Source organism: Curvibacter sp. EU05-FHT14A10 (assembly GCF_058791075.1).
On the sequence record NZ_JBYTDE010000024.1, the window covers coordinates 1 to 52,452 of the forward strand.

Annotated in this window: 66 protein-coding genes, 1 pseudogene and 1 riboswitch; of the genes and pseudogenes, 40 read left to right on the top strand and 27 right to left on the bottom strand. The window is 64.9% G+C overall.

What is annotated here, in order from left to right; translation table 11 throughout:
- Positions 1–73: 73 nt before the first annotated feature.
- From AC3WUT_RS27400 to AC3WUT_RS27435, 8 genes are all read right to left on the bottom strand, one after another.
- Positions 74–508 carry a phage protein Gp27 family protein gene (locus tag AC3WUT_RS27400; RefSeq protein ID WP_492350226.1) on the bottom strand — a complete coding sequence of 145 codons (435 nt, stop codon included), beginning with the start codon at positions 506–508 and terminating at the stop codon, positions 74–76.
- A 2-nt stretch (positions 509–510) separates the two neighbouring features.
- Positions 511–828 carry a hypothetical protein gene (locus AC3WUT_RS27405; RefSeq protein WP_492350227.1) on the bottom strand — a complete coding sequence of 106 codons (318 nt, stop codon included), beginning with the start codon at positions 826–828 and terminating at the stop codon, positions 511–513.
- 2 nt (positions 829–830) lie between these two features.
- Entirely contained in the window at positions 831–1,208 is a 378-nt protein-coding gene (locus AC3WUT_RS27410; RefSeq protein WP_492350228.1) for a hypothetical protein, read from the bottom strand.
- A gap of 8 nt (positions 1,209–1,216) precedes the next feature.
- Complete coding sequence (locus AC3WUT_RS27415) at positions 1,217–1,720, bottom strand: hypothetical protein (protein ID WP_492350229.1); 504 nt, start codon at positions 1,718–1,720, stop codon at positions 1,217–1,219.
- Positions 1,717–2,253, bottom strand: coding sequence for a glycoside hydrolase family protein (locus AC3WUT_RS27420; protein ID WP_492350230.1), 537 nt, complete (start codon positions 2,251–2,253; stop codon positions 1,717–1,719). Before AC3WUT_RS27420 ends, AC3WUT_RS27415 begins: the two co-directional genes overlap by 4 nt.
- Before the next feature lie 91 nt (positions 2,254–2,344).
- Positions 2,345–3,001 carry a DUF4124 domain-containing protein gene (locus tag AC3WUT_RS27425; protein WP_492350231.1) on the bottom strand — a complete coding sequence of 219 codons (657 nt, stop codon included), beginning with the start codon at positions 2,999–3,001 and terminating at the stop codon, positions 2,345–2,347.
- The gene (locus AC3WUT_RS27430; protein WP_492350232.1) at positions 2,989–3,387 is read right to left on the bottom strand and encodes a hypothetical protein; all 399 of its coding nucleotides are present in this window, start codon (positions 3,385–3,387) and stop codon (positions 2,989–2,991) included. Before AC3WUT_RS27430 ends, AC3WUT_RS27425 begins: the two co-directional genes overlap by 13 nt.
- Positions 3,388–3,405: 18 nt before the next feature.
- Entirely contained in the window at positions 3,406–3,861 is a 456-nt protein-coding gene (locus AC3WUT_RS27435; protein ID WP_492350233.1) for a helix-turn-helix domain-containing protein, read from the bottom strand.
- A gap of 105 nt (positions 3,862–3,966) precedes the next feature.
- On the opposite strand from AC3WUT_RS27435, the gene AC3WUT_RS27440 reads away from it, so the two are divergent.
- Positions 3,967–4,197 (top strand): helix-turn-helix domain-containing protein, encoded by a 231-nt coding sequence (locus AC3WUT_RS27440; RefSeq protein WP_492350234.1) that lies wholly within the window; start codon positions 3,967–3,969, stop codon positions 4,195–4,197.
- Positions 4,198–4,255: 58 nt separating this feature from the next.
- On the opposite strand, the gene AC3WUT_RS27445 is transcribed toward AC3WUT_RS27440, so the two are convergent.
- On the bottom strand, positions 4,256–4,597 hold the full coding sequence (locus tag AC3WUT_RS27445) for a hypothetical protein (RefSeq protein ID WP_492350235.1): 342 nt from the start codon (positions 4,595–4,597) through the stop codon (positions 4,256–4,258).
- A gap of 15 nt (positions 4,598–4,612) precedes the next feature.
- Between AC3WUT_RS27445 and AC3WUT_RS27450 the strand changes: the two genes are divergently transcribed.
- From AC3WUT_RS27450 to AC3WUT_RS27610, 33 genes are all read left to right on the top strand, one after another.
- Complete coding sequence (locus tag AC3WUT_RS27450) at positions 4,613–5,083, top strand: hypothetical protein (RefSeq protein WP_492350236.1); 471 nt, start codon at positions 4,613–4,615, stop codon at positions 5,081–5,083.
- Positions 5,080–5,403 (top strand): hypothetical protein, encoded by a 324-nt coding sequence (locus AC3WUT_RS27455; protein ID WP_492350237.1) that lies wholly within the window; start codon positions 5,080–5,082, stop codon positions 5,401–5,403. The genes AC3WUT_RS27450 and AC3WUT_RS27455 overlap by 4 nt, the downstream gene beginning before the upstream one ends.
- Positions 5,400–5,717 carry a transcriptional regulator gene (locus AC3WUT_RS27460; protein WP_492350238.1) on the top strand — a complete coding sequence of 106 codons (318 nt, stop codon included), beginning with the start codon at positions 5,400–5,402 and terminating at the stop codon, positions 5,715–5,717. Before AC3WUT_RS27455 ends, AC3WUT_RS27460 begins: the two co-directional genes overlap by 4 nt.
- Before the next feature lie 22 nt (positions 5,718–5,739).
- Positions 5,740–6,645, top strand: a complete 906-nt coding sequence (locus AC3WUT_RS27465) for a hypothetical protein (RefSeq protein ID WP_492350239.1) — start codon at positions 5,740–5,742, stop codon at positions 6,643–6,645.
- A 19-nt stretch (positions 6,646–6,664) separates the two neighbouring features.
- A complete protein-coding gene (locus AC3WUT_RS27470) occupies positions 6,665–8,437 on the top strand; it encodes an integrase (protein WP_492350240.1) in 1,773 nt (590 codons plus the stop codon).
- Entirely contained in the window at positions 8,434–9,633 is a 1,200-nt protein-coding gene (locus tag AC3WUT_RS27475) for an ExeA family protein (protein WP_492350241.1), read from the top strand. Before AC3WUT_RS27470 ends, AC3WUT_RS27475 begins: the two co-directional genes overlap by 4 nt.
- A 10-nt stretch (positions 9,634–9,643) precedes the next feature.
- Entirely contained in the window at positions 9,644–9,913 is a 270-nt protein-coding gene (locus AC3WUT_RS27480) for a hypothetical protein (protein ID WP_492350242.1), read from the top strand.
- Positions 9,910–10,527 (top strand): HI_1489 N-terminal domain-containing protein, encoded by a 618-nt coding sequence (locus AC3WUT_RS27485; protein WP_492350243.1) that lies wholly within the window; start codon positions 9,910–9,912, stop codon positions 10,525–10,527. Before AC3WUT_RS27480 ends, AC3WUT_RS27485 begins: the two co-directional genes overlap by 4 nt.
- Positions 10,524–10,712 (top strand): hypothetical protein, encoded by a 189-nt coding sequence (locus tag AC3WUT_RS27490; protein ID WP_492350244.1) that lies wholly within the window; start codon positions 10,524–10,526, stop codon positions 10,710–10,712. The genes AC3WUT_RS27485 and AC3WUT_RS27490 overlap by 4 nt, the downstream gene beginning before the upstream one ends.
- Positions 10,713–10,734: 22 nt before the next feature.
- Entirely contained in the window at positions 10,735–10,989 is a 255-nt protein-coding gene (locus tag AC3WUT_RS27495) for a hypothetical protein (RefSeq protein WP_492350245.1), read from the top strand.
- Positions 10,990–11,005: 16 nt separating this feature from the next.
- Positions 11,006–11,620 (top strand): DUF3164 family protein, encoded by a 615-nt coding sequence (locus AC3WUT_RS27500; RefSeq protein WP_492350246.1) that lies wholly within the window; start codon positions 11,006–11,008, stop codon positions 11,618–11,620.
- A gap of 11 nt (positions 11,621–11,631) precedes the next feature.
- On the top strand, positions 11,632–12,555 hold the full coding sequence (locus AC3WUT_RS27505; RefSeq protein ID WP_492350247.1) for a recombination-associated protein RdgC: 924 nt from the start codon (positions 11,632–11,634) through the stop codon (positions 12,553–12,555).
- A 2-nt stretch (positions 12,556–12,557) separates the two neighbouring features.
- Complete coding sequence (locus tag AC3WUT_RS27510) at positions 12,558–12,818, top strand: hypothetical protein (RefSeq protein WP_492350248.1); 261 nt, start codon at positions 12,558–12,560, stop codon at positions 12,816–12,818.
- Positions 12,815–13,516 carry a DUF7168 domain-containing protein gene (locus AC3WUT_RS27515; protein ID WP_492350249.1) on the top strand — a complete coding sequence of 234 codons (702 nt, stop codon included), beginning with the start codon at positions 12,815–12,817 and terminating at the stop codon, positions 13,514–13,516. Before AC3WUT_RS27510 ends, AC3WUT_RS27515 begins: the two co-directional genes overlap by 4 nt.
- Before the next feature lie 106 nt (positions 13,517–13,622).
- A complete protein-coding gene (locus AC3WUT_RS27520) occupies positions 13,623–13,850 on the top strand; it encodes a hypothetical protein (RefSeq protein ID WP_492350250.1) in 228 nt (75 codons plus the stop codon).
- The gene (locus tag AC3WUT_RS27525; RefSeq protein WP_492350251.1) at positions 13,847–14,098 is read left to right on the top strand and encodes a hypothetical protein; all 252 of its coding nucleotides are present in this window, start codon (positions 13,847–13,849) and stop codon (positions 14,096–14,098) included. Before AC3WUT_RS27520 ends, AC3WUT_RS27525 begins: the two co-directional genes overlap by 4 nt.
- Positions 14,095–14,544, top strand: a complete 450-nt coding sequence (locus AC3WUT_RS27530) for a regulatory protein GemA (RefSeq protein WP_492350252.1) — start codon at positions 14,095–14,097, stop codon at positions 14,542–14,544. Before AC3WUT_RS27525 ends, AC3WUT_RS27530 begins: the two co-directional genes overlap by 4 nt.
- On the top strand, positions 14,537–14,959 hold the full coding sequence (locus AC3WUT_RS27535; protein WP_492350253.1) for a hypothetical protein: 423 nt from the start codon (positions 14,537–14,539) through the stop codon (positions 14,957–14,959). Before AC3WUT_RS27530 ends, AC3WUT_RS27535 begins: the two co-directional genes overlap by 8 nt.
- 65 nt (positions 14,960–15,024) lie before the next feature.
- A complete protein-coding gene (locus tag AC3WUT_RS27540) occupies positions 15,025–16,140 on the top strand; it encodes a hypothetical protein (RefSeq protein ID WP_492350254.1) in 1,116 nt (371 codons plus the stop codon).
- 40 nt (positions 16,141–16,180) lie between these two features.
- The gene (locus AC3WUT_RS27545; RefSeq protein WP_492350255.1) at positions 16,181–17,143 is read left to right on the top strand and encodes a major capsid protein; all 963 of its coding nucleotides are present in this window, start codon (positions 16,181–16,183) and stop codon (positions 17,141–17,143) included.
- Positions 17,144–17,226: 83 nt separating this feature from the next.
- Positions 17,227–17,577, top strand: a complete 351-nt coding sequence (locus AC3WUT_RS27550) for a hypothetical protein (RefSeq protein ID WP_492350256.1) — start codon at positions 17,227–17,229, stop codon at positions 17,575–17,577.
- An 18-nt stretch (positions 17,578–17,595) separates the two neighbouring features.
- On the top strand, positions 17,596–17,970 hold the full coding sequence (locus AC3WUT_RS27555) for a DUF2190 family protein (protein WP_492350257.1): 375 nt from the start codon (positions 17,596–17,598) through the stop codon (positions 17,968–17,970).
- 5 nt (positions 17,971–17,975) lie between these two features.
- Complete coding sequence (locus tag AC3WUT_RS27560; RefSeq protein ID WP_492350258.1) at positions 17,976–18,470, top strand: gp436 family protein; 495 nt, start codon at positions 17,976–17,978, stop codon at positions 18,468–18,470.
- 11 nt (positions 18,471–18,481) lie between these two features.
- Positions 18,482–18,934: a phage tail terminator protein gene (locus AC3WUT_RS27565; protein ID WP_492350259.1), complete on the top strand. Its 453-nt coding sequence runs from the start codon at positions 18,482–18,484 to the stop codon at positions 18,932–18,934.
- 21 nt (positions 18,935–18,955) lie between these two features.
- A complete protein-coding gene (locus AC3WUT_RS27570) occupies positions 18,956–19,720 on the top strand; it encodes a phage tail tube protein (protein ID WP_492350260.1) in 765 nt (254 codons plus the stop codon).
- Positions 19,721–19,890: 170 nt separating this feature from the next.
- Positions 19,891–22,629 (top strand): phage tail tape measure protein, encoded by a 2,739-nt coding sequence (locus AC3WUT_RS27575; RefSeq protein ID WP_492350261.1) that lies wholly within the window; start codon positions 19,891–19,893, stop codon positions 22,627–22,629.
- Positions 22,629–23,027 (top strand): hypothetical protein, encoded by a 399-nt coding sequence (locus AC3WUT_RS27580; protein WP_492350262.1) that lies wholly within the window; start codon positions 22,629–22,631, stop codon positions 23,025–23,027. The genes AC3WUT_RS27575 and AC3WUT_RS27580 overlap by 1 nt, the downstream gene beginning before the upstream one ends.
- 2 nt (positions 23,028–23,029) lie before the next feature.
- Positions 23,030–26,608 carry a hypothetical protein gene (locus AC3WUT_RS27585; protein ID WP_492350263.1) on the top strand — a complete coding sequence of 1,193 codons (3,579 nt, stop codon included), beginning with the start codon at positions 23,030–23,032 and terminating at the stop codon, positions 26,606–26,608.
- 16 nt (positions 26,609–26,624) lie between these two features.
- Positions 26,625–27,788, top strand: a complete 1,164-nt coding sequence (locus tag AC3WUT_RS27590) for a hypothetical protein (RefSeq protein WP_492350264.1) — start codon at positions 26,625–26,627, stop codon at positions 27,786–27,788.
- The gene (locus AC3WUT_RS27595) at positions 27,788–29,257 is read left to right on the top strand and encodes a hypothetical protein (RefSeq protein ID WP_492350265.1); all 1,470 of its coding nucleotides are present in this window, start codon (positions 27,788–27,790) and stop codon (positions 29,255–29,257) included. The genes AC3WUT_RS27590 and AC3WUT_RS27595 overlap by 1 nt, the downstream gene beginning before the upstream one ends.
- A complete protein-coding gene (locus AC3WUT_RS27600) occupies positions 29,254–29,661 on the top strand; it encodes a hypothetical protein (protein WP_492350266.1) in 408 nt (135 codons plus the stop codon). Before AC3WUT_RS27595 ends, AC3WUT_RS27600 begins: the two co-directional genes overlap by 4 nt.
- Entirely contained in the window at positions 29,661–31,565 is a 1,905-nt protein-coding gene (locus tag AC3WUT_RS27605) for a hypothetical protein (protein ID WP_492350267.1), read from the top strand. Before AC3WUT_RS27600 ends, AC3WUT_RS27605 begins: the two co-directional genes overlap by 1 nt.
- Positions 31,555–31,779, top strand: a complete 225-nt coding sequence (locus AC3WUT_RS27610) for a hypothetical protein (protein WP_492350268.1) — start codon at positions 31,555–31,557, stop codon at positions 31,777–31,779. Before AC3WUT_RS27605 ends, AC3WUT_RS27610 begins: the two co-directional genes overlap by 11 nt.
- A 70-nt stretch (positions 31,780–31,849) precedes the next feature.
- Here the strand turns inward: AC3WUT_RS27610 and AC3WUT_RS27615 are convergent, their stop codons facing one another.
- Positions 31,850–32,200, bottom strand: coding sequence for a hypothetical protein (locus AC3WUT_RS27615; RefSeq protein WP_492350269.1), 351 nt, complete (start codon positions 32,198–32,200; stop codon positions 31,850–31,852).
- A 170-nt stretch (positions 32,201–32,370) separates the two neighbouring features.
- On the opposite strand from AC3WUT_RS27615, the gene AC3WUT_RS27620 reads away from it, so the two are divergent.
- Together AC3WUT_RS27620 and AC3WUT_RS27625 are read left to right on the top strand one after the other, a co-directional pair.
- A complete protein-coding gene (locus tag AC3WUT_RS27620) occupies positions 32,371–33,621 on the top strand; it encodes an acyl-CoA dehydrogenase family protein (protein WP_492350270.1) in 1,251 nt (416 codons plus the stop codon).
- 33 nt (positions 33,622–33,654) lie between these two features.
- Positions 33,655–34,650 (top strand): Bug family tripartite tricarboxylate transporter substrate binding protein, encoded by a 996-nt coding sequence (locus tag AC3WUT_RS27625; protein WP_492350271.1) that lies wholly within the window; start codon positions 33,655–33,657, stop codon positions 34,648–34,650.
- A 14-nt stretch (positions 34,651–34,664) separates the two neighbouring features.
- Here AC3WUT_RS27625 and AC3WUT_RS27630 read toward each other — a convergent pair whose 3' ends face one another.
- Positions 34,665–35,546, bottom strand: a complete 882-nt coding sequence (locus AC3WUT_RS27630; RefSeq protein WP_492350272.1) for a LysR family transcriptional regulator — start codon at positions 35,544–35,546, stop codon at positions 34,665–34,667.
- Positions 35,547–35,680: 134 nt separating this feature from the next.
- Here AC3WUT_RS27630 and AC3WUT_RS27635 point away from each other — a divergent pair, with 134 nt between their 5' ends.
- Together AC3WUT_RS27635 and AC3WUT_RS27640 are read left to right on the top strand one after the other, a co-directional pair.
- Positions 35,681–36,649, top strand: coding sequence for a Bug family tripartite tricarboxylate transporter substrate binding protein (locus AC3WUT_RS27635; RefSeq protein ID WP_492350273.1), 969 nt, complete (start codon positions 35,681–35,683; stop codon positions 36,647–36,649).
- 21 nt (positions 36,650–36,670) lie between these two features.
- Positions 36,671–38,026 (top strand): FAD-dependent oxidoreductase, encoded by a 1,356-nt coding sequence (locus AC3WUT_RS27640; RefSeq protein WP_492350274.1) that lies wholly within the window; start codon positions 36,671–36,673, stop codon positions 38,024–38,026.
- A gap of 129 nt (positions 38,027–38,155) precedes the next feature.
- Here the strand turns inward: AC3WUT_RS27640 and AC3WUT_RS27645 are convergent.
- Positions 38,156–38,824, bottom strand: a pseudogene (locus tag AC3WUT_RS27645) (NADPH-dependent F420 reductase); the annotation flags it as partial.
- A 160-nt stretch (positions 38,825–38,984) separates the two neighbouring features.
- Between AC3WUT_RS27645 and AC3WUT_RS27650 the strand changes: the two are divergent.
- The gene (locus tag AC3WUT_RS27650) at positions 38,985–39,911 is read left to right on the top strand and encodes a LysR family transcriptional regulator (RefSeq protein WP_492350275.1); all 927 of its coding nucleotides are present in this window, start codon (positions 38,985–38,987) and stop codon (positions 39,909–39,911) included.
- A gap of 43 nt (positions 39,912–39,954) precedes the next feature.
- Here AC3WUT_RS27650 and AC3WUT_RS27655 read toward each other — a convergent pair whose 3' ends face one another.
- The 15 genes from AC3WUT_RS27655 to AC3WUT_RS27725 all read right to left on the bottom strand — a co-directional run bounded on the left by AC3WUT_RS27655 (position 39,955) and on the right by AC3WUT_RS27725 (position 51,585).
- Entirely contained in the window at positions 39,955–40,338 is a 384-nt protein-coding gene (locus AC3WUT_RS27655; RefSeq protein WP_492350276.1) for a (2Fe-2S) ferredoxin domain-containing protein, read from the bottom strand.
- On the bottom strand, positions 40,335–41,342 hold the full coding sequence (gene cobJ, locus AC3WUT_RS27660) for a precorrin-3B C(17)-methyltransferase (RefSeq protein ID WP_492350277.1): 1,008 nt from the start codon (positions 41,340–41,342) through the stop codon (positions 40,335–40,337). Before cobJ ends, AC3WUT_RS27655 begins: the two co-directional genes overlap by 4 nt.
- Positions 41,343–41,353: 11 nt before the next feature.
- Positions 41,354–41,803 (bottom strand): cobalamin biosynthesis protein, encoded by a 450-nt coding sequence (locus AC3WUT_RS27665; protein ID WP_492350278.1) that lies wholly within the window; start codon positions 41,801–41,803, stop codon positions 41,354–41,356.
- A complete protein-coding gene (locus tag AC3WUT_RS27670; RefSeq protein ID WP_492350279.1) occupies positions 41,800–42,600 on the bottom strand; it encodes a cobalamin biosynthesis central domain-containing protein in 801 nt (266 codons plus the stop codon). Before AC3WUT_RS27670 ends, AC3WUT_RS27665 begins: the two co-directional genes overlap by 4 nt.
- The gene (gene cobI, locus AC3WUT_RS27675) at positions 42,597–43,448 is read right to left on the bottom strand and encodes a precorrin-2 C(20)-methyltransferase (protein ID WP_492350280.1); all 852 of its coding nucleotides are present in this window, start codon (positions 43,446–43,448) and stop codon (positions 42,597–42,599) included. Before cobI ends, AC3WUT_RS27670 begins: the two co-directional genes overlap by 4 nt.
- Positions 43,441–44,778, bottom strand: a complete 1,338-nt coding sequence (cbiE, locus tag AC3WUT_RS27680) for a precorrin-6y C5,15-methyltransferase (decarboxylating) subunit CbiE (RefSeq protein WP_492350281.1) — start codon at positions 44,776–44,778, stop codon at positions 43,441–43,443. Before cbiE ends, cobI begins: the two co-directional genes overlap by 8 nt.
- A complete protein-coding gene (locus AC3WUT_RS27685; protein ID WP_492350282.1) occupies positions 44,775–46,013 on the bottom strand; it encodes a cobalt-precorrin-5B (C(1))-methyltransferase in 1,239 nt (412 codons plus the stop codon). Before AC3WUT_RS27685 ends, cbiE begins: the two co-directional genes overlap by 4 nt.
- A gap of 11 nt (positions 46,014–46,024) precedes the next feature.
- Positions 46,025–46,708 (bottom strand): precorrin-8X methylmutase, encoded by a 684-nt coding sequence (locus AC3WUT_RS27690; RefSeq protein ID WP_492350283.1) that lies wholly within the window; start codon positions 46,706–46,708, stop codon positions 46,025–46,027.
- Positions 46,705–47,637, bottom strand: coding sequence for a sirohydrochlorin chelatase (locus AC3WUT_RS27695; RefSeq protein ID WP_492350284.1), 933 nt, complete (start codon positions 47,635–47,637; stop codon positions 46,705–46,707). Before AC3WUT_RS27695 ends, AC3WUT_RS27690 begins: the two co-directional genes overlap by 4 nt.
- A complete protein-coding gene (gene cobM / locus AC3WUT_RS27700) occupies positions 47,634–48,443 on the bottom strand; it encodes a precorrin-4 C(11)-methyltransferase (protein WP_492350285.1) in 810 nt (269 codons plus the stop codon). Before cobM ends, AC3WUT_RS27695 begins: the two co-directional genes overlap by 4 nt.
- Positions 48,436–49,311, bottom strand: coding sequence for an energy-coupling factor ABC transporter ATP-binding protein (locus AC3WUT_RS27705; protein WP_492350286.1), 876 nt, complete (start codon positions 49,309–49,311; stop codon positions 48,436–48,438). Before AC3WUT_RS27705 ends, cobM begins: the two co-directional genes overlap by 8 nt.
- Entirely contained in the window at positions 49,308–50,051 is a 744-nt protein-coding gene (locus AC3WUT_RS27710; RefSeq protein WP_492350287.1) for an energy-coupling factor transporter transmembrane component T family protein, read from the bottom strand. Before AC3WUT_RS27710 ends, AC3WUT_RS27705 begins: the two co-directional genes overlap by 4 nt.
- 6 nt (positions 50,052–50,057) lie before the next feature.
- Entirely contained in the window at positions 50,058–50,414 is a 357-nt protein-coding gene (locus AC3WUT_RS27715) for an energy-coupling factor ABC transporter substrate-binding protein (protein WP_492350288.1), read from the bottom strand.
- The gene (locus tag AC3WUT_RS27720; RefSeq protein ID WP_492350289.1) at positions 50,411–51,088 is read right to left on the bottom strand and encodes an energy-coupling factor ABC transporter permease; all 678 of its coding nucleotides are present in this window, start codon (positions 51,086–51,088) and stop codon (positions 50,411–50,413) included. The genes AC3WUT_RS27715 and AC3WUT_RS27720 overlap by 4 nt, the downstream gene beginning before the upstream one ends.
- Before the next feature lie 121 nt (positions 51,089–51,209).
- A riboswitch (cobalamin riboswitch) is annotated at positions 51,210–51,422 on the bottom strand.
- A gap of 16 nt (positions 51,423–51,438) precedes the next feature.
- Positions 51,439–51,585 carry a hypothetical protein gene (locus tag AC3WUT_RS27725; RefSeq protein ID WP_492350290.1) on the bottom strand — a complete coding sequence of 49 codons (147 nt, stop codon included), beginning with the start codon at positions 51,583–51,585 and terminating at the stop codon, positions 51,439–51,441.
- Between AC3WUT_RS27725 and AC3WUT_RS27730 the strand changes: the two genes are divergently transcribed.
- The gene (locus tag AC3WUT_RS27730) at positions 51,584–52,420 is read left to right on the top strand and encodes an inositol monophosphatase family protein (protein ID WP_492350291.1); all 837 of its coding nucleotides are present in this window, start codon (positions 51,584–51,586) and stop codon (positions 52,418–52,420) included. The two genes, AC3WUT_RS27725 and AC3WUT_RS27730, sit on opposite strands and share 2 nt — an antisense overlap.
- Positions 52,421–52,452 lie beyond the last annotated feature (32 nt).

The following is a 52,452-nucleotide window of genomic DNA, read 5'->3' on the forward strand; positions in this document are numbered from 1 at the left end:
CAGCGTTCATCTCTTCTCTCCTTTCCCGGCATTCTCCGGGCTGAGCTATGAACTCCGAAATTCGAGGGCAACCTCAAGCTTCTTCCTTTGCTGCCGCGCGCGCTTCCATGCTGAACCGCTTTTGCGTCACACTGGCTTTGCCGATCTCGGCTGCATTCTTGAACAGCTTGTTGACGTCGACGTCCTTGGGATTGACGTCCAGATCCATCAGCAGGTTGAAAATCTTCTCCTGCGTCATGCGCACCACGGCAGCGCCCAGCTTGTCCTCCTCGTCGGGTGCAGCGTCGACCAGCGCCTTGGCCTGTTCGCCTGCCATCTTGAGCTGGGCCATGCGCTGTTCGAAAGGCGAGCCATAGCGCTGTATGGCCGACTTCGAGATGTCAGCACCACGGGCCTTGAGATCCGCTGCCAACTGCACGTAGTCGCCGAATCCGCGCCGCACCAGCTCGGCATCCAGCCATTCCTTGAGCTCGGGCGGGAGCGAGTGAACTTTGCTTCTCGGGGCCATGCTCAGACCTGGGTGATGCGCGGCCGCGCAACACCTGGCTGCGCGTCGATCGTGTACTCAACGAACTCGATGCCCGTGCGCGTGAGGTCAATCATCCAACGATCCAGCGGATCCTTTTCGATGCGCACCAGCTCGCGCGCTTCGAGGTAGTCCAGCTCACGGCGCACTTCCTGGTGTGTAGCATCCGGGTAAACCGATTGGATGATGGACAACAGTGCCTCGGTATAAATGCCAACCGGACGGGACACGTTCACTGCCGAGAGCAAATGCCAACGCACGGCTTCGCGCCGAGCGCGCAGCATGTCAGGCTGAAAATTCATAGTCACTTCCCTCCACTCTGATTGAGCACTGCTGCCTCTATGCGCAGCGCGAAATTGTCGAAACGCGTGTTGATCGTTCCGATTACCTGCACAAAGTCATCGCGGCGCACGTAGTCGCGCGCCAACTCGATTTGGTGCCTTAAGAAATCGCGCTCCAACTGGGCGGTGGCGTCGGCGTTGCGCTCTTGCGAGTCAGCCATCCTTTTCAGGGTGGCCGCTTGCGACTCGGCCGTTTGTTTCATGGCTGCAGTGAGCGCATCGAACCTATCGTTCAGGCGCCGCTCCTGTTGCACGCTCACCAGCTTGAACAGCGCCCACAACGCGGCAACTACGAGCGCGACAAGAGATATGACGTTGGTCAGAGTCAATTCAAAAACCATCGGGCACCTCAATTGCTCGCTGCTGCAGGCGCGCCGCAGACGGTGTGCACAAACGCCTGCAGACCGATCACCTGGTCGCGGAGACCATCAGCCTCTGCAGCCAGCTCTTGATACGCACCAGTGCTTTCTCCGAGTAGCTCTCGGGCGACGGAGGCGTCGCGAGTGCAGGCGGCAATGCCGGCATCTCCTGGCGCGTAGGAATGGGCGAGGCTGTTGAGACGGGCAATCTCGGCGCGCAGGCTGCGCACAGCAGTGTCAGCAGCAGCGGCGCGAGCCAGGCGCGCGGCCTCACGTTGAGCGTCAGCATCGGAGATCCTTTCGGCATTTCGGAATTTGATGGCGTTGTCCCGGGCCGTTGCTTCATTGCGGGCCGCTTCATCGGCGTCCCATGCGGATTGCACGCGAGCCGCTCCGCGTGCGTCGGCCGCGGTGATCAACGAATCACGCCAGGCGTAAATGCCGATGAGCGTGGCGCCCAACAGCACACAAGCAACGACGGTGCGGGCGCTCATGGCGTGGTGCTACCGAGGCACATGGCACGAAGGCGTTGACGGTCAGTCCAAACGCCCCTGCAGGTGCGGTTCTCGGGGTGACTGCACCGGTCCTGTGGTTTGTTGACTGGGCCGGCACGGTCATAGAGCAGGATCGCGTCGCATGCCCCTGAGTAATCGCCAGCCTGCAGGCGAGTCGCAATCGTGCTCGGGCCCGATCGGTCGCCGTTTTTGCAAACCGCAGTGGCCCCGACGTTGTAGGCCAAGCCGACCATGGCATCCCACTCGTATTGGTGCATGGGGGCAGACAGGCAGCGCTTGAGAACCAGCTCTTGTTCCGTCGCGTCGGTGCGAAGGCGCACCAGTGCGCGCACGGGAGTTGTGGTGTCACCGAACTTCACGCCAGTGGTGGTGCCGAATCCCAGCGTGGGAATGCTTTTGCCGTGAACAGGGTCAGCGTAGGCGCGATCGCTGTAGTCCTCGCGCTGGGCGATGTACACCAGGCCCGACGCAGAAAGCGCCAGGGCGGCTATTGCAATACGAGTTTTCTCCATGCACGGCAGGATGCCGCGCGCGCGTGATCAGGGGTAAATGGAGGGCCCCATTGTTTGATCTCTTAACTCGGGTGAGACCTAGTCAATTACGCTACTTGGTGGACGCGCAAGAAATCACTCGCGGAGCCACCGTTTGTAGGCCCACTGACGAAAATTCCGTGTCGTACGTTCGATCGTAGGGCCAAAACCGAACACGTATCTTGATCCTGCTGCCCTTGGTTATTGCCCCCAATAACTGAGGAACTTTTTCATCTGGAATCCGCACAGAGAATTGCCTGAATGGCGGTGCAAATTCAATAAGGCTTCCACCATCAGTCTTTACCCCAGTTCCCTCAAGAGCATGATGGAAAGGTGTGTTCTCGTGATCAGGTGTAGAGGCCTCAAACACTAACTGCGGCTTGTTCAAGTCACTTGAAGAAATCAGCCTAAGCCGTATGGGAAGAAGATCTTTGCGGCCGGAGATTTGCAAATACTGCTTGGAGGAGTACGCAATACAGTAGGACGTTCCGGTCATCGAGTCTTTGGACCGTTCATAACTCCATCCGGACTCGTCTTGCGTGTTGGTGTTTAAAGGCAGTTGGTTTGTTCGGCTGTTGGCTGGACATGCCGAGTCTTGATAGCTAACTTTTCCATCTGGCCCCACACACTTGTTCAGTGCAAATGCGGGCCCAAAAGGGAAGGCGGCTAGGACAACAAATGACACTTTCAGTGCATCAATTTTCCACCCAAAATAAGTTATCGGTTGCATGTCTGATCCTCGGCTCTGATGGGGTTCGGCTCCTTGCCAACACACAAGGTTTCAGCGTAGCGCCGAACTCGGAAAAGCTGATGCGAATCGAGGGCTATAACACGGGTGGTGTTGAATTGCCTGCTCATAAATTTCAAGACGTCCTCTTCGATTCCGTACTTCGACATGAGTCGTAGAACAAATCTCTGGTCCTCATTTACAGAAACCTTGGAGCGACCAGGCGGCACAGGAAAGCTGCGGGCATTCGAAACTTCGGCATTCTGAGTAAAGTTGTATACGTTATTCACGATGGTTACAGGCCCTTTAGCCTGTCCTAGTTGCACCGCGAAATCCCCCTGTGATTTTTGTTTTGGCAACAGCTTGCGCACCCACGCAAGCAGTCGCATCGATATCTCAGCCAACGCTCACTTCCCCCTTTTTACGTTCACCTTGCCGGTCGCATTGCCGATCTGAATTGCGTGATCACCGATGCTGTTCTGGCTGTTTGCTCCAGCACGAATCTTGTTCGGACTGGGTGAACCGCCAACAGAGTCAATCCGTGCAGCCAGCAAGGTGGCCGTTTGGATGAGGTTGACCCGAGCGGCGGGCCCACAGCGCCGATAGCAATCCAACAACGCCAACTCAGTGGCATCTGCAGCCGGTTGCGGACCATTCCGTACACCGGAAACCACAAACAAGACGTCCACGCCGATCTCATGCAGTTCGGACAGGTACTGCAGATCGGGAACGCGCTCACCAGCCTCGTACAAGACCTGAGTTTTTTTCGTCACCCCCGCCTTTTCGCTGAACGCGGTCTGAGTCATCCCCAGCCGATTCCGCTCTTCGCGCAGGCGACCTCCAAAAGAAACCGTTCGGTTCATCAAAAAGCCTTGACTGGTAACCAATCGGTGACCACAATAGAGCCAACAAATGCAAAAAAACACGCATCAACGCCAATTGATGCACACCAAACAGGACGCTCCAACATGCTCAAAAAACGTGCACAGGTCCGAGCTGAGTTCGCTCTCAAAGGCCAGTCGTACTCCGGCTGGGCCAAGGCCAACGGGTACAGCCCGAACATGGTCATCGCCATCGTGAACGACAGCGATGACTCCCCGCGCTATCCGTGCCGCCGCGGAGACGCACACAACATTGCTGTTCAGCTCGGAATCAAGGCGGGCCAGGTCTGCCGTCAAAACACTACCGCGGCCGCTTGAAATCGAGATTTGGAACGTCCAATGTCCAATGTATCAAATCTCTACGACCGGCTGGGGTTCAGGCGTGATGCCCCTGTGATTGGTGGCGACTACGCCGCGCATCGTCAAGCGCTTCAGCTAGTTCCTGAAGGATCCGATGGCTCGCCGTGTGAGCCGGTGTCCGACCAGGCTGCACAGCCTGGCGCCACACCTGAGAAATCTGGGGGCCATCAATGACCCCGTTCATTTCCAGCCGAGCAGTCACCTGCAGCAAGGCCTTGGCCACCGCGTCGATTCGTCCGGCCAGCTCGTCAAATTCCAGTTCGCTCATCGCTTCCTCCTGTGTGTCGATGGCCAAATTGTTCGGCAGCGACACGACCAGCACCAGCCCCACCGCGGCTATTTGTTTGGAAGCGCACACCGGAGGGCATTTCCAATGACTCGCCGCGACTGGAAACGGGCTCGCCCCAACAGCCTGGTGCACGCCTTGCGCCTGTGCAAGGAATACGCGCTGGAGCGTCATAACCTCAGCGTGGAGCGCATCGCAGACCGTATGGGCCAGAGCCATGACAGCGTTTACAAGTGGCTGGCCACCGGCCGCATGCCGGCCATCCTGATCCAGGCCTACGAGCACGCCTGCGGCTGCAGCTACGTCAGCACCTGGTTGGCCAGCTCCAACGGCCACATGGTGATCGCCATGCCCACCGGGCGTGCCGCTGGCCAGGTCGACATGGTCGAGCTCAACACCGGGTTTGCCTCTGCCCTGCAGCTGCTGACCGACTTCTACGCCAAGCCCGGCACCGACCCGGCTTCCACGCTAGCAGCCCTGCAGGCCCACCTGGGCCAGGTGGCCTGGCACCAGGCCAACGTGGCCCGCTTTTCCAACCCTGAGCTGGAGTTCGAATGACCACCAAGACCATCCCTCTGAAGGCGGTCCGCGACGCGCTGATGCTGGCTGTCATGCGCAGCAAACGTGCAGACATGCACCTTGGTCGCTATGCCGCCTTCAGCCAGTACCCCGTGCACAACGTGGCCTGCCGCGAAGCCATGCGGGGTGCTGCGCCTCAACCCTTCATGCATCTGAACTTCGGGCCTATGTACCGAGGCGAGCTGTACCGCCTGTTGCCCCGCGTGCGGTGCGAGTCGGGCCTGGCCGGCGTGCGCAAGATCTGGGGCGCCGGCCTGCGCGCCCTGCAGGCAGAGTTTGCGAATGGGGTGATGCGATGAGCTCCACCACCACTACCTACGAGCTAGCTGCCCCAGTCCGCAACACCTGCGAGCTGTTCCGCCTGCTGGCTGGGCATGAGCTGCTCGGCCTGGCCCCCGGCGAGATCGCCAGCGGCCTGGGCGTGGCCCCGAGCTGGGTCAGCAAGAACTTGCCGGCACTTGCCACTACCGGCTTTGTTGAGCAGGTGCAAGGCACCAACCGCTGGCGGCTTGGTGTGCAGTTTGTGCGCATCGCCACCACGGTGGCCACCAATCTCAACCAGGCCCGCCGCCAGCTTGACGACATCAGCCACCGCTATTCCGTTCCCCTGTAACCGCCACTGAATCGAGAACACCATGGCCAAGAAACCTACCCCAGCCCCTCTCAGCAAAGAAGTGGCTGTGAATGCTGAAGTGATCGCATCCGACTTCTCTGCCGCCAACGCCCTGGCCCTGATCACCCGTGAGACCGACGCTCGCACCCGCGCTGTCGCTACCCAGCTGGGCTACCAACTGCCCGCCGACTGCACTGACCCCGACCTGATCCAGCGCGACATTGCCGCGAACATGCGCCGCAGCGTGGAGGCATGCCTGGAAGTCGGACGCGGCCTGGCGGTGCTCAAAGCTGCGTGCCAACATGGGCAGTTTCTCTCACGGCTCGACGCCCTCGGGATCGATAGCAAGGTCGCAGCTCGCTTCATGCAGTCGGCAGTCAAATTTGCAAATGTCGCGACGTCGCGCCATTTGACAGATGCCATCGGTAGCCAATCCAAGCTCTTCGAGATGCTCGTCCTGGACGATGAGCAGATTGAAGAACTGGAGCTGACCGGCCAAACCGGCGAGCTGAGCCTGGACGACATCGCCACGATGTCGGTGAAGGAGTTGCGTGCAGCCCTGCGCGAGGAGCGCCAGGAGCACAAGGCCAACAAGCAACTGCTGCAGAAGAAGAACGACAAGATTGATCAGTTGGAGCTGGACCAGAAGCGCATCGCCATGATGCCGCCGGATAAAGAGCTGGCAGCACTGATGGATGAGGCAAACCGCATTGCCAAGGATGCGATAGGCGCCATCCGAGGCGGTGTGCGTGCGGCCCTGAAAGCCCTCAAGAACCGCCCGGATGACAACGCCGTGCTGATGGCCGGCCTGGTGGGCCAGATCCAGGCCGACCTCAATGCCCTGCGCCAAGAGTTCGACCTGCCCGACGTGAGCAACGCCGCCGACGCGCAGTTGGCCTCAGAAGTGGCCCAGTGGGCAGGAAAGTAACCCAGGCTACCCCGACCGCATGTCCATCAACCCCGTGATTGCCCAGCGCCTGGTCCTGGTGGCCCAAGAGGCTGCCGCTGCCGCCCCCGGTGGCAAGCAGGCGATCTACGCCGCAGCGTGCGCCGAGCTGCAGATCAGCCTGGCCACCTTGCACCGACATCTGAGGAAACTGACCGTGAAACCCGAACGCAAGCAGCGCAGCGATGCCGGTGAGGTGTCCCTGAGCCGTGAAGAGGCGGTGGCCATCAGCGCCATGCTGATGGTGAGCCATCGCAAGACCAACAAGCGCCTGATGTCCATCGGCCAAGCCGTCGAGGTGCTGCGCGCCAATGGCGAGGTGCGCGCCGAGCGCCAGGATCCAGATACCGGTGAACTGACCCCTCTGTCCGACAGCGCCATTGCCCGCGCTCTGCGCCAGTACGGCATGCACCCTGACCAGCTCAACCGGCCCACTCCGGCTGTCGAGCTCAAGAGCCTGCACCCGAACCACGTGTGGCAGATCGACGCCTCACTGTGCGTCCTGTACTACCTCAATGCCCGCACCGAGGCAGAGAGCGGCCTGCAGGTGATGGAGCGCGACAAGTTCTACAAGAACAAGCCCGCCAACCTCAAGCGCATCGAGTCGGACCGGGTCTGGTCCTACGAGGTGACCGACCACAACAGCGGTGCCATCGCCGTCAACTACGTGCTGGGCGCCGAGAGCGGTGCCAACCTGGCCGAGTCGTTCATGGCTGCCATCCAGGAGCGCGAAGCCGATCCGCTGCATGGTGTGCCCTTCATCCTGATGATGGACATGGGCAGCGCCAACACCAGCGGCATGTTTGCCAACCTGGCCAGGCGCCTGCAGGTCAAGTTGATCGCCCACGCCCCAGGCAACGCCCGTGCCACCGGCCAGGTCGAAAAGGCGCGTGACCTGATCGAACGCAGCTTCGAATCCGGCCTGCGCCTGCGTCCAGTTGGCAGCCTGGATGAACTCAACGCCCAGGCTCAACGCTGGGCCCGCTGGTTCAACGCCAACAAGGTGCACACCCGCCATGGCCGCACCCGGTACGAACAGTGGCTCACCATCACCCCTGAGCAGCTGCGCATTGCCCCGCCGCTGGAGGTGTGCCGCGAGCTGCTGACCCACACGCCCGTGTCGCGCAAGGTGCGCGACACCTTGACGGTCTCATTCAATAGCCGTGAGTACGACGTGCGCAACGTACCTGGTGTGATGGTGGGCGAGTCCCTGCAGATCGCCCTCAACCCCTATGCGCTGGACACGGCGGTGGTGGTGGACACCAATGCGGATGGCCTGGAAGTACTTCACAGCATTCCTCAGGTGGCCCGCAACGACGCCGGGTTCCGGGAAGATGCCAATGTCATTGGCGAGGACTGGGCACGCCCCTCCGACACCGCGCTTGACACCAACCGCAAGGAAGTCGAACGCTTCGCGATGGACGCGGACACCGATGCCGAGGCCGAGGCCAAGCGCAAGGCCAAGGCGCTGCCCTTCGGGGGCCGAATCGACCCCTTCAAGGTGGTCGACCAGGCGCCCGAACGCACCTTCCTGCCCAAGAAGGGTACCGACCTGGCCACCTCGACCACTACCCGCCAGGCCCCGGCCCGCGTGCTCTCGGTGTTCGAAGCCGCGGCCGAGCTGGTGCGCATGGGGGTGCAGATGTCCCGCGAGACCAGCGCCCAGTTGCGCGCCTGGTACCCCGATGGCGTGCCTGAAGACCAGCTGGACGATGTGCGCAACCGCCTCACGGTGCGCAGCGGCCTGCGCGTGGTGGCCGGGGGCGGCGCATGAGTCTCGCCGTCACCCTCAACGAACTGGGCGTGACCCAGGCCGAGCTGAGCAAGGCAAGCGGACTGAGCCGCTCCGCCACCAGCCGCCTGGTTGCCCACGGTACCTGGCCGGCACGTGGTGCTGTCCGGGCCCGCCAAAAGCTGGAGACGCTGCTGCGCGAGCGCGGCGCCACCGCTGACCAGGTGCTGGCAGCCCTGTTTGTGCAGCCCCTGAAAAAAGTTGACCCCGCCGAGTTGCACCTCGGCGAGGTCGTCCCCGAGAGCCCAGAACCAACCGAAACCCCTGAGGAGGTATCCATGCTACTGCAGAACGCTGCTTTGACCCCCGAGGCCCGCCGTCACTTCGGCTTGCCCCGCAACCCCTTCGTGGACGATGTCCAGTCGCCCGACGATGTGTTCCAGACCGCCAGCGTGCGCTACGTGCGCGCCACGCTGATGGACTGCGCCAGTCACCACGGCTTCGTGGCCATCGTGGGCGAATCCGGGGCCGGCAAGACCACCCTGGCCGAAGACCTGGAGGAGCGCATCAAGGCCGACCAGCGCGATGTGCTGATCATCCGGCCCTACGTGCTGGCCATGGAGGCCAACGACCAGAAGGGCAAGACCCTCAAGAGCAGCCACATCGCTGAAGCCATTGCCGCCGCGATGGACCCGCAGCTCAAGGTCAAGAGCAGCCCTGAGGCCCGGTTTGCCCAGGTGCACGCCCTGCTCAAGGCCAGCCGCCGCGCCGGCCGTCGCCACCTGCTGGTGATCGAGGAGGCCCACTGCCTGCCCACGGCCACCCTGAAGCACCTCAAGCGGTTCCTTGAGCTGAAAGACGGCATGCAGCGCCTGATCGGCGTCGCCCTGATCGGTCAGCCCGAGCTGCGCGACCGCCTGGGCAGCCAGAACGCCGAGGTGCGCGAGGTGATGCAGCGCTGCGAGGTGGTGGAGCTGGAACCCCTGGACGGTGAGCTGGAAGGCTACCTGCGCCACAAGTTCTCCCGCTTCGAGCTGAAGTTCGAAGACGTTTTCGCCGACGACGCTGCCGATGCGATCCGCGCCCGCCTGGTGCACATCCCACGCGGTGGCAAGGCCTCAGATGCCCGCAGCGAATGCCACCCCCTGGTGGTGAACAACCTGGTGTGCCGCGCCATGAACGCCGCCGCCAAGGCCGGCTGGCCGAAGGTTGACGCCCAGGTGGTTACCCACTGCTGAGGAGCACACCATGCCCAACAAAAGTCTCACCCAACATAAGCACACGCGCTGCGAGCAACTCGGCGTGTGCCAGGCCTACGGCACGTGCACCCAATGCCTGGTGGCACCTCTGCGCCATCCCTTCGCGCCTGGCGTAATTGAGGCGGCACACGAGCCTCGCAGTTTCGTCATAGCGGTCCGCTGCCTGGTGGTCTTGGCACTGATCTGCCTGGCTTCCGTCGTCTGGCTGTGCCTTGACCTGGCGGGGGCGTTCAACAACCTGTGGTTGCTGGCAGCATGAGCGAACTCTCATGCCCCATCTGCGGTACGGAGCTGACGATCGCGCAGCTCTTCGCCAACGACGAGTCGCAGCGTGCATTCGCGCAATTGGCCGAGATCTCGATCCCTCTCGGGTCTCGCGTGCTGCAGTACCTAACCTTGTTCACGCCAGCACGGCAACGGCTGACGATTCCCAAGCAGGTCAAGCTGCTGAGGCAACTGCTGCCTGACCTGAAACGCCAGGCCATCACCTTCAAGGGCCGCGACTGGAACGTACCGCTGCAGGCCTGGGCGTTGGGCATCGACCAGATGTTGGCTGCCAGGGATGCCGGCCGATTGGATCTCCCGATGGCCAGCCACGGCTACCTCTACGCCATCTTGGCCGGCATGGCCGATCGCGTGGAGGGCTCGGCCGAGGCCCAACGTGAGCAGGAGCGCCGTACCCCTGCCAGACAGGCCATGTCGAGCGCGCCGGGCCCGGTGAGTGTGGCTGCGGCCTTTACCGCCGCCGCAGCGCCTGCCTACACACCGCCCCCTGCACCAGCACCTGGCACCAGCCCGCTGGTGCGCCGCATGCGCGAGGAAATGGCCCGCAAGGCAACGCCTACCCCCAAAACCCCAGGAGACCCATCGTGACCAAACCCACCCATGAGCCCCGTGGCCGTCCGCGCTACACGCCCCAGGCCCGCCCGATCAACGCAGTGCCACCTGCCCAGTACGACGCTATGCACGCCCCCGTCTACAAGGCCACACCCGCCCCAGCCACCCGCACGGGTTCGCTGGACTTCAAGCGCATCGAGAGCCGCGGCTTTCGGTGCTGATAACGATTCAACAGGAGCTTTCATGAGCACTCAACCTAGCCCCGAAAGAAAGCAGGCCGACCTGCAGGCAATCAACGGCCTCTGCATTCAATTGCGGGAAATGCTGGCAAGCCACGAGCACGGCATCGCGATCACGGCCTTGCTGTCCACCCTTGTCGAACTGGGTATCGCGCACCCGTGCTGCACGCAGAGCATCGCCAACTTGATGATGCAAAACGCCATGGCCCTTGCCACAGCAGCCGCAGCTGCGCGCCCTGCGTCTGCGCCCGTTCACTGACTTAAAGAAGATCAAGATGACAACTGAACAAATCACCGGCTACTGGAAAGACGCGGCCGGCAACCTGATCCCCGAGTCCAAGGTCAAGGACATCGACAAGCTGCGCCACCAGGTGGTGACCGACCTGTGCCTGGCAGCCGAGGCCGCCCAGGCCGGCCTGCGCAAGTTCAAGCTCGACGCCATGCAGGAAGTGGCTGCCCTGGTAGCCACCAGCCTGGAGCAGTACGGTGTGAAGACCGGCGGCGAGAAGGGCAATGTCACCCTGATGTCGTTCGATGGCCATTACAAGCTGGTGCGCTCCATGCAGGACAAGCTGATGTTCGGCGAGCAGCTGATGGCGGCGAAGGCGCTGATCGACGAGTGCGTGCACGAGTGGAGCGAGGGCGCCAACGACAACATCCGGGTGCTTGTGAACCACGCCTTCCAGGCCGACAAGGAAGGCAAGATCAATGTGGGTCGGGTTTTGAACCTGCGCCGGGTCAACATCGACCACCCCAAGTGGCAGGCCGCCATGCAGGCCATTGCCGACAGCATGCAGACGGCCAGCACCAAGCCCTATATCCGCTTCTACAAGCGCTTGGGCGACACCCAGGAATACCAGCCGATCCCGCTGGACATCGCTGCGATCTGAGGAGGCAAGCCATGTTCAGCAACATGATCATCTATCGCATCGCCTCGACCTGGTCGGCCACACTGGACCAGGTTGAGTCTGCACTCGGCCAAGCCCGCTATGTGGCATGCACACCCAGCCAGGAGAAGTCCACCGGCTGGGTGGAGCCCCGTGGAGAGGCCCATGGCGCCCTGGTTGAGTCCATCGGCGGGCACTGGATCTTGAAGTTCATGGTCGAGGCCAAGGACGTCCCCAGTTCGGTCGTAGACCGCCAGGCAAAGATCGCCGCCGAGGAAATTGCTCAGGAGGTAGGCCGCAAGCCAGGCCGAAAGGAGCTCAAGGAAATCAAGGAAGAGGTCCGGAGCAAACTGCTGCCGATGGCGTTCTCGAAGCTCGGTGCCTCGTTGGTCTGGATCGATTGCAAAGCGCAGCTGCTGGTGATTGATGCGGCGAGCCAGGGGCACGCTGACGAGATCGTGACGGCCCTGGTTAAGTCCCTGGACGGCTTCGCCGTGGCCCTACTCGACACCCGTGTCAGCCCGGTGAGCGCCATGGCGCAGTGGCTGACCACGCAAGAGCCACCCGCAGGATTCGCCATTGAGCAAGAGTGCGAGCTCAAGGCCGCTGACGAGTCGAAGGCGGCGATCCGTTACACCCGCAGCCCCCTGGACACTGACGAGGTCAAGCAGCACATCGCGCAGGGCATGCTGCCCTCCCGCTTGGCTCTGAGCTGGGATGACCGCGCTTCGTTCCTGCTCACCGAGGGCATGCAGCTCAAGAAGGTCCACCTGCTGGATGTCGTGTTCGAGGGCAAGTCGGCCGATGACGGTGGTTTTGATGCTGATGTGGCTATTGCCACCGGGGAATTCGCCCAACTGCTGCCGGAACTGATCCAGGCCTTGGGCGGCGTGGCACTGACCCCAGCTGCGTCTGAGACGGCTGTGGGAGGGCATTGACCATGCCGACCAGCAACACCTCGACTGAGCGCCCAGCTCAGCTGCAGGCCAACCTGGCCGGCGCCTGGAAGACCGTGCTGACCTTCGATGCCGGCGACGATGCTGCCGGCGACAAGATTCAGCAGGGCGCACTCCTGCTGCATGAGGCCTCGCCCTCCACCAGCTATCGCATCACCACGCGGGATCGGTATCCGGTCGTGCTGTGCCACTTGGGTAAGAACACCTATGGCATTTGGATGAAGGCGCAGGAGGCTCAGCAATGAACCGAGAAGACGCCCTCAAGAAGATCAAGAAGTGCCTGGCCCTGAGCCGCAGTGCCGAGTCGCATGAGGCCGCAGCCGCGTTGCGCCAGGCGCAGAAGCTCATGGAGCAGTTCAACCTGCAAGAAGGCGAAATCGCCCTGGCCGACGTGCGCGAGGTGCGCGTCAAGGCCGTCAGCGCTGCCGCCAACCTCTGGGAGGTGCGCCTGGCCAACCTGGTAGCCGATGCCTTCGGGTGCGAGAAATTCAGCCAGCTTGTGGGCGCCTACAACGCCGCTGGCAACTGGACCCGCTCACGCTATTACGTCTTCGTCGGGGTGGATGCTGCTGCGGATGTTTCGGGCTATGCGTTCGAAGTGCTGTCGCGCCAATGTGCCCGGGACCGACTGGCACACATTGGTCGGCAGCCCAAGAACTGCAAGGCCATCACCAAGACGGCCCGTGGCGATGCGTTCGCCAAAGGCTGGGTGCTGGCAGTGCAGGCGCTGGTCGAGCGCTTCAGTCGCAGTACCGCCAATGAAACCCTGCTGCTGCAGTACCTCGAAGCCAAGCATCCGGACCTGGCCAATGAGAAGACTCGCGATGCCACCCGTGCCCGCAAGACTGACTTGGGGCACTACATGGCTGGCCACAAGGCTGGCGAGAAGGCTCGGCTGCACCACGGCATGGGGGTCAACACCCCGCAAGCACGTCTTGCTTGAACCCAATACCTCCCTGGTCGGCCTTGCCGACTTTCCCCTCGGCCTGGCTGAGGGGCTTTTTCAAAGCTCACCACGGTGGTGGGCTTCGCAAAGGAAAGGACACCCCATGACACTCAAAGTGACCAGGACAGCGCAGCGCACCACCATCCGTGCGACGGGGGCCGATGCTGCTCGGTTGATGAACGCGCTCGCCACCCGGGGATCTCGGGAGAGTCTCGAAAGCATCGTCGGCGGCCTGAATCCCGTCCCAAAACGTCCCAATTCGCAAATGCAGGCATCCGGTGCGGCTGAGGCCTCCAGCGGCTCTAACGCGTCTCTTTTGGGTGCAGCATGAAATCGGTCAAAAACGGTGTTGAAACCGTGGGTGCGGTGACCGGCATGGCGGGGGCTCTGCTGCTGGCCATGCCCGCGCTACCTGGTTGGGGATTCAGCGCCTTCCTGGTCAGCAATGCGGCCTGGTTGGTGTTCAGTGCGCAGCGTCGTCTCTGGCGCATGTTCGCCCAGCAATGCGTGTTCCTGGTCTCCAGCCTGCTGGGTCTGTGGAATTGGTGGCTTGGCCCTTTGTTACTGGGGGCAGCATGAGCTCGCAGCACATCGCCGCCATCCACGTGCTCAAAGCCAAGCTGTCGCTTACCGATGACGACTACCGTGCGCTGCTCAAGGGGCTCACGCAGCGGACCAGTACCACCGAGATGACGGACACGCAGCGTCAGGCAGTGCGTGATCACATGCAGCACCTGGCAGAACGCATGGGTGTCGTGCCCGCACAGACACGGCATCGGCCGCTGACCCGGGAGCAGTTCGCAAAATCCAAGGCTGCGGCCAGCCCCCGGGAACGCAAGGTCTGGGCCCTTTGGCACCAACTGGTGCGCGATGGCCTGGTCAACAACCCCAGCCGGGCTGCGCTCAATGCATGGGTCGAACGCCAGGTCGGCGTGAGCGCACTGCAGTTTGCGACCTCTGCCCAGCTCGACACGCTGATCGAGGCGTTGAAGGCCTGGCAGGCCAGAGGAGCAGACCATGGTTGATATGTTCGAACGTCGGGACCTCGCTGAGCTGACTGCAGATGAGATCGCCCCGTTGGAGGCGCTGATGCCGAGAGCATGGCCCGACACCTGGCGCGAATTCGCGACCAGCCACTACATCACGCTGTTGTCGGCCCCCGGCTCCAATGCAGTCGAGAGCTCTGCTCTGGCGCGCCTGGCTGTTGCGTTGACCCTGGGCCTGGCCCAAGACCTCGGCGGTACCCAACCTTATATTCCCGTGGGCGCTATGCTTGCGGCCAGCGCCAAGGCCCGCATGGCGATCGAGCTGCTCGCGAAACGGGCCAGTTACAAGGCGGTGGCGGACGCGACAGGTTTGACGGAGTCGCGCGTGCGCCAGATTGAATCAGAATGGCGCCGACAGCAGATCGCAGCGCGCCAAGGCCAATTGCCGCTGTAGCTCCCCGTAGCCGCCCTGGCCACTGACCTGAGCCCCGCCTGCCTCGTGCGCGCGGGGCTTTTCTTTTGCTGCGTTTCTCTGGAGGCCTCGATTTAGCGCGCGAGGCCGCGCCGCGCGACAGTGCGGACATGCCCTCCAAACAGACCGCCACTGCAACGCCACCAGCCACGCTGCCCTCAGGCATCGAGATCTTCCGTGCCGGCCGTCACATCGACGACGCCGGAAACGTGCACCAGTTCTCCGAGGCCGATGTTGCGGCCATGGCTGCCGGCTACAACCCGGCCGTGCGTGAGGCGCCTTTGACCATCGGACATCCCAAAGACAACCTGCCGGCCTACGGCTGGGTCCAATCGATGAGCCATGACGGCGGAGTGCTGAAGATCACGCCGCACAACGTCGAGCCGCAGTTTGCCGAGATGGTCTCCTCTCGACGTTTCCCGAAGCGCAGCGCCTCGTTCTACCCGCCCCAGTCCCCGAACAACCCGACCCCCGGGAAGTGGTACCTGCGCCACGTCGCATTCTTGGGCGCGCAGCCGCCAGCCATTGCTGGCCTCAAAGACATCCAGTTTTCCGAAGGCGACGCCGACAGCGCGGCCGTCTGTTTCTCCGAACCCGTTTCTGAACCCGTCACAACACAGGAGCCTGACGACATGAGCAAAGAGTTGCAAGAACAGCTGGATAAGGCACAGGCCGCCCTGGCCGCCGCCAATGAAGCTACCGCCAAGGCGAAAAAGGACGCCGACACTGCCAACAAGGCGAGGGAGGACGCCGAGGCACAGGCCGCATCGTTCGCTGAAAAAGCAAAGACCGACCGCCACGCGGGCTTTGTCTCGTTCGCCGAGGCGCAGGTCCGAGCCGGCCGTCTGCTGCCGAAAGACAAAGCGATGGCTGTGGCCACGCTGGAGGCCCTCTCGGACGCTGCCCCTGTGGAGTTCTCCGAAGGCGACACGACTCGCAAGGTCGGCCCCGCGCAGTGGCTGCAGGACCTCATCTCCGCCGCCAAGCCCGTCGTCAACTTCGGCGAATTTGGGGGGGGCGCCCGCCAACAGGGCAGCCAGGCCGGTCAAGCCGCGGGCAAGTCCGACGCCGAAATCGACAGCGCCGCCAAGGCCTGGTCGAAGCAGCACAACGTGAGCTACAGCGAAGCGCTGACGGCCGTTACCGCCAGCTTCACCAGCTGATCCCCGTTCCCCGATCGACGAAACAAGGAAGACCACCACCATGGCAATGACCGCAGCCGAGATCCGGCTCAAGCAAAACCCCATCCTGACCAGCCTGCTGCTGGGCATGGGCCAGGGCACGTTCGTCGCTGAACGTCTGTTCCCGCGCCTGCCCCAGACCCTGTCCAGTGTCTCGCTGGCCAAGTTGGGTGATGAGCGCCTGCGCCGCTACAACCTGCGCCGGGCGCCGGGCGGACCGACCAAGCGCATCAACATCAAGTTCGAGGGCGTCACCTACTCCGTTGACCAATATGCGGTTGATGTGCCCATGCCGCGCGAGCTGCTGCGCGAGGCCGACGAGAGCCGCAAGCTGAACGTGGGCAACTACCTGGACGTGAGCCGCATCGCGATGACGACGGCCAATGATGTCCTGAGCCTGGACTACGAGATCGAGGTGGCCACGCTGGCCACCAGCGTCGGCACCTATGCCGCGGGGCATGTCGTCGCGCTGGCTGGTGGGACCAAGTGGTCGGCCAGCACGGGCACACCGGTGACCGACATCCGTGCCGCCGCTGACGTCATCCGCAAGAAGATCGGCAAGCGCCCCAACCGCCTGACGCTGTCGGCGGACGCCTTCAATGCGATCACAACCAACGCCGAGGTCAAGGGCTACTTGCCGAGCTCCAACCTGGGCCCGGCCACCATCGACCAGCTCAAGACCATTTTGAATGTGGCGGACATCGTGGTCGGCGACGCGGTTTGGATCGACGAGACCGACACCGGCCGCGATGTCTGGGGCAACAACGCGGTGCTGGCCTACGTGCCCAACATTGGCAGCAACGGCACGGACATCAGCCTGGCTGAACCCGGCTTCGGCTTCACCAACGTGATCGAGGGCCACCCGTTCGCAGAGACGCCCTACTACGACCCGGGCCTCAAGTCCTGGGTGTACGGCGCCACGTTCGAGCGCCGGCCGAACGTCGCCTACAACAACGCCGCGTTTCTGTTCCAGAACCCGAAGTAACAACCCACCGAGAGCGAAGTCGCCCCCCGGCCCGGAGATCGGGCCGGGGTTGGACGCCAGCACTCATTGAAGGACACCACAACATGCCAAAACTGATCGCATTGGTCGCCACGGCAGTGATCATCAACGGCGAACGCACGGTCATCCAGCCTGGAGGCGAGCTGCCCGAGCTCTCCCGGCACGACACCCGTGAGCTGCTCGCGGCCGGCGCCATCGAGGACTTGAGCGCCAGTCTCAAGGCCGAGCAACAGCTGACCTTCGACGAGGCCAAGGCCCTGGCCGAGTTCGAGCAAGCCCGCAAAGACGTTCAGGCGGCCGACGCCTCCATTGCTCCGGCCCCGGACAACACCAAGCAGGGCTCCGCAGCCGCGGATGCCTCGACCAGTACCACTGCAACCAAGGTGCCGACCACGGCCCGCAAAGCCGGCAAGTAACCGGTCAGGAGCAATTTCATGCCATCGCAAAACAACACCGGCCGCCAATACGACAAGCAGCACGCCACCACGCTGGTCGCTCTTGTCGCCCTGGCTGCCTGCCGCTTTGTCGCGTATGACGGCGGCTACCCCACCACGGCAGGCGGCGCCAAGGACGTCCAGGGCGTGACCGAAAGCGCGGCCGATGCCGGCGATGCCGTCCCTGTGGTCACCAGCTACAGCTACCTGGTCGAAGCTGGCGAGGCCTTTGCCTTCGGCGCGTTCGTCAAGCCGGATGCGACCGGCCGGGCCATCACCGGCTCTGCAGCGGAGCATTGCGGCCGGGCCCTGGGCGCTGCCACGCAAGCCGGCCAGCTCGTCGAGATCCAGATCTACAAGCACGTGCACGCCTGAGCGCCATGAACTACGCCGTCGTCCAGGATCTCGTTGACAGATACGGTGAGCCCGAGCTCGTCGCGCTTACAGACCCCGACCTGCAGGCGGTCAATGTGGGCCGCGTCGAGCGCGCGATCGCCGATGCTCAGGCGTTCGCTGACGGGTTCCTGGGCGTCGTGTTTGCTCTGCCGCTGACTGGCTGCACCGTCCCAGCTCCGGTGCCTGGCAATCCATCTGCCACCGCGCTGGTGCCGCCCCCGCAGCTTGTGCGCATCGTGTCCGACGTGGCGCGCTACTACCTGCATTCCGACCTGGCGCCCGAGCATGAGGTTTACCTGCGCTACAAGGCCGCTGAACGAGAGCTGCAGCAGATCGCCGAAGGGCGCTCAGTGCTGGTTTGCCCCTGGGGCGGTCAGCCTGGTCAGATCGTCTCTGGTGAGGCCCCGGGCGAGGCCGAGGTGTACTTCGGGGGCGGCCGGCGCCAGATCACAGACGACGCATTGCGGGGGTTCGCTTGAGCACCGCGGGGATGACGGCCGAGCAGGCTAACGACTTCATGGCGCTGGAGGCGCCCCTGCTGGAACTGATCCGTTCGGCTGTGGCTGGTTTGTCGCCTGCGGTGCATGTCCTGTCGGCTTCGGAGCTGGCAGACGTCCTTGAGTCTGCTCAGACTGTCCCCGCGGTACATCTGATCTATGGCGGCTTCAGCCCGGTCGAGGACATCGGCACCGCGGTCCGTCTGGCGCACCGGTGGCACGTGGTTGCCGCTGTGCGCAACAAGGCCCAGATCAAACAGGGTGCGCACGCGCGGCTGGCCGCCGGGGCCTTGCTGGCCCGAGTCGTGGGCAGGTTGCTGGCTACCTCCATCCCCGGATCGGTGTCACCCATGAAGCTGGTGGCGCCGCCACCGCCGAAATATGTCGGCGGCTTCCAGTATCTGCCGGCAACGCTGTCGGTCGAGAGCATTTTTCGCAAGACCTGAACCTGAACATTGGAGCTCCCCATGACCCTCAACGTCACCAGCCAAACCTACAAACCCAGCCTGAACGTCGGCCATGTTTATGCCCGCCCGTATGGCGCCGTGACCCTGCCCGTGCCCGTGGGCAACGTCCTGGAGCTGAGCCTGGAACACAGCGAGGATGTCCAGACCCAAGAAGACATGACCGCTCTGGGCGGGGGCACGCATGCCGAGGTGCGCCGCGTGAAAGAGGTCAAGGTCAAAATGAAGCTGGCCGACCTCAACCCGGTCAACCTGGCGCGGGCCACGCTGGCCACCATGAGCGACGTCGAGGGCGGCACCGTTGTCGACGCGCCCTACACCGCGACCCTGGGCGGTCTGCTGCGCATCCGGCACATTGACCCCACCAGCGTGGTGCTCAAGAAGGGCGCCACCGCAGAGGCTGCAACTCCGGTGACCATGGCGGGCAACTATGAGGTGCGCGGCGAGGGCTTGTTGCTGCTGGCCGATGCGGCGGGCATCACGAACGCCGACAAGCTCTGGCTGAGCTACAGCTACGGGGCCTATGCCGCCATCGAAGCCCTGACCAGCAAGGCCATCGAGCTGGAACTTACGTTCGGCGGCCTGAACGAGGCCGACAGCGGCAAGCCCGTCGTGGTGGACATCTGGCGCGTGAGCCAGGGCGTGACCAAGTCGCTTGCGCTGCTCAGCGGTAAGTTCGGCTCATTGGACGTCGAAGGGACCGTGTTGATGGACCCGACCAAGACCGGCGCAGGCATCAGCCGCTACTACCGGACCAGCATGACCTGATCACCGGGCGCGGGACATCCGGCGGCGTGCACCGGGTGTCCCGACCGGCTGGCTGAATCGCGTGATGCGCCCCAGCCGCAGTGCGCAAATCCAGACGCCAATTAGCAATGAAGGCGATGGGGCGAGGTAACTGCCCATCCTAGGAAACCAGGGCTCTCCCCAGAAAAATCATGGCATTCAAGCCCCTTGACATCATCATCCGCGCCAAGGACGAAAGCGGGCCAACCCTGGTGTCCATCCACGGGCTGCTGAAGACCATTGCTGGCACGATCGCCACCTATTTCGGGATTTCCGCCTTCGTCAATGCTGTGCGCAGTGCCGGCGACCTGGAGGCAAAGCTCTCCGAGGTAAAGGCTGTCACCGGAGCAAGTGCAGACGAGATGCGTGCGCTGCGCACGGCCGCTGAGGAGGCCGGGGCCAGTACCAAATTCACGGCGACTCAAAGCGCAGAGGCACTCGGCAACCTGGCGCGGGCTGGCCTGTCGGCCAAAGATAGCATCACGGCGTTGCCTGCCGTTCTGTCTCTCGCTCAGGCCGGCGGTGTGGGACTGGGTGAAGCTGCCGAGTTCGTCACCAAGGCAGTGATGGGCATGGGCCTCCAGTTCGGTGATGCGGGCCGTGTTGCCGACGTGCTTGCCGCAGGCGCCAATGCATCCAACACCAGCGTGGTTGGTCTGGCCCAAGCGCTGAGCTACACGGCGCCGATCGCCAACAGTGTTGGCCTCTCGCTGGAACAGACCGTGGCTGTGCTGGGGAAGTTCGCGGATGCTGGCATTGACGCCAGTCGCGCGGGCACGGGGCTCAATGCGATCCTCTCGCAGTTCGCTGACCCAGCCAGCAAATTCAGGACCGAGCTGGCCGCCATCGGGATCACGACCGTCAACTTCGACCAGGCACTGCGAGAGCTGGCCAAGTCCGGCTCAGCGGGTCAGAAGTCCATTCTGGCCGTGGGCACCGAGGCAGGCCCCGCATTGCGCGCTCTGCTGAACCAGGGGATCGGCGCTCTCGACGATCTCAAAGGCAAGCTCGACAGTGCCAAGGGCAGCGCCGCCGAGGTGGCGAAGGTCATGGGGGACAACCTCAATGGCTCGCTCAGCGGCCTCTCCAGCATGTGGGACACGGTGCGCAACACCCTGACCACACCTGTGCTGCCGGTATTGAAGGATGGCGTAGATCGCCTTGTCGCCTCGCTGAAGTCGGCTGTGGACAGCGGTCTGGTGGGCCGGTTTGGGCAGGCCCTTGCAACGGGCTTCGAGAGCGCGATCACCTGGGCCACCAAATTTGCCCAGCAGGTCGACTTTGAGGCAATGGCGCAAAAGCTGCGCGGCTACGCAGATGAGGCCCAGGCGACCTTTGTCGCCATGGGAGAGGCCGCGACCAATGCGGGGGCGATCGTCAACACGGCATGGGGTGTGATGTCGGCGGGGACCAACGTTGTCCTGGGCGTCATCTACACCGTGGGCGAGGGGTTCGCATCGCTGTCCAGTCGCGTGCTGGATGGCGTGGCGCTGCTCCTGGAAGGCCTGGCCAAGATCACGTTTGGAGGCGTGGCTGAAGGATTCAAGGCGGCCGCAGAAGAGATCCGCATTGCGGCCGGTGGCGCCAATGCAGCGAGTGAAGCCTTGGCACAAAAGGCCACCGCGGCGTTTGTCGCGGTCGAGGCAGGCGCGGTTCGGGCGCGCGAAGGTTGGAGCAAACTAACCGAGACCGCCCAAACTGGCGATGCCCAGGTCAAGGCAAGCGAACAGGCCATTGCCACGCTAAGTGGCACGCTCAAGGAAATGGGCGGGGCGGCCGAAGAATCCAGTCAACGTGCTGTCGCGGCGAGTGTTCGTCTGAAAAACGCCAGCGAGGATGCGCGGGAAAAGGTTGCCGATCTCAAGACTCAGTATGAGGCTGCTGTCGCTAATGGCAACTGGCAGTTGGCGGCAGAGAAGCTGTTGGAGATCAAGAAGGCTTTAGAAGCTGGAGCAGCTGCATTGACGGACCTGAGCCGCAAGGCGAAAGAGACCGAGCAGGAAATCGCTGCAGCTTTCAGTCGGGTCGGCATCAAGACCAAGGACGAATTGAAACTGGCCACCACTGCCGCTCTCAAAGACTACGATCTGATCAAGTCAAGCGGCCAGGCCACGGCCGAAGGTCTTGCTGCGGCCTGGCAGCGCGTGTTTGACGCGTCAGCTGCGGCCAACAATGGGGTGGTCAGTGAGACCCTCAAGGCCCGCGCCGCGATGGATGGCCTCAATGTTGCAACCGACTCGGCTGGCCGAACCATCGTGTCGTCGATGAACCAGGCGCAGGCAGCAACCAGCGGACTCACCACCTCGTTTGCCCACTCCACTGCTGCTGTCCAAGAGCATGCTGACGCATTGGAGCGGCTGGCTATGCGATACACGATCACGGCGAACTATTCGCAACGGCAGATCCAGCTGCTCGAACAAGAGGCTGCCGCAAGCGAGAAGGCCGCCGCCGCAGAGCGTCAACGCCTGGCCGTCGACAAAGAAGGGTTCAGCACCGACAAGAGCGGCAATCGCCTGGTCGCGGGGAGTGACCTGAGCACCCGCACCGGCATCGCGGCATTTCTGAAGGCGGCCGGTGTTGACGACGAAGCCGCCGCGCGTCGGATCGCAAACGAGTTCGCCAACTCCAAGGGTGAGGTCGACTACTTCAACAATTCCGGCCAGAAGAAGTATGGCGGCGACACGATCAGCATGGCGCTGCTTCGAGCTGCTGAGACCTACACCTTCAGTGGTGCCAACAGCAAGACGTCGAGCGTGCCTGCCCAGACTCAAACCATCAACATCAACCTCGGCGGCCGCACGACCCCGATCACGGTTGCATCGTCCGCCGATGCCGACGCACTGCGCCAGGTGCTGCAGCAGATGGCGACAGCCGCAGGGAGGGCCGCCTGATGGCCATCACGTTGAGTTATGGAGGCGTCAGCGTCAATTTGACCGATCGCCTGGATTGGACAGACGAGTTCTCGTGGAGCCCTGTCGTGCAGGCACTGAGCTACTCCACTGCGGGTGCGCTGCTGGTCGACGTCGGCGTGCGCCAGGCCGGTCGACCCATCACCCTGGATGGTGTCGCCACCTCGGCGTGGATCTCCCGTGCTGACTGCGAGACCGTAGCAGCCTGGTCTGCGCTGCCAGGGATCGTATTGATCCTGGTCCTGCGCGGGGTTTATCACGATGTCATGTTCGATCACAGCCGCACCGGCTTCGAAGCCAAACCTATCTGGAGCCTGGCCGATGGGGAACAGACCCCGGATCAGGTCTATTTGCCAACACTGCGATTTGTGGAGATTTGAGGATGACGATTCTTGCGGGTGATATCAAACTGGTGGCGTCGCGCGTGATGGATGACGTCGCCGAGGGTGGCGGCGCGCCGACAGCGATTGCGATCCGCGACGGCGTGAGCAACGAGATCTTCCCCGACATTTCAGAGTTTGATCGGGGCGCAGGACGGGTTTCGATCCGCAAGCTCTTTGTTGCAGTAGACACCGAGAACACTGACACCTACATGGGTGCCAACATCATCGTCGCTCGGCCGCCAACTGACCCCAACGTCAGCGTCACGATCTTTGACACCGCAGACACGTTTGATACCCGAGCCGATGCCGTGAGCCGACTGGAGGCCTACTTGTTCGTCGGCACGGCCTATCCTGCATTCCTTTTTGGAAACCATATCTCTGGTCAAAGCACGATCCTGCTGTTCAGGCGCACCGACGAAGTGCCCGAGATCGGTGCCAGCCTGGTGCTAAAGAAGCGCGAGGGCTATCCGGATGAGGCATCCCAGTATGTTCGAATCACCGAGGCGAGCACGGTTCAGAGAACGTTCACCGACGACGGCGGGGACTACACCCGATATGTGCTCACGCTGCGCATCAGCGATGCGCTGCGCCTGGACTTCCCTGGCCATGACGTCAGTCGTATTGATCCGGCAGGCGCCACGCTCGCAGCAAAAACGGGTATCAAAAATGTGATCGTCGCTGACGCCGCCCGATACTACGGCTGTGTACCCCTGACCGAACCAGTCAGCATGGGCTCATACAACGCCAAGGGATCATCGATCTACACCCGATTGGTGCCGAGTGCGCAAACCGAGACCGCCATTGCCTCCGCGCGGATGAATCAGGTCTCGAATGCTCTGGTTTCGGCCGGCAGCGCAATTACCCAGGCGATCACCCTCGCTTTCACCACCACACAGCGGCTCTTCATCGGTGGTTCCATCATGCCGGGTACGCTGTCGATCGTGCGCGATGGTGTGACCCTGACGGACAGCAACGGGACGCTGATCAACGCGTCGCTCAACCAGGTCGGCTCCGTTGACTATGAAAACGGCATCATCTCGTTGAGCGAGAACGTTTGGGGCAATGCTGGCGGGACTCATTCCGTCACGTACCAGCTCGCGGCTGCACCGACCACCATCGAGCAGTCGATCGGGTTTCAGGTGACCATCGCAAACCGGTCGCAGAGCTACGTTTTCACGATTCAGCCGGTGCCGGCCCGCGGCTCTTTGCAAATCAGCTACCTGGCTGGTGGCAAGTGGTATCTGTTGCGCGAGTCTGGTACTGGCGCCATTCGGGGCTCAGACTCGGCGTTCGGTGCCGGAACCCTCAATTTCAGTGATGGCACGGTGAGCGTGACGCTCGGGGCGCTACCCGATGTTGGCAGCGCGATCATTTACCAATGGGCCGAGCAGTCGATCACGCTCGCGTCCTCTTCAATTGACATCGACAACGATGCTCGGGCCTACTTCGAGATCAACGTTAGCGGTAAATCCTTTGTGCCCGGAGGCGTCACGGTCAGTTGGGGGGCAAACACCCTGACGGATGACAGTCTGGGCAATCTTGGAGGCGTATCCGGCGTCGGTACAGTCAACTACAGCACGGGGCGCGTACGCGTGAGCCCCAATGCACTTCCGGCACCCGGCACACTGGTGACCGTCAATGTGGGTGGCAGCGTCGCCCCCAGCACCGCCAATATCGATTCCTACACGGACAGCGGCGCCAACTGGTCGTTCTCGCTTGGCGGCGCAGTCCAGCAGGGGAGTGTCGCGATCAAAGTTTATGGCCAGCTGTATCGAGCATATGGCTCTTCACTGGGTGATGGCGGTAACAAGTGGCTGTATGAAGCGCAATTCTCATTGCACGATCAAGCCGGGGTACTCAAATACAACCACAACAGTGGGTCGGTCGATGTCGGTACGATCAACTACACCACTGGCGTGGTCACAATCGCCAAGAGCTTCACGACGCCATATCCCCATGAGACGTTCGTTGAAAACAATAACGGACCCAGCGGGTATTACTTCGCTGTCGCAAGCAGCACTGCAGCCATTCCGATTTCGGTTATCTCTCGCAGTGCTGATGTCGACGCCGTGGTCAGTTATGCGCCAGTTGGCGGAAACGATGCTGTCACCCAAAGCGTGAATGTGGATACGCTGCTGCTCAGCGTGAATCTGGCGAATGCCTACACCCTCGGTGGCGTACGGTTCACCAAGGGTGGCAAGGATTTCATGGTGAAGTCGGACGGCTCGGTTCAGCGTGACCTGTCACCGATCACTGGGATAGGCACCCAGGTCGGCACAATGGCGCTCGCCACTGGCCTGCTAACGTTCAATTCCTGGGTCACAGGCGAGAGCCCCGCCATCACCAACTGGCGTGGGGTGCAAGCCCCTCCGGTGACCGGGCCCTACAGCCCGCTGCACACGGGTCAGGTGACATTTAGGACGGCGACATCCCCGATCCGGCCAAGCAGCTTCTCGGTGCTGGGCGCGATGTTCGATGAAACCACCTTCAATGTCGCCGCCGATAGCAACGGCCGCATCAATGGGGTACGTGTGAAGGGCCGGATCAACTACGAGTTCGGCACCGTCGAGCTCTATTTCTGTAGCCCCACAGGAAGTGCGGGCGCACCCACTGTGGACCTGTCGTTCCTCGGCATCCCGGGCGTGGGCACTGTTTTCGCCGATTTCGCGGACAAGAGCACGCTGCGCTACAACGCTGTGGCCTACACCTACTTGCCGCTGGACGCGGGCATCATTGGCGTTGACCCCGTGCGCCTCCCGACCGATGGTCGGGTGCCCATCTTCAGGCGTGGGGGCTTTGCCGTGATCGGCAACGCCAAGACCACAGTAGAGGCCGAAGTGAGCCCCGGGCAAACGATCAACTGCGCGCGCAGCAGGTTATCGCGTGTGCGGGTAGTGGGGCACGACGGGGTCACGATCACTGGCGGCTATACCGCCGACCTTGAGGCCGGCCTGGTGACGTTCAACGATGTGACCGGTTACAGCCAACCGATCAAGATTGAGCATCGCGTCGAGGACTTGTTGACTGTTCGTGATGCACAGATCGACGGCTCGCTGGAATTCACGCGGCCGCTCACGCACGATTACCCTGTGCAGGACAGTTACATCTCCAGCGCAATGCCCGCCGGCGATTTGCATGCTCGGGTCAGCGTAACTTTTGATCAGGTGTCGTGGACTGGAACATGGTCTGACCAGCCAATTGGTGCCAGCTCCGATGCCAACTACGACACGGTGCTCGCGCCCATTCTTGTGACAAACAAGGGTGCGCTGACGGAACGCTGGTATCTCCAGTTCACCAGTTCCACCGCGTTTCGGATCGTTGGCGAGCATGTCGGGGTGATCGGTACCGGAAACATCGGCTCCACCACGGCCCCTGTTAACCCCCGCACTGGGGTTCCGTACTTCACGATCCAATCAATCGGCTGGGGAACAGGCTGGTCTATCGGCAACATTTTGCGCATCAATACCATCGGCGCCGAGAAGCCGGTGTGGGTCGCTCGCACTGTGCAGCAGGGTCCGGAAACCGTGGTTGATGACTCGTTCGCGCTGCTCGTCCGCGGCGACGTGAATCGCCCATAAGAAACAAGGATTGACCATGAAATTCATGAACAGCGATATGCCCAACGCCCCCGTGCTGAACGGCACGGCGGGCTCCCTCACCGACCTGCTGGACGCTCTGCTGGTGACGGGCTTCGGCAGCAAGACCGCGACGAGCTTGGTGGTGAGCGGTGGGGTGGCCACTATCAACGTGTCGCCGTCCCACCCAGCCGTGGTGGGCGCCACTATCGCAGTGGCCGGTGCAACTCCAAGCGGCCTCAATGGCAATCAGGTGGTGACCGCGATCACCAGCGGCAGCGTGAGCTTCGCGACCAGTCTGAGTGACCAGGCTGCCACCGGCACAATCACCTTTAGGATCGCGCCGCTGGGCTGGACAATAGCCCAGACCGCGACCAACACCCGGGCCTACAAGCCCAGTGCGCCCGAGGCTTCCGGCTTCTTGCTGCGCGTGCTCGACACCGGCACCACAAATGCTCGTGTCTGGGGCTGCGAAACCATGTCGGACATCAACACCGCAACGGGCCGCTTCCCCACGGATCCCCAGGTGCCGGGCGGGTTGTATTGGCCCAAGTCCGATGCTGCGGACGCGGGCGCGCGGCGCTGGTATGCCTTCGGCGACGAGCGGGCCTTCTACATCGGGGTTGCGCCAGGCGCGACCTTCCAGACACAGATGAGCACGCATTTTTACGGCGACATCATCGCGCAGCGCAGTGGTGACGCCTATGCGTGCCTGCTGACAGGCGACCTCTACGACCGCGTGGCCCAGACCGTGATGTCTGGCGGCGAGGTAGGTGTCTCGGGCCGGCCTGGCAGCGCTGAGGCTGGCCGCTACATGCCTCGCGCCTACACCAGTCTAGGCGGTTCAATCAATGCTGACATAGTGGGTCTGAACCACATTGGAGACACCGCCGTAGTCGCCTCGGGCCGGCCAAGTTACGCTTGGGGCACGTACCCCAACAACGCCGACAACGGACTTCTGCTCGGCAAGGCCGCGGTGTACGCCACCGCAGGTTTCCGGGGGCTGCTGCCGGGCATCTGGCACGTGCTGCAGGATGCTGCGGGTGCCTTCACTACAGGCGATATCGTGAACGGCTCGGGCGACCTGTCGGGCCGGCGCCTGATGGCTGTAACGGTGGCTCCAGCGCAGGGTGGCCAGCGCGGTGTCTTCTTCGTTGACGTCACCGGGCCCTGGAGAAGCTGATGAGCGCGCGTTTCTGGCGAATCAACAGCATCGACACCTACGGCGACAACACGCTCGAACTGAGTGAGTTGCAACTGTGGGGCGCCACTGCACGGCTGGACGATTCAGTCTCCCTGGTGTGCCCCGTTGCGCCTATCGACGGCGCGCTGTCGGCCCTGCAGGATGGCACGCTGACCAACAGCGTGTCCTTCAGCCGGGCGCAGTTTTCAAGCGCAGGGTTCTCGTTCACCTGGGATTTTGGTGCAAGCGCCGACGTTCGCCAGGTGCGCGTGGGGTCTGGCTCCCAGAAGGCCCGTTTCATCGCCAACTTCGACCTGCAAAGATCCGACGACGGCATTGCCTGGACCACGCAAGAGCGAGCTGTCGGCGTGGCATATCCGGGGCCCACTGCGTTCACGTCGTCGTTTGCGCCAACACCCAGCGCGAACGATGTCGTCTACATGCGTTTTGAAGGAGCCAATGGATCTGCGAGCTTTACTGATCAGTGTGGCCACACGTTCACGGGATATGGAGCGGCGGCTGTCACCACCGCAGGGGCGCTGTCCGAGGGCTCATCACTGAAACTTGATGGCAACGGCAGCTATTTGCAGGCCGATCCAAATGCCGATTTCAATATCGGAAGCGGGTCGTTCGCCATCGACATGGCCGTGTCCTTTGATGACATCTCTCGTCGTCAGCCGTTGGTGTCGAAGATCTATTCGGAATACAACCACCAGACTGAGTTCGTACTGTTTTGGGAGGATAGCTATTTCCGCTTCTACTACGGAAATCGTGGCTACTACGGGGTTATTCGAGTGTTCCAAAGCCCGATAGCCATCGAAGCCAACAAGCGATACCGCATTCGGTTTGGCCGCAACTCTGATGGGGTCATGCGTCTGTTCGTTGAGGGCGCGCAAAGCCCTACACCCGTCGCCGACAATTTTGACTTCAGCGAGCCGTCCACACCGTTCTTTAAGTTGACGATCGGTGCGATCCTCGGGGGGCCTGGTGACAACTACTACTACAAAGGTCTGATCGACGATCTGGTCATCCGAAAGAATGTCGGACCTGGCAACGTCGACTACGTTGCGTTGGATCTGCAAAAGTGCATTGCGCAGCAGGCCTACGGGGCTAGCGGTAAACCATCAGGAGCCACCACAGTTGTTGTCGGTGCGGCTCCGCTAGCTACGCAGATCATGCCGGTGACCCGGGCAGTGCGCGCTCGCGACATGGAGTTCGGCGGGCGGGGGCATTTCCTGGGCACGGTGAAGGCAAAAGGCTCTCCCAATGTCCCAGTACATCGCCGCATTCGCCTGGTGCGTGACCGCGACGCACTGCTGGTAAGGGAAACCTGGAGCGATGCAACGACGGGTGCCTGGTCGTTCAGCGAGATTGACGAGACCAAAGCCTACACGATCGAGGCGAGCGACTATGAGGGCAACTACCGCACGGTGGTCGCATCGAACGTCATCCCGGGGTTGATGCCATGAACCCCACCATCTCAACAGGGCTGGCCAACGCACGCCTCGCTGCAACCAGGGACTACCTCGATGCTGGAAGCGCATCCGCCCGAATCCGCTTTTACTCCACACCAAGGCCATCCAGCGGCGATTCGCCCGGTGGGGCACACTTGGTTGAGGTGGTGCTGGCCAAACCATGCGGCACTATCACCGAAGGTGTGATGGTGCTGCACCAGCAGGCAGCCGCAGGTGACATGATCGTGCTCGATGGTGCTGCGGTGTGGGCCCGCTTGATCACGGGCGACAATGAATATGCCGTTGACGGCGACGTCACCGACGATACTGGCGATGGCCTGTTCCGGGTAGCCGGTACAAAGGGCACGCTGCTCTACGCTGGCGGCAGCATGATTCTGGGCTCGACTGCGTTGGTGTAATGGAGTCGATTGATCTCGTCCTCAGCCGGGGCCAACTTGCCGGGCCACCTTATGACCTGGTGCTCGGGGACGATGGGGCAGAAGCAGCGCCTGACAGCTCATTTGCGGTCATTGGCGCGTTGCCGTCCCTAGGCGTCGTCGGAACCACACGCATCGTCTCACGTGTAACGGGCTCGTTGGTCATGGCGAAGCCGGCGGTACTCGGCGCTGTCACTTACCAGAGCAATACCGCCCGGCCGATGGTGCGTGACGCGGCGATTCAATGGGAAGCCTCTGCTGTGCTGCGTGCGCCAGCCTGGGCGATGGCGTGGCAAGGCGGTATTCCCGCGCCGTCGTTGTTCGATGTCGCCCATGAAGACGCGCAGAAGATGCAGGCGGCGACAAGTGTCGATTTCACCGAAGGTCAGCGGATAAGCGCCGCGGCACCTGGGCGATTTCAAGAGGCTCAGCGCGTGGCCACACTCACCACCGCAGCGCGGCACGAAGAGGGCCTACGCGATCGCCGGCCATTGGCTATGGTGGCATTCCAGAAGACCGCGAATCTGAATCAATGGGCGCTGATTTCGCCGCATCAGGACTGTTTGCATGATCGCAGGGTCCTTTCAGCTGAGTCCTGGCAATCCGCTGCCTGGTTCAGGCTGGCGGCCGGATCGTCATTTCGGAAGGCGGTGCCTGGAACCACAGGCCGGGTGAGCAGATACCAACGCGCTTGGCCACCGCGGCCGGGGCGTTCTGTCGTTCCAGTCACTCCCGGCGTCGACCCCTGCTATTTGCCTCCGCTGGCGTTGGATGTCGAGTTGGTGCTTGATGTTGCGGCCAGCGCAAGCACTGAGCTGCTGTTCATCTGCGAACGCCACGGCGATAACCCGAATCCCGTTGAAACCATCATTGTTCCCGTCAGGAGGGTTTACGTGACCAACAACTCTGTTCTGCTGCGCAGAGCCGACAACGGCGTCATGCTGCGCGCTCACACGTTCAGCATGACGCTGGATTCGGACTCGTGGACCTGGACGTTCAGCGCGACCATCGACCGCGGCGACCTGGCGCAAGTGCAACCAGTGACCCGTGGCGTTCCAGTCGAGGTCGAGGCAGTGATCAACGGGGCCATCTACCGTCTGCAGGTTGTTAGCCGTGGGCGCGATGCCCAGTTCGCACAGACGCGAGTTCGCATCAGCGGCAAGGGCCGCGCGGCCGCACTGGGCGACCCGTACGCGCCGAGCCTGGTGTTTTCAAACTCGGTGGCACGGACTGCCCAGCAGCTGATGGGCGACGTGTTGACCGACAACGGCGTTCCCCTCGGCTGGACGATCGACTGGGGCCTGGAGGACTGGTTGGTGCCAGCCGGCGCCTGGTCGTTCCAGGGCACCTACATCGAGGCGGTCAACACGATTGCCGCAGCCGCTGGGGGGTACGTCCAGCCGCACCCCACCGACCGGGTGCTGCGGGTATTGCCTCGTTACCCCTCCGCGCCCTGGGCCTGGGCGAGCGCAACGCCTGACATCGAGCTGCCGGCGGACGTCGTCGAGGTGGTGGGGCTGGACTGGGTTGATCGCCCGGCCTACAACCGGGTGTTTGTGCGTGGCACGAGCTCAGGCATCGAGGGGCAGGTGACCCGGACCGGTACGGCTGGCGACCTGGTCGCGCCGATGATCACCGATGCACTGATCACCCAGGAGGCCGCCGCTCGCCAGCGTGGCCTGAGCGTGCTGGCAGATACGGGCACCCAACTACACTATGAACTCAAGATGCCCGTGCTGAGCGAGACCGGGCTGATCACTCCCGGGAAAATGGTCCGTTTCATTGATGTTGACGGCCCGGCAGTGGGTATCGTTCGCAAGATCGACGTGCAGCACTCATTCCCCGTGCTGCGTCAGACCATCGGAGTTGAAGCCCGTGCTGCGTAATCCCTACGCCGAATTTCTCAGTCTGCTGCCTGGCAGCCCATTGCAGGCCGGCGTGGTGTTGGCCGTTGCCGGTGGCGAGGTGACCGTGCAACTGCCTGGCGGGGCGCAGATCGTGGTCAGAGGGACCGCTACTGCGGGGCAGACCGTCTATGTGCGTGATGGGGTTGTGGAGGGGACGGCCGCTGCGCTGCCGCTAGTGCTTATTGAGGTTTAAGGCTTGACAGTGGTTCGCCAAACGAGCGGCGGCTTGATTGGCGCTGCGCCGCAAACCAAGATTCATGGGGTCAGTCTCGGCGCAAGGGTGCCCCCAAATGAGGCATGGGAACAGGGCTCACCACGTATGTGGTCCCATTGTTTTGAGCTTTTGCCACGAATCCGAAGCCAAACCCCTCTTTGTGAGCAAATGGGAGCCACATCACCACGGGTGGGCAACGAAATTCGCTTTGAGAAACCGGAATGGCTGCCTGGGCGCTGCTCCAGGCGTCAAGGAAGGACTCCAGATCAATTCCGGCACATGCAGCAGTCGATCCGTGCATCACGGACATCGCCGCCTCGGTGGCCCCTAGCTCTCTGGCGATGGCCTCGACGGTTGGCAAATACTCCCAGTTGTGATCTATCGGGGCGAGTTCGTACACGTACCAATTTCTATCCACAGCTACTCCTTCAGGTGCTGATGGATGCTAGCAGGCCGCGCTTTTTCCTGGTGAGCAATTTCTTTTCCTCAGGGGAAAATGCAATCTCATCAATTTATCGCAGCGCGCACGGCGGATTTATCGCAGCGCGCTTCAGACACGGAACCTGAACCATGACCACCACCCCATCCTCCTCCGCTTCAACGACGGCCCCGGCCGCCGTCACCCCGCCCCACCCGGCCCCGCTGTTTGCAGGCGTGCCCTTCGAAGGCTCGGCCCAGGCGGCCGAGCTGATCGAACGCATCAACGGCTACCTGTACGGCGAGCTGGCTGCGCTGGCTCAAGAACACGGCATCGACCACGAGAACGCCCCCGACAAAGCCTTGCTGCGCCAGGTCTGGAAGCGCTCGCAGGCGTTGGGCTTTTACGGCATGACGCTGCCGCGCCCCCTGGGCGGCCTGGGCCTGTCGGTGCTCGACCATGTGCTGATCAAAGAGGCCATCTACGCCAGCGGCTCGCCCTTTTCACCCCATGTGTTCGGCGAGCTCAGCGGCCCACCGCGCGTGGGGGCGCTGGCCCGGGTGGCCACGCCGTTCCAGCTTGAAAACTTCATCGCCCCCGTGGCGCGGGCCGACATGGCCATCTGCTTCGCGCTGACCGAGGCCGAGGCCGGCTCGGACGCGGGCAATGTGCAGACCCGCGCCGTCAAGGTGGGCGACCATTACGAGATCACCGGCGAAAAGCGTTTCATCTCGGGCTCGCCCTTTGCCGACTACGCGGTGCTGATGGCCTCGACCGCCACCGACCCGGCGCAGCGCGAGGTGTCGGCGTTTTTTGTGGACCTGCACGCGCCAGGGGTGCGGGTCGAGTCGGGCTACAAGACCATGGCGGGCCAGACCAGCACGGGCAACATCGTGCTCGAAGGCGCACGCGTGCCGGCCACCCACCTGATCGGCGAGCCCGGCCGGGGCCTGGCGCTGGCGCTGGGCCGCATCACCGTCAACCGCCTGCTGCACTGCCCGGCCATGCTGGGCCTGGCCCAGGTGGCGCTGCGCGACGCCCGCGACCACGCGCTGCGCCGCAAGCAGTTCGGCCGCGCCATCGGGCAGTTCCAGGCGGTGCAGCACCTGCTGGCCGACATGGCCACCGACTGGGCCGCCGCGCGCGGCCTGATGCTGGCCACCGCGCGCCAGATCGACGCCGGGGGCGAGCCCCGGGCAGAGGCCTCGATGGCCAAGCTGTTCTGCTCCGAGGCGGCCTTCCGCATCGCCGACCGGGCGGTGCAGATCCTGGGTGGCGAGGGCATTGTGCAGGGCAGCCGGGTCGAATTTCTGTTTCGCATGCTGCGCATGTACCGCGTGCTGACCGGCACCAGCGAGATCCAGCGCAACACGATTGCCAAAGAGCTGCTGGGCCAGGCCTGAGACGACAAGAACACACAATGGAGACAAGTCATCATGAATGCGACCCCCTGCCCACCGCTGCGCCGGCGCGCCTTTCTGGCGCAGGCCATTGCCCTCGGCGCCCTGCCCCTGGCGGGCGCGCGGGCTGCCGAGCCCTGGCCCAGCCGGGCCATCAAGTGGGTGGTGCCCTACCTGGCCGGCACCGGGCCCGACACCACGGCCCGCATCGTGGCCGAAGCGGCCGCCAAAGCCTTGGGCCAGCCCGTGGTGATCGACAACCGGGGCGGTGCGGGTGGCAACCTGGGCGCCCGCCAGGTGGCCAAGGCCCCGGCTGACGGCTACACCTGGATCTACTCGGGCTCACCCATGGCGGCCAGCATGCGCATGTACAAATCACCGGGCTATGACGTGTTCAAGGATTTCCGGCATGTGATGGGGCTGACCAGCGCCGACACGGTGCTGATCGTGCATGCCGACTCCGACATCCACACCCTGGACCAGTTGCTGGGCCGGATGCGGGCCCAGCCCGGCAAGGTGGATTACGCCTCAGGGGGCACGGGCACACCCTCGCACCTGGGGGTGGAGCTGCTGCTGAGCGTGGCCAAGGCGCAGGCCCTGCATGTGCCATACAAGGGCGCCTCGGAGATCGTGAACGCCGTGCTGGGCAAGCAGGTCACCTTCGGCGCGCCGATCAGCACCGTGGCCCATGCCAACATCCAGGCGGGCCGGCTGCGCGCGCTGGCCATCACCGGCCCCCGGCGCAACCCCAAACTGCCCAACGTGCCCACGCTGGCCGAGGCGGGCGTGCCCGGGGTCGAGCTGACCTCGTGGGGCGGGGTGTCGGTGCCGGCCGGCACGCCCGAGGCCATCGTGGCCCGGATCCGTGCCGCCCTGGAGGCGGCGCTCAAGCAGCCTCAGGTGATCGCGGCCCTGGAGGAACAGGGTGGCCAGGTGCTGCCGCAAGACGGCGAGGCCTTCACCCGGGCCTTTGGCCGCGAGATCGCCTTCACCGAGGCCATGATGCGCAAGACACAGCTGGAGCCGATGTAGCCTGCAGGCCGAGCTCAGATCTCCAGAAACAGCCCGGCCACTGTCGAGCGAAGCCATCGGTTGGCAGCGTCCTGCTGATAGCGCTCGTGCCAATGCTGTTTGATGGCGAAGTCGGGAAACCGGTAGGGAGGCGCCAGCGCCCTGACGCGGGCGATCTTCATCAATGTCTGGGCCACCCGCTGCGGCACAGTGGCAATCAGGTCGGTGTTGGCCAGCAGGTTGCCCACGCCCGGCAGGGTGGGCAATGACAAGGCCACCTTGCGCTGGCTGCCCCGGCGCTTCAGCTCTTGCTCGACGATCTCATTGCCGGTGCCGGGCGCGGTGAGCACCACATGCCTTTCGCTGCGGAAGCGGCTTTCGCTCAGCTTGGCATCGATGCGCGGGTGTTGACGCCGCACCACGCAGGCGAACCCGTCCTGAAACAGTTTTTGCTGGTAGAAGCCCGCGTCCAGCTCGGGCATGTAGCCGATCGCCAGATCCGCCTCACCCGACTCCAGCAATGGCGTGGTCTCGGATGTGATGCGCAGCACCTCGATGCAGATGTTCGGCGCCTCCTTTGACACCTTGTTCACCAGCGCCGGCAAGAACTCCAGGTGGCTGATGTCCGTCATGGCGATGCGGAAGGTTCGCGATGACGAGGCCGGGTCGAACTCATCTTGCTGCTCAGTGGCCGATTGCAGCAAAAGCAAGGCCTGGCGCAAGGGCTGCACCAATTGGGCAGCCCGCGGGGTGGGCTGCATGCCGTCGCGCGTGCGCACAAACAGCGGGTCGTTGAAGCACCGCCGCAAGCGCCCCAGCGCCAGGCTGACCGAGGTTTGCGGCAGCCCCAGGTTCTCGCCGGCCCGGCTCACGCTGCGGGTCTTGTAGATCTCGTCGAAAACGGCGAGCAGCTTCATGTCCATTATTCGAATTTCCGCTGAGACTTATTGGGGTTCATCGATCGACGCCATGAAGCGGGCTGCCTACAGTGCGTGCCAACACCAGGCCGAACCGGCCGGGTGACCCACTCAAACAACCCGGAGACTTCACCGTGAAATTGACCTTGTCGCGAGCCATTCTAGTGGCCGGCCTCGCCCTCATGGGTGCTCACGCGCCGGCCCAGGACTGGCCGAAATCCGCTGTCAAAGTGATTGTTCCGTTTGACGCGGGCTCCACGCCCGACCTGGCCGCCCGGCTCATCGCCGAGCGCCTGGCCACGCGGCTGCACCAGCCCTTTGTGGTGGACAACAAAAGCGGCGCCGCCGGCAACATCGGCACCGACGCCCTTGCCAAGGCCGAGGCCGACGGCAAGACCATCGGGGTCAGCATTGCCGGGCCGCTGGGCACCAATTCGCTCCTGTTCAAGAAGATGCCCTACGACACCGCCAAGGACATCGCGCTGATCACCCAGGCCGTTTCGCAGCCTTCGGTGCTGGTGGTCGGCAGCAAGTCGCCGGCAGCCGACACCCAGCAATTGGCCGCCCTGCTCAAGGGCCCGTCAAAGCTCAGCTTCGCCTCGATCGGTGCCGGCTCCATCTCCCACCTGGCGATGGCGGCATTGGTGGCACAGACCAGCGCCAATGCAGTCCATGTGCCCTACCGGGGTTCAGGGGCGGCCGTCACGGCCCTGTTGTCGGGCGAGGTCGACATGGCCTTGCTGCCTGCGGCGGCCGTGATGCCGCACGTGAAGGCCGGCAAGCTGCGAGCCCTGGCCGTGGCCTCACCCGCTCGCTCGCCCTCGCTGCCCGATCTGCCCACCCTGGCCGAGAGCGGCCTGCCGGACATCAAGGGCGATGCCTGGATTGGGTTCATCGCGCCAGCCAAAACCGATCCGGCCATCGTCAAGGCCCTCCACGACCAGATCGTGCAGGTGCTGGACGAGCCTGCCGTGAAGGAAAAGCTGCGAGCGCAATACATGGATCCCGTGGGCAACTCACCCGATGCGTTTCGCAAGCTGCTGGCCGCTGATGTCGCGCGCTGGAAGCCCGTCATCGAAAAAAACAGGATCTCCCTGGACTGAGCACTGAAAAAGACAAACGCCATGACCTCATTGCAAACAAGCCTGCTGGAGCCGGCTCGCCAACTGCCGGTTCTCGGTGAATATGACGTGGTGGTGATCGGGGGCGGCCCGGCCGGGCTGGCCGCGGCCGTCAGCGCGGCTCGCCGCGGGGCCCACACCCTGCTGGTGGAGGCCTATGGTTTTCTGGGCGGGATGGGGACCGCAGGTGGGGTGACCAACTTCGCGGGTCTGTACGGCCGCCATCAGGGCGAGATGCGACAACTGGTGCGGGGCGCTGTCGACGAGCTGTTGGCCCGCCTGGAGGCCATGGGAGGCCTCAACCAGCCTCAGGACGGCATGCAAGGCCGGATTCGCGTGCGCTCTTACGACACCTCGCTGTACAAATGCGTTGCCGACCAGTGGATGCTCGCCGCGGGGGTGAAGCTGCTCTTTCACGCCCAGGCGGCCTCGGTGTTGATGCAGGGCCCACGCATCGCCGCCTTGGTGGTCGAGAGCAAATCGGGCCGGCAGGCGATCCGCGCCAATGTCTTCATCGATTGTTCGGGCGATGCCGACGTGGCGGCCTTTGCCGGTGTGCCTTACGCCGTGGGTGATGGCCATGGCAGCGGGCTCTTCCCGAGCACCATGTTTCGCGTGGGTCAGGTGGATGCCTCGGCGGCCTTGGCTGCCGTGGGCGAATTCAAGGCCATCAACGACTACATGGAACGGGCCCGCCAGGCGCACCCCGGCCGCTACCGGTTTCCGCGCGAAGGGGCGATCCTTCGGCCGCAGATTCACCCCTCTGAATGGCGTGCCAACGTCACCCAGATCGCCAATGCCAAAGGCCGCGCCATGAATGCCGTGGACGCCGCGGAACTCAGTGCCGGCGAAGTGGAGGGCCGGCGCCAGATCGCCGAGTATTTCCGATTTCTGCGTGAACAGGTGCCTGGCTTCGCAGAGTCGCGCATCGTCGAGATCGCGCCCCAGGTGGGCATTCGCGAAACCCGCCGCATCGAGGGCCTTTACGCCCTGACGGGGGACGACATCCTGAACTCGGCCCGCTTTGAGGACACCATCGGCATCAATGCCTGGCCGATGGAGCTGCACCGCGCCGGAGGCATCTCCTGGGGGTTTCCGTCCGATGACAACCGGGCCTACAACGACCTGCCGTGGCGGATGATCGTTCCGCAAAAGGTCGAGAACCTGCTGGTGGCCGGCCGCTGCGCCTCGATGACGCACGAGGGTCAATCAGCCGCCCGCGCCAGCGGTGGGTGCTTTGTGATGGGCCAGGCCGCCGGCACGGCCGCCGCCCTGGCGGGCAGCACCCCGGTACAGCAGATCGACATCGCGCGCCTGCAGCAGGCCCTGCTGGCAGATGGAAGCCTGTTGCAGGCCTGACGGGTTGGCCACCCCGGTGCTTGAGCCTCGAACAAGCGGCAACCCGGGGCCATTGCCGGGCGCCAGCCTCGCGCAGGGCCCTCTTCGCCGCAGCCATTCGCTGCAGCGCCAGCCCAAGGTGGGTGGTGATCAGATCTTGATGAAGTTCGTGGCGGCCAAGGATCCGAATGGGAGCTCGGCCAGGCGCCCGCCCACGTCCAGTGAGCCCAGATCGACCGGAAAATAGCCCATCGCCTCCAGCACCTGGCGGACTGCGGCCTTGGCTGTTGCATCGTCACCCGAGTAGAACTGAACCCGCTGCCCACCTGACACCTCAGCCTGAGGCAACACATTCACGTCCAGGTGATTGAGCGCTTTCACCACCCGGGCGCCGGGCACAAGATCACGAAACACCTCGCTGGAGTAGCGGCCGCCCAGGTCGATGGCCTTGATGCCGTAGGCCGCGAGGGGATTGGCGGGGTCTTTGGCGTCTGGCGAATCGGGGTCCAGAAACTCGACCGGATTGGTGCCATCGATGACGATCCGGTTGTTCCAGGCCGGCAGGCCGCTCAGCGCCGTGGGCAGATCAGCCCAACGCACGGCCACCAGAACGATGTCTGCGGCAGCCGCCTCAGCCACCGTGCCGGCCTGGATGTTGGGGCCCAGCTCGGCCACCAGCGAAGCCAGCGAGGCCGGGCCGCGCCGATTGGAGAGAATGGCCTTCTGGCCCATTTTGGCCAGTGCACGAGCCACATTGGAGCCTAAGCCGCCAGAACCGATGATGCCGATCGTCATTGTGTTTTCCTTGGTTTGAACAGAGGTGTCGGGGCATGCCTTCGAACCCTAGCCACCCCGCGCTGAAGGGTTCAAAGCGAGGTCGATGAAGATCCGAAGGCATGGCGGTAGCTTAAAAAACGCTTGATTACCTGACTAGATGGTTTAATTGGCATGAACTCGTTCATTTTTATTGCCAATTGCCATGCTGGACCTCAACGACGTTGCCACCTTCATCCAGGTTGTGCGCTGCGGCAGCTTTGCAGAGGCTTCGCGGCGCCTGGGTGTTCCGCCCAGCACACTCAGCCGGCGCGTGCAATTGCTGGAGGCACAGCTGGGTACGCGGTTGATGCAACGCTCCACACGCCACCTGGCCCTGACCCAGGCAGGTCAGGTCTTCCATGACCGCTGTGCCGGCGCGGTAGACGGTTTGTTCGATGCCGGTGCCGCGTTGACGACCGATGGGCAGGAGCCCAGCGGGCTGGTGCGGGTCGCGACACCCGCCGACTTTTTCGACTTCTTTCAGATGGCGTGGCTGAGCGAATTTCTGCAGGCCCACCCCAAGGTGAGGGTTGACTTTGTGCTCAGCGACGCGCGCGCCGACCTCATTGCCGATCGCATCGATGTGGCCATTCGGGGTGGTGTGCTGGAAGACTCCAGCCTGTATGCACGAAAGGTGCTCGACGCGGGCCGGGACAGCCTGGTGGCCAGCCCGGCCTACCTGCAATCCCGGGGCGCACCGGCGACCTTGGCGGCGTTGCAACAACACGACTGCCTGGGCTTCAGCCACAGCAGCGGTGAGGCCCGCTGGAGCCTGACCGGACCCGATGGCCAAGAAACAGAGGTGCCAGTGAAGGGCCGCTTCAGTGGCAACACCGTACAGGCCTTGCGCAAGGCGGCGCTGGCCGGCCTGGGCATTGCGCTGTTGCCGGCCACGCTGACGCGCCGAGACCTGCGCGCCGGCCTGCTGCTGCCGGTGCTGCCCGACCACCACCGCCTCGGGCACGGTGTGCACCTGGTGTACCCGAGTCGGCAACACCTGCCGAGCGCCGTGTCGGCCTTCATCGAGCTGATGATTGAGAAGCTGGGCGCGGTTGAAGAGCTGCCCGAGCCGACCTGCGCCCCGTCCTGATGGATGCAGCGGCCAACGCCGCCTGGAGAAGGGCTGAGCTCCCCTACCCCGCCTGATGGAACACCAGATCCTCCACCCGCCGCCCCTGCACCAGGTGCTCCTCGATGATGCGGTCCATGTTGGCGGGGGTGACGTTGTAGTACCAGGTGCCGTCGGGCTGCACGCACAGCACCGGGCCGCCCTTGCAGGCCGCAAAGCAGCTCACGCGGCTGCGCTTCACGCGCAGTTCGCCGGCGTCCAGGCCGGCGGCCTTGAACTTGGCGCCCAGGCTGTCGTACAGGTCTTGCGATTCGCCACCGGGGCTGCAGCGGGGGCCGGTGCAGATCAGCAGGTGGCGCTTGTAGGTGCCGATCTTGGGCTTGACGACGGCGGGGCTGGCTGCATCAGCGGTTTGGGCCGCCATGTCCTGTTCGGTGGGGCTGCTCATGCTTCGCTTTCTTCGGCAGGGGCCGTGGCATCGTGCGCCTCGGGCGGGTGTTGCAGGGTGTCGCGGATGTAGTCGACCGGCAGGCGATGCAGCGCAGCCAGGGCCTCCAGGCTGGCGCCGGCCTGGTGGTCGGCCTGCAACGATTCCAGCCAGCCCAGCAGGCCGGTGGAGAGCGAGCGGCCAGCCTTTTCGCCCTCGCGGGTGCTGCCGCCGTCGTCCATGTCGTACTTGTTGGCGTAGCCGCGCGGGGTGACCATCAGGCCGTGGCGCACAAAGGTGTTGCTGTTGCCGATCAGCACGGTGCTGAGCATGCCGATGTCGGCCTCGGCCATCTGGTCCAGCGTGGTGAAGACGATGTTCTCGCGGCGGCGGTAGGCGCTCTTGACGATGGCCACCGGGGTGTCGGCGCGGCGGTGCCGCAAGAACAGGCGCTGCGCTTCGACGATCTGGCGCGTGCGCCGGCCGCTCTTGGGGTTGTAGAGTGCCACCACGAAATCGGCCATGGCCACCGCATCGAGCCGGCGCGCAATCGTGGGCCAGGGCGTGAGCAGGTCCGACAGCGAGATGGCACAGAAATCGTGCGTGAGCGGTGCCCCCACGCGGGCCGCGCAGCTGTTCAGCGCCGAGGCCCCGGGCACGATCTCGAGCTGCACCGGGTCGTCGGGCGTCCAGCCGGCCTGAAACAGCACCTCGTAGGTGGGGCCGGCCATGCCGTACACGCCGGCATCGCCCGACGAGATCAGGGCCACCTTCTTGCCCGCGCGGGCGCATTCGAGGGCGCTGATGGCGCGGTCCAGCTCTTCGGTCATCGACTTGCGGATGATCTCCTTGCCTTCGAGCAGGTCGGCCACCAGCTTGATGTAGGTGACATAGCCGATCACCACGTCGGCCTCGGCGATGGCCGAGCGGGCGCGGGCCGTCATGTGCTCGACGCTGCCCGGGCCGATGCCCACGAGCATGATCTTGCCCGCCAGGGGCTCGGGATGGGTGGGTTCAGGGTTCATGGTCTGGGTTCTCAGCCTTCAGGGGTGGGGTTCATGAGCGCCACCGACACGGTGGCGTTGCGGCCGTCGGGGCCGCAGTGCTTGTGCTTTTCCAGCAACAGCGCCGGCGCGGGCGGGCCGGGCCAGCCGGCGGCCAGCAAGGCGGCTGCCTCGCTGACCGAGGGGGTGCCGGTGTAGTGGCGCACGGTCTCCGAAGGGTTGGGCACGGGCACGGCCGCCAGCACCTCGGGTGGGTGGAAGCGCAGCGCCCAGCCCTGCTCGGCCGCCAGCGCCAGCAGGCCAGCCTCGTCGGCCTTGAGGGTGATGCTGGCGGCGGCCTGCACATCGGCCCAGCCGGCGCCAGCCTGGGCCAGGGCCTGCTCCACCGCCTGGCGCAGCGTGGCCAGGCTGCAGCCCCGGTCGCAACCCAGGCCCAGCGCCACGGTGGGACGGTGTCTGGCGTGGTGTCCGGAGGGGTTCATGCACTCGCCTCCAGCGGTGGCCGGTACACCACCAGGCGCTCGCTCAGTTGGGCCCAGCGTGCCTCGTCCACCTCGGCATGGGTGACCCACAGCACGGCAGCAAAGCGGCTCAGGTCCACCGCGTCGAACTGGCTGAAGCAATGGATGTTGGCGGGCAGCGGCGTGGGCCGAGTCCACCAGTCGGGGCGTCCGGCCTCTTGCACGAAGGCGATGGGCTCGCCATTGACCACATGGGCCGACACGCGGGTGATGTTGATCTTGGGCGCCTCCACGCGCCAGCCCAGGTGCCGGCCCAGGATGTCGACCGGCAGGGTGCGGCCCACGTCGGAGGCGGTGGTGAGCACGGGGCGGGCCTGCAAGGCCTCGGCCACGCGCTCGCTCCATTCATTGGCGCCGCCCACATGGCCCGACAGCACCGGGATCACGTACTGGCCGGCATCGTCCACCACGATCACGCCGGGGTCTTCGTCCTTGCTGCGCAGGTGCGGCGCGATCAGGCGCACCACGGCGCCCAGCGAGACAAAGAACACCAGCTGGTCCCAGCCCTCGAACAGGGGGCCGATTTCGTCGCGCAGCGCGCCCTCGTAGGCGTGCACGCGATTGGGCAGGCCGGCAAACTGCGCGGCAAACTTGGCCGAGGTGCAGACGGCGGCCTGCGGCAGGGCCTGCGCCAGGCGGGCCGCCTGGCTGGCGCCGTGGCGGGTGATGGCGACCAGGCACAGGCGCACATCTTCGGCGGCCTGGGCCGGGGCCGACAGCACCACGGTGGGTTGAGCCTTGGCGTTGGGTTCGGTCATGGATGCTCCAGCATAGGGGGGATGGCAGGTGCGGGCGGGCCGCTCTTCTTGAGGCAGCCCTTGATGCGTTCGCCGCGCACGCGGCCCGGGTTTTTCAGCAGCAGCAGCGACAGGTAGCTGACCCGGGTACCGCGCAAGGCCAGCAGGTCGGGGCCAGACACCCGGCGCTCGTCGGGCGCGCCCACGCGCTCGATGAAATGCGCGCCTTCCAGCAGGCCGCGGCGCTGCAGCCAGTCGAGCAGCTCGTCGAGCAGGGGCTTGATCTTCATGAGCACCAGGGTGTCGAAGTCGGGCAGCAGGCGATCGACCGCGCTCAGGCCGTAGGCCGCGGGCACGATGGCCACGGTGTCGTCCTGCTCGGCAAAGGGCACCCCAGCCCGGGCACTGGCCGCGGTGAACGAGTTGACGCCGGCCAGCACCTGCACCGGCACTTCGGCGTCCAGCGCCTTCAGGGTGCGGGCCAGGTGGCCAAAGGTGGCATAGGTGCTGGCGTCGCCCTCCACCAGAAACAGCACATCGCGCCCAGCCTGCAGCCAGGGCAGCAGGGCTTGCGCGGCCTTGAGCCAGGCGCGGGCCAGCTTCTCGCCGTCGTGGGTCATCGGAAACAGCAGCAGGCTGTGCTGTTCGGGGGGCGTCAGGCCGGCGCGGGTGGCGATGTCGAGCGCGTAGCTGGGGGTTTTGCCGCTGCGGGCCGGGTAGGCCCAGGCCACGTCGCGGCGCTGCAGGGCGGCCCAGGCGGCACGGGTGATCAGGCCCGGGTCACCGGGGCCCAGGGAGACACCCCACAGGGTGCCGCGCCGAGGCTCCGCGGTCGATGCGGCAGACGGCAAACTCGTGGGCTCAGTCATTCAAGGCTTCCTCAGGGTGGGCACGCCGGGCGCAGACCAGCCACACCGGGTTCTCGGCGGCCATGCGGTGCATGTGCAGAATGGGTTTGCTGCGCGCGGCCTGGAGCTGCAGCACGTCCCAACTCAGGGTGCCGGGGGCGGCCTGGGTGCTTGCGGCCTTCAAGGCCGCGGTGGCGGTGGCCAGGTTCTCCAGGGTCACAAAATTCATCACCAGGTGGCCGCCCGGGCGCAGGCGCTGCAGCACCAGGGTGATCAGCTCGGCCAGCTCGCCGCCCGAGCCGCCGATGAACACCGCATCGGGGTCGGGCCAGTCGGCCAGGCCTTCGGGGGCGCGGCCCAGTTGCAGGCTGTAGTTGCTCAGGCCGGCGCGGGCGTGGTTGCGGCTGGCAATGGCATGGTCGGCCTCGTTTTTCTCGATGGCCCACACATGGCCGCGCCGGCACAGGCGCGCCGCCTCCAGCCCCACCGAGCCCGAGCCGGCCCCGATGTCCCACACCCTGCTGGCGGGTCGCAATTGCAGGCGGGCCAGGCTGACGGCACGCACCTCCTGCTTGGTGATCAGGCCCTTGTCGGGCTGGCGCTGCTCATAGGCGCTGTCGGGCAGGCCCAGGCATGAGGGCTGGGGCGCGGCCCGCAAGCGCCACAGCAGCACCACATTGAGCTCGGCAAAGCGCAGGGTGGCGGCCTGGGCCGGGCTGAGCTCGGTGTGCAGGCGCTCTTCGGCCTGCAGCAGGTTCTCGGCCACGGCCATCTGGTAGTCGTCGCCCAGGCCTTCGGCCAGCAACAGGCGGGCGATGCGGTCGGGGCTGTTGGCCGGGCTGGTCAGCACCAGCAGGCGGCGCTCGCCGCGCAAGGCCTGGGCCAGCGCGTACAGGCCGTGGCCGGGCGGGCTGCCCACTGCCCACTCGCCGGCGTCCGTGCCGTGCACCGAGACAATGCGGGCGTCCTGCCAGGCCAGGCCGATGCGGGCGCAGGCCAGTTGCAGGGTCGACAGGTTGGGCAGGATGTCGAGTGCCTGCACGCACAGGTGCTGCGCCAGGTAGGGCGCGATGCCGTGGCACAGCGGGTCGCCGGTGGCCAGCACCACGCAGGCCAGGTGGGCCTCGCGGGCCGCGCGCACCCAGCCGGGCACGGCCTTGAGCTGGCCGCCCAGATCGTGCAGCCGGGCCTGGGGCTTGAACTCGTGGCGCAGCAGGGCCAGGGTGCGGGCCCCGCCGATCACCACGTCGGCGGTGCGCAGATGGGCCAGCGCGGTGGCGCTGAGGCTGGCCACGCCGTCATCGAGCACACCGATCACGCGGCAGGGGTTGGGGTCTTTCTCGGGGGTCACGGAGCGGGGTCCTCGTTGGTGTCGGTGTCGTTGTCTTTGTCGGTGTCGAGCAGAAGGGCCCGGGCCGGAAGGGCCGGTCTCTCAGACGGGGGCAGCGCCGGGGGCGAGAGCACATCAGCCACCAATTGCCCGGCAAAGTCGCACACCAGCACGCGCAGCTGAAATGCGCGGCCATAGCGCTGCGGGTCGGTCAGGGTGTCGATGGCCGCCTGGGCCAGGGCCTGATGGAAGGCGGGGCCCAGGCCACGCTCCACCATCAGTTCGGCGCCGAAGCGGGCAGTCTCGGCCTGGGCCATGGCTTGGCAGTCGGCCTCGCTGGCGCCGATCTGGCGGCCGATCTGCGCCACCAGCTCGGTGTCGACCACGTTGCGGTTGGCATGGGTGATGGTTTCGCCCTGGGCGATCTTGGTGAGCTTGCCCACCATCACGCCCAACACCACCAGCGGCAGGCCCTGGGCCACCGCCTCGTCAAGCGCATAGCGCAGAAAGTCGCCCATCTGCACAAAGCTGGCGGCGGGCAGGCCGGGCTGCTCGGCGCGCAGGGTGGCCATGGCAAACGATTCGGTGCGGCCACCCGTGGTCAGCGCCACCAGGCCATGGCCCAGCGTGGCCGCCACCTGAACGCCCTGCACCACGCTGGCCCGCCAGGCGGCGGTGGAGTACGGCCGCACGATGCCGGTGGTGCCCAGGATGCTGATGCCGCCCAGGATGCCCAGGCGGGCATTGGTGGTCTTCTTGGCCATCTCCTGCCCACCGGGCACGCTGATGCACACCTCCAGCCCATGCTCGGCCAGCAGCGCCGGGGCCACCTCGCGCAGGTTGTCGGCGATGTTCTGGCGCGGCACCGGGTTGATGGCCGGGCCGCCCACCTCCAGGCCCAGGCCCGGCAAGGTGACCGTGCCCACGCCCTCGCCGGCGCGCCAGTTCAGCACACCGGCCTGGCCGGGCAGCACGCGCAGGTCCACCGTGAGGTGGGCGCCATCGGTGCAGTCGGGGTCATCGCCAGCAAACTTGACCACCATGGCGTGAGCGCTGACCGGGTCGCATCGCCCGTCGTGCACCGCAAAGCGCACCCGGTCGCCATTGGGCAGCAGGCTTTCCACCGCGTCGGGCACCTGGCCGCTCAGCAGGCCCTGCACGGCGGCGCGGGCCGCGGCCGCAGCGCAGGCGCCGGTGGTGAAGCCGGTGCGGGTGCCGCGGGGCGGGGTGCCCTTGCCCTCCATTTTGCTGTCCATCTTTGCTGCCATCACGCGGCCCCGGCGGCTTTCTGACGCGCCTCGGCCAGCGCCAGCAGGGCGTGCAGGGCCGCCACCACCAGGGTCGAGCCGCCCTTGCGGCCACGGATCACGATCCAGGGCACCTCGATCAGCTCAGCCATCAGGTCTTTCGATTCGGCCGCCGCCACAAAGCCCACCGGCATGCCCACCACCAGGGCCGGGCGAACGCCCTCCTCGCGGATCAGGCGCACCAGCTCGATCAGCGCGGTGGGCGCGTTGCCGATGCCCACGATGGCGCCCTGCAGCAGGCCCTGGCGATGCGCCTTGCGCATGGCCTGCACGGCGCGGGTGGTGTCCTGGGCGCGCGCTGCCTCGATCACGTCCGCATCGCTGATGAACTGGTGGGTGCGCATGCCAAAGTGGGCCAGACGCGGCTGCGAGAGGCCCGAGCAGATCATCTCGACATCGGCCACCACGGGCGTACCGCTGCGCAGCATGGCCTGCAGGCCGGCCTCCACCGCGCCGGGGTGAAAGTCGGTCAGGCCATTGAACTCGAAATCGGCGTTGGCGTGGATCATGCGGCGCACGATGGGCCACTGGCCCGGGTCGTACGCGTGTGGGCCCACCTCGGCGTCGATGATGGCAAAGCTGTCGTGCTCGATGGCCTGGCCGGCGCGGGTGAGCTGCTCGGTGACGGTGTTGACGGTGCTCATGCGGGCTGGGTCTGTGGGGCCTGTGCTGTGGCTACGGGCGCGTGAACATGAACGGGCGCCGGTGCATGGGTGTGCTCATGCGAATGCCCATGGCCCATGTCGTGCGCGATCTCGCGGTAGCTGCAGCCGTCGCAGGGCAGGCGGCTGTCAGGGGTGCCGGCCAGCAGATCGAGGGCGCGCTGCTCCAGCAGCTCGAAAATCTCGGGCTCGAAGCCAAAGTGCGTGCTGCAGGCCAGGCGCAGCTGCGGGTACTGGCCACGCAGGTGCTGCACCTGTCGGTGGATGCGCTCCATCAGCGTGCCGGTGTACAGGTAGTAGGGCAACACCACGATCTGCCCCATGCCCAGCAGCACCTGGCGTTGCACCACGCGCTCCAGTCGCGGCCAGGTGATGCCGGTGAAGGCCAGGTCGACCAGTTCGTGGTCGCCCTCCTCCAGCAGCCAGCGCGCCATCTTGGCCATGTCGCCATTGGCACCCCGGTCGGACGAGCCCCGCCCCAGCACGATCACGCCGGTGCTGCGCGGGTCGGGCATGTCCAGGCCCAGCATGGCCTGGCGCAGGCGCCGCTTGAGGATGGCCAGGATGGGGTCGCAGGCCGTGAGGTGGGGCGCCAGCAAAATCTGGCTGCCGGGGCAGTGGGCGCGGGTGTGCTCGATGGCTTCGGGGATCTCCATCTTCACGTGGCCGGCGGCGTTCAGGATCAGCGGCAGCACCAGCACCCGGCGCCCGCTTTGCGCGGCGCGCAGCAGGCCGTCGTGCAGCGAGGGCGAGGCAAACTCGATGAAGCACACCTCGATGCGCCACGGCGGTCGGCGCGCGCGCCACTGGGCCACGAAGTCGAGGATCTCGGTGTTGCCGGCGGCCTCTCGCGAGCCGTGGCCGACCAGCAGCACGGTGTCCTCTGAGGTGATGGTAGTGAGCTTGTTCATGCCGTGGCCTTTCGAAAGCGGTGGGTGAAGGTGGGGTCGTAAAGCTTGGAGCGGGCCAGCGTCTCCCAATCGGCGGCGCCCAGCGTGGGGCTGGCCACCACCATGGCCTGGCTGACGATGCCGGCCTCGCGGCAGCGCTGCTTGATGTCGGCCAGGGTGCCGCGCACGATGCGCTCCTGGCCCGGCCAGCTGGCCTTGTGCACCACCAGCATGGGGGCATCCTCGGGCCAGCCGGCGGCCCGCAGGCCGGCTTCGATCTTGTGCATCAGGGTGATCGACAGAAAGATGCACAGCGTGCTGCGGTGCGCGGCCAGCGCAGCCAGGTCTTCGCCCTCGGGCATGGGGGTGCGGCCTTCGACCCGGGTCAGGATCACGGTCTGCGTGACCTCGGGCAAGGTCATGGCCTCGCCGGCGGCCGCCATCGAGGCCATGGCCGACGACACGCCGGGCACCACAGCCCAATCGATGCCCAGCGCGGTGAGCGGCCGGGTCATCTCGATCAAGGCACCGTACAAGCTGGGGTCGCCGGTCTGCAGGCGCACCACGGTGGCGTGGCGAGCCGCCTGCTCGGACAGCCAGTCGCTCATCTGCTCCAGGGTCATGTCCTTGGAGTCGCGCACCAGGCAACCCGCCGGGGCGTACAGGGTGACGGCCTGGTCGACCAGCGAGCCGGCAAACAGCACGGCCCCGGCCTGGGCCAGCAGACGCTGGCCCTTGAGGGTGATCAGCTCGGGGTCGCCCGGGCCGGCCCCCACAAACCAGACCTTGCCCAAGGGTCGCGATGCGGGCAGTGGGGCTTCAGTCATGGGCATTCGAGGTCACCAGATCACAAGAGGCGGCCTGCCGCAGCAGGCCGAGCAGCGCTTCGTGGCTGCGGGGTGGGTCGGTCTCGGGCAGCAGGCCCCGGCCTTGCAGGGCCTGGTGCAACTCGAGCACGCGGGGCAAGGGCTGGCCCAGGCGGCGCCAGCCTGCCGCCTGCCCCGGCAGCTCGGTGGCGGGCAGCGAAGCGGTGCAGCGGCCGGCCTGCATCAGGTGCAGGTGGTCGGCCCAGGCGTAGGCAAAGTCGATGTCGTGGGTGGACAGCAGCACGGTCACGCCGCGCGCCACCAGGCCGTCGAGCAAGGTGGTCAGCGCCAGCTGCATCGGGGCGTCCAGGCCGGCCATGGGCTCGTCGAGCAACAACACCTCGGGCTGCATGGCCAGCACGCCGGCCAAGCACACACGCTTCTTCTGCCCAAAGCTCAGCTGGTGCACTGGGGCCAGGGCCTGCTCACTCAGGCCCACATCGGCCAGGGCTGCACGCACGCGCTCGCGTACCGTGGCCTCGTCCAGCCCCAGGTTGAGCGGGCCATACGACACGTCTTCAAACACCTGGGCCGAGAACAGCTGGTGCTCGGGGTTCTGGAACACCAGCCCCACGCGCTGGCGCAACGCGCGAAGGCCGGCACGGCTGGCGTCCAGCGGCTGGCCATCGAACACGATCTGGCCCGCACTGGGCCGCAGCAGCCCATTGAGTTGCTGCAGCAAGGTGGTCTTGCCGGCGCCATTGGCGCCCAGCAGCGCATGGCGGCGCCCACGGGCCAGGCGCAGGCTGCAGTCGTGCAGGCCCTGGGGGCCGTCGGGGTAACGGAAGCCCACGCCCTGCAGTTCAAAGACTGGCCATGCCGTCCTCATGGCAGGCCCCAGGTCACCAACAACAGGCCCAGCGAGGCGAACGCCGCCAGCCCGACATCGCGCCGCGCACGAGGGTAGGCCGGTGGCAGAAAGCGCAGCCCAGCCCCGCCGCAGCGCGCCTCGGCGCTGGCCTGCAGCACCCGGGCGCGCTGCCACAGTTGCACGGCCTGGTGGCCCAGCAACAAGGCGATCGAGCGCACGGCCTGGGCCCGACTCGCGTAACCGAGGCGGGCACGCTGGGCACGGCTGGCCTCATGGAACAGCGCCAGGGCCACAAACAGCAGGCGGTGGCACAGCACCATCAGCTCCAGCAGCAAGGCGGGCACCCGCAGGCGGCGCAGCAGGGCCATCAGATCGGGCAGCGGCGTAGTCAGCGCCAGGCCCAGCAAGGCCGCCAGCGAGGCCAGCGCCCGCGCACTGGTGCGGGCCGACAAGGCCAGGGCGTCAGGCGCCAGCTGCAAGGCCGGCAGCCCAGGGCCATTCCAGCCCAGCGACACCGCCATCGATGCGGCCGACAGGCCCAGAAAGCCCAGCGGTGCCCAGGCCGCGCGCAGATAGGCACGCCAGGACACGCCAGCCCCAAGCAGGCACGCAGTGACCAGGGCCGCCGTGCAGCCCAGGGCCCGCCCGGGCGTGGCCGCGCCCTGGGCGGCAGCCAGACCGGCCAGCGCCCACAAGCCCTTGGCGGCCGGCGACACGCCCTGCCAGCGGTTGGCGTAGGCCCAATGTTCAATCAACATGGCGGATCAGGGCTTGGGGAGTGCAGGGTCTGTCGGGCGATCCTGGGCCGGGGGCTGGATCTGCCGTGCAGCACGCTCACGCGCCACGGACAGCCCCAACCAGAACCCGATCACCCCGGCGCCCAATGCGGCCTGCAGCGCAAACAGCAGCGAGGCGATCTCGTTGCTGGCCGGCTCAAGCACCGGGCTGAACCAGGGCTGGTAATGCGGCGCCAGTTGCGCAATGGCCTGCTGGGCTTGGGCGTCGGCCCCGCCAAAGTGCTCGGCCAGCGCCGCCGCATCGGTGGGCTGGGCCACCCAGCACAGCGGCAAGGCGGTGAGCAGCACCACACCGGCCAGCAGCATCAGGTTGCGACGGCTCATGCTTCCACCCCGCGCCGGGTAAACAAGGGCAGGCCCTGCAGCTCTGCCGCATTGAAGCGGGCCATGGCATTGACCACCAGCACAGTGAGCAAGCCTTCGCTGATGGCCAACGGGATCTGCGTGAGCGCGAAGATGCCGCCGAACTTGAGCAGCGAGGCGGCCATGCCGCCGACCGCGTCGGGAAAGGCCCAGGCCAGTTGCACCGAGGTGCACAGGTAGGTGGCCAGGTCCCCCAGGCAGGCAGCGCCAAACACCGCACCCGAACGCCCCAGGCCGCAGGCGCGGGCCAGCCGGAACACGCCGTACGACACCAGCGGCCCCACGATGCCCATCGAGAACAGATTGGCCCCCAGCGTGGTGAGGCCGCCGTGGGCCAGCAGCAAGGCCTGGAACAGCAGCACCACCAGCGCAATCGGCACCATCGCTGCCGGCCCGAACAGCATGGCGCCCAGGCCCACCCCAGTGGGGTGCGAGCAACTGCCGGTGACCGAAGGCAGCTTGAGTGCCGACAACAAAAAGGCAAAGGCCGCGCTCACGCCCAGCAGCATGCGCTGCTCGGGCTGCGCCTGCACGCTGCGCTGCATGGAGCGCAGGCCCCAGATCACAAAGGGTAAAGAGGCGGCTGACCAGCCCAGCGCGTGCGCTGGCGGCAAAAAGCCTTCCATGATGTGCATTCGAATCCTCCCGTCGAATGGTTCCTGTCAAGGCACCACGCGGAGGATGAAAAAGGCGGCCAGACGCCCGCAGGCGAGCCGGGGCATGTTGGCTGCAATCTTCCCGTCACCCCGGGGAATGGTGCTGGCGCTTTTTCGGGCCGGTATTCTGGCTCGCCTTCATCCTTCTCCGCACCTTCCCGTGTCATGCACAGTGGTGTGTTGGCGGAGTCGTCTGGCTTACAGCAGCGGGGGCTGCGCCGGAATGGCCACACAGGGTTGTTGTGCGGCGTCACCGGCTTCCCGTTTAACGTGCCCCCTGAAGAGGTCACGCACCCGAAGCGGCGATCTTAACTGCAGAAACCCGCAGATCATGAGGCCACTCGAAAATCGATTTCAAGGCCCGGGAAGGGGCGCAGGTGCGCCGACAGGACTTCGCCATGTGCCAGTCGCACCGTGGCGCCAGGGGGGCCGCCGCTGGCGTCAGCAAGTGCAGGCGGCAGGTAGACTGCGGCCATGAAATCAATCAGCCGCGCCCAAGCCGAGCACATCGGCGAGATCCTGGCCGACGTGGCGCGCACCGAGATCATGCCAAGGTTCTCTGGCACGCAGTCGAACCGGGTTCGCGAAAAAACGTCGGCCTTCGACATCGTGACGGACGCCGATGAGGCGGCCGAACGTGAGATCACGGCGCGCCTGCGCAAGGCCTACCCCTCGGCATTGATCGTCGGAGAAGAGGCCACGGGGCGGGATCCGGGTTTGCTGACCCAAATGGCGACTGCCGACCTGGCGTTCATCATCGACCCGATTGACGGAACGAAGAATTTTGCGTCGGGCCTGCCGCTGTTTGGGGTCATGGTGGCTGCGACGGTGCGGGGTGAGGTGGTGATGGGGGTCATCCATGACCCGGTCTGCCAGGACACCTCATTCGCGGTGCGCGGAGAAGGGGCCTGGAAGCAAGGGCCGGGGCGGCCGCCGACCTCGCTCAAGGTCGCCGAGACCGTGCCCCTGGCCGAGATGCAAGGCGTGGTCGGGACCAATTTCCTGCCCGAACCCCTGCGAACGACCGTGGCACGGAACCTGTCTCGTCTGGCACTCAATTTCTGGTTGCGGTGCGCTGCTCACGAGTATCGAATGATTGCGGACGGCCATTGCCACCTGCTGGTCTACAACAGGCTCATGCCTTGGGACCATGCGGCGGGCTGGCTGTTGCACCACGAGGCGGGCGGGTACAGCGCCCGGTTCGATGGCAGCCCTTACCTGCCAACACACACCAGCGGCGGTCTGATCCTGGCCACCGATCGACACGCCTGGGAACTCATCAGGGACGCCCTGCTGGGTGCGCCCTTGTAGCGTGATCGCCGGGTCAGGCCATTGCCAGACCC

Bases quoted from the DNA above. Each gene is read 5' to 3' on its own strand.
- AC3WUT_RS27400 (WP_492350226.1), bottom strand. From the start codon at position 508: ATGGCCCCGAGAAGCAAAGTTCACTCGCTCCCGCCCGAGCTCAAGGAA.
- AC3WUT_RS27405 (WP_492350227.1), bottom strand. From the start codon at position 828: ATGAATTTTCAGCCTGACATGCTGCGCGCTCGGCGCGAAGCCGTGCGT.
- AC3WUT_RS27410 (WP_492350228.1), bottom strand. From the start codon at position 1,208: ATGGTTTTTGAATTGACTCTGACCAACGTCATATCTCTTGTCGCGCTC.
- AC3WUT_RS27415 (WP_492350229.1), bottom strand. From the start codon at position 1,720: ATGAGCGCCCGCACCGTCGTTGCTTGTGTGCTGTTGGGCGCCACGCTC.
- AC3WUT_RS27420 (WP_492350230.1), bottom strand. From the start codon at position 2,253: ATGGAGAAAACTCGTATTGCAATAGCCGCCCTGGCGCTTTCTGCGTCG.
- AC3WUT_RS27425 (WP_492350231.1), bottom strand. From the start codon at position 3,001: ATGCAACCGATAACTTATTTTGGGTGGAAAATTGATGCACTGAAAGTG.
- AC3WUT_RS27430 (WP_492350232.1), bottom strand. From the start codon at position 3,387: ATGCGACTGCTTGCGTGGGTGCGCAAGCTGTTGCCAAAACAAAAATCA.
- AC3WUT_RS27435 (WP_492350233.1), bottom strand. From the start codon at position 3,861: ATGAACCGAACGGTTTCTTTTGGAGGTCGCCTGCGCGAAGAGCGGAAT.
- AC3WUT_RS27440 (WP_492350234.1), top strand. From the start codon at position 3,967: ATGCTCAAAAAACGTGCACAGGTCCGAGCTGAGTTCGCTCTCAAAGGC.
- AC3WUT_RS27450 (WP_492350236.1), top strand. From the start codon at position 4,613: ATGACTCGCCGCGACTGGAAACGGGCTCGCCCCAACAGCCTGGTGCAC.
- AC3WUT_RS27455 (WP_492350237.1), top strand. From the start codon at position 5,080: ATGACCACCAAGACCATCCCTCTGAAGGCGGTCCGCGACGCGCTGATG.
- AC3WUT_RS27460 (WP_492350238.1), top strand. From the start codon at position 5,400: ATGAGCTCCACCACCACTACCTACGAGCTAGCTGCCCCAGTCCGCAAC.
- AC3WUT_RS27465 (WP_492350239.1), top strand. From the start codon at position 5,740: ATGGCCAAGAAACCTACCCCAGCCCCTCTCAGCAAAGAAGTGGCTGTG.
- AC3WUT_RS27470 (WP_492350240.1), top strand. From the start codon at position 6,665: ATGTCCATCAACCCCGTGATTGCCCAGCGCCTGGTCCTGGTGGCCCAA.
- AC3WUT_RS27475 (WP_492350241.1), top strand. From the start codon at position 8,434: ATGAGTCTCGCCGTCACCCTCAACGAACTGGGCGTGACCCAGGCCGAG.
- AC3WUT_RS27480 (WP_492350242.1), top strand. From the start codon at position 9,644: ATGCCCAACAAAAGTCTCACCCAACATAAGCACACGCGCTGCGAGCAA.
- AC3WUT_RS27485 (WP_492350243.1), top strand. From the start codon at position 9,910: ATGAGCGAACTCTCATGCCCCATCTGCGGTACGGAGCTGACGATCGCG.
- AC3WUT_RS27495 (WP_492350245.1), top strand. From the start codon at position 10,735: ATGAGCACTCAACCTAGCCCCGAAAGAAAGCAGGCCGACCTGCAGGCA.
- AC3WUT_RS27500 (WP_492350246.1), top strand. From the start codon at position 11,006: ATGACAACTGAACAAATCACCGGCTACTGGAAAGACGCGGCCGGCAAC.
- AC3WUT_RS27505 (WP_492350247.1), top strand. From the start codon at position 11,632: ATGTTCAGCAACATGATCATCTATCGCATCGCCTCGACCTGGTCGGCC.
- AC3WUT_RS27510 (WP_492350248.1), top strand. From the start codon at position 12,558: ATGCCGACCAGCAACACCTCGACTGAGCGCCCAGCTCAGCTGCAGGCC.
- AC3WUT_RS27515 (WP_492350249.1), top strand. From the start codon at position 12,815: ATGAACCGAGAAGACGCCCTCAAGAAGATCAAGAAGTGCCTGGCCCTG.
- AC3WUT_RS27520 (WP_492350250.1), top strand. From the start codon at position 13,623: ATGACACTCAAAGTGACCAGGACAGCGCAGCGCACCACCATCCGTGCG.
- AC3WUT_RS27525 (WP_492350251.1), top strand. From the start codon at position 13,847: ATGAAATCGGTCAAAAACGGTGTTGAAACCGTGGGTGCGGTGACCGGC.
- AC3WUT_RS27530 (WP_492350252.1), top strand. From the start codon at position 14,095: ATGAGCTCGCAGCACATCGCCGCCATCCACGTGCTCAAAGCCAAGCTG.
- AC3WUT_RS27535 (WP_492350253.1), top strand. From the start codon at position 14,537: ATGGTTGATATGTTCGAACGTCGGGACCTCGCTGAGCTGACTGCAGAT.
- AC3WUT_RS27545 (WP_492350255.1), top strand. From the start codon at position 16,181: ATGGCAATGACCGCAGCCGAGATCCGGCTCAAGCAAAACCCCATCCTG.
- AC3WUT_RS27550 (WP_492350256.1), top strand. From the start codon at position 17,227: ATGCCAAAACTGATCGCATTGGTCGCCACGGCAGTGATCATCAACGGC.
- AC3WUT_RS27555 (WP_492350257.1), top strand. From the start codon at position 17,596: ATGCCATCGCAAAACAACACCGGCCGCCAATACGACAAGCAGCACGCC.
- AC3WUT_RS27560 (WP_492350258.1), top strand. From the start codon at position 17,976: ATGAACTACGCCGTCGTCCAGGATCTCGTTGACAGATACGGTGAGCCC.
- AC3WUT_RS27565 (WP_492350259.1), top strand. From the start codon at position 18,482: ATGACGGCCGAGCAGGCTAACGACTTCATGGCGCTGGAGGCGCCCCTG.
- AC3WUT_RS27570 (WP_492350260.1), top strand. From the start codon at position 18,956: ATGACCCTCAACGTCACCAGCCAAACCTACAAACCCAGCCTGAACGTC.
- AC3WUT_RS27575 (WP_492350261.1), top strand. From the start codon at position 19,891: ATGGCATTCAAGCCCCTTGACATCATCATCCGCGCCAAGGACGAAAGC.
- AC3WUT_RS27580 (WP_492350262.1), top strand. From the start codon at position 22,629: ATGGCCATCACGTTGAGTTATGGAGGCGTCAGCGTCAATTTGACCGAT.
- AC3WUT_RS27585 (WP_492350263.1), top strand. From the start codon at position 23,030: ATGACGATTCTTGCGGGTGATATCAAACTGGTGGCGTCGCGCGTGATG.
- AC3WUT_RS27590 (WP_492350264.1), top strand. From the start codon at position 26,625: ATGAAATTCATGAACAGCGATATGCCCAACGCCCCCGTGCTGAACGGC.
- AC3WUT_RS27595 (WP_492350265.1), top strand. From the start codon at position 27,788: ATGAGCGCGCGTTTCTGGCGAATCAACAGCATCGACACCTACGGCGAC.
- AC3WUT_RS27600 (WP_492350266.1), top strand. From the start codon at position 29,254: ATGAACCCCACCATCTCAACAGGGCTGGCCAACGCACGCCTCGCTGCA.
- AC3WUT_RS27605 (WP_492350267.1), top strand. From the start codon at position 29,661: ATGGAGTCGATTGATCTCGTCCTCAGCCGGGGCCAACTTGCCGGGCCA.
- AC3WUT_RS27620 (WP_492350270.1), top strand. From the start codon at position 32,371: ATGACCACCACCCCATCCTCCTCCGCTTCAACGACGGCCCCGGCCGCC.
- AC3WUT_RS27625 (WP_492350271.1), top strand. From the start codon at position 33,655: ATGAATGCGACCCCCTGCCCACCGCTGCGCCGGCGCGCCTTTCTGGCG.
- AC3WUT_RS27630 (WP_492350272.1), bottom strand. From the start codon at position 35,546: ATGAAGCTGCTCGCCGTTTTCGACGAGATCTACAAGACCCGCAGCGTG.
- AC3WUT_RS27640 (WP_492350274.1), top strand. From the start codon at position 36,671: ATGACCTCATTGCAAACAAGCCTGCTGGAGCCGGCTCGCCAACTGCCG.
- AC3WUT_RS27650 (WP_492350275.1), top strand. From the start codon at position 38,985: ATGCTGGACCTCAACGACGTTGCCACCTTCATCCAGGTTGTGCGCTGC.
- AC3WUT_RS27655 (WP_492350276.1), bottom strand. From the start codon at position 40,338: ATGAGCAGCCCCACCGAACAGGACATGGCGGCCCAAACCGCTGATGCA.
- cobJ (WP_492350277.1), bottom strand. From the start codon at position 41,342: ATGAACCCTGAACCCACCCATCCCGAGCCCCTGGCGGGCAAGATCATG.
- AC3WUT_RS27665 (WP_492350278.1), bottom strand. From the start codon at position 41,803: ATGAACCCCTCCGGACACCACGCCAGACACCGTCCCACCGTGGCGCTG.
- AC3WUT_RS27670 (WP_492350279.1), bottom strand. From the start codon at position 42,600: ATGACCGAACCCAACGCCAAGGCTCAACCCACCGTGGTGCTGTCGGCC.
- cobI (WP_492350280.1), bottom strand. From the start codon at position 43,448: ATGACTGAGCCCACGAGTTTGCCGTCTGCCGCATCGACCGCGGAGCCT.
- AC3WUT_RS27685 (WP_492350282.1), bottom strand. From the start codon at position 46,013: ATGGACAGCAAAATGGAGGGCAAGGGCACCCCGCCCCGCGGCACCCGC.
- AC3WUT_RS27690 (WP_492350283.1), bottom strand. From the start codon at position 46,708: ATGAGCACCGTCAACACCGTCACCGAGCAGCTCACCCGCGCCGGCCAG.
- AC3WUT_RS27695 (WP_492350284.1), bottom strand. From the start codon at position 47,637: ATGAACAAGCTCACTACCATCACCTCAGAGGACACCGTGCTGCTGGTC.
- cobM (WP_492350285.1), bottom strand. From the start codon at position 48,443: ATGACTGAAGCCCCACTGCCCGCATCGCGACCCTTGGGCAAGGTCTGG.
- AC3WUT_RS27705 (WP_492350286.1), bottom strand. From the start codon at position 49,311: ATGAGGACGGCATGGCCAGTCTTTGAACTGCAGGGCGTGGGCTTCCGT.
- AC3WUT_RS27710 (WP_492350287.1), bottom strand. From the start codon at position 50,051: ATGTTGATTGAACATTGGGCCTACGCCAACCGCTGGCAGGGCGTGTCG.
- AC3WUT_RS27715 (WP_492350288.1), bottom strand. From the start codon at position 50,414: ATGAGCCGTCGCAACCTGATGCTGCTGGCCGGTGTGGTGCTGCTCACC.
- AC3WUT_RS27720 (WP_492350289.1), bottom strand. From the start codon at position 51,088: ATGCACATCATGGAAGGCTTTTTGCCGCCAGCGCACGCGCTGGGCTGG.
- AC3WUT_RS27730 (WP_492350291.1), top strand. From the start codon at position 51,584: ATGAAATCAATCAGCCGCGCCCAAGCCGAGCACATCGGCGAGATCCTG.
- AC3WUT_RS27725 (WP_492350290.1), bottom strand. From the start codon at position 51,585: ATGGCCGCAGTCTACCTGCCGCCTGCACTTGCTGACGCCAGCGGCGGC.